The sequence below is a fragment of the Clostridium sp. C8 genome (genome assembly GCF_001010885.1).
GTDB lineage: Bacteria > Bacillota > Clostridia > Clostridiales > Clostridiaceae > Clostridium > Clostridium sartagoforme.
Map to the genome: position 1 here is coordinate 1 of NZ_LBMX01000089.1, position 57,671 is coordinate 57,671.

52 protein-coding genes (1 of these 52 running past the window's edge) are annotated in these 57,671 nt (G+C 27.9%); 1 reads left to right on the plus strand and 51 read right to left on the minus strand.

Annotated elements, in window-relative coordinates:
- Positions 1 to 231: 231 nt before the first annotated feature.
- The 19 genes from fliY to AAT22_RS13940 all read right to left on the minus strand — a co-directional run bounded on the left by fliY (position 232) and on the right by AAT22_RS13940 (position 19,586).
- A complete protein-coding gene (gene fliY, locus AAT22_RS13850) occupies positions 232 to 1,314 on the minus strand; it encodes a flagellar motor switch phosphatase FliY (RefSeq protein ID WP_047001665.1) in 1,083 nt (360 codons plus the stop codon).
- Entirely contained in the window at positions 1,307 to 2,302 is a 996-nt protein-coding gene (gene fliM, locus AAT22_RS13855) for a flagellar motor switch protein FliM (protein ID WP_016208903.1), read from the minus strand. The genes fliY and fliM overlap by 8 nt, the downstream gene beginning before the upstream one ends.
- Before the next feature lie 16 nt (positions 2,303 to 2,318).
- Positions 2,319 to 2,717 (minus strand): chemotaxis protein CheW, encoded by a 399-nt coding sequence (locus tag AAT22_RS13860; RefSeq protein WP_047001666.1) that lies wholly within the window; start codon positions 2,715 to 2,717, stop codon positions 2,319 to 2,321.
- A gap of 23 nt (positions 2,718 to 2,740) precedes the next feature.
- Entirely contained in the window at positions 2,741 to 3,100 is a 360-nt protein-coding gene (locus AAT22_RS13865; protein ID WP_047001667.1) for a response regulator, read from the minus strand.
- Between the two features lie 15 nt (positions 3,101 to 3,115).
- Positions 3,116 to 3,715 (minus strand): chemotaxis protein CheC, encoded by a 600-nt coding sequence (locus tag AAT22_RS13870; protein WP_047001668.1) that lies wholly within the window; start codon positions 3,713 to 3,715, stop codon positions 3,116 to 3,118.
- 14 nt (positions 3,716 to 3,729) lie between these two features.
- Positions 3,730 to 5,751, minus strand: a complete 2,022-nt coding sequence (locus AAT22_RS13875) for a chemotaxis protein CheA (RefSeq protein ID WP_047001669.1) — start codon at positions 5,749 to 5,751, stop codon at positions 3,730 to 3,732.
- A gap of 14 nt (positions 5,752 to 5,765) precedes the next feature.
- The gene (locus AAT22_RS13880) at positions 5,766 to 6,530 is read right to left on the minus strand and encodes a protein-glutamate O-methyltransferase CheR (protein WP_016208898.1); all 765 of its coding nucleotides are present in this window, start codon (positions 6,528 to 6,530) and stop codon (positions 5,766 to 5,768) included.
- Between the two features lie 8 nt (positions 6,531 to 6,538).
- Positions 6,539 to 7,129 (minus strand): CheB methylesterase domain-containing protein, encoded by a 591-nt coding sequence (locus tag AAT22_RS13885; RefSeq protein WP_016208897.1) that lies wholly within the window; start codon positions 7,127 to 7,129, stop codon positions 6,539 to 6,541.
- A gap of 17 nt (positions 7,130 to 7,146) precedes the next feature.
- Positions 7,147 to 7,647, minus strand: coding sequence for a chemotaxis protein CheD (locus AAT22_RS13890; RefSeq protein WP_084820777.1), 501 nt, complete (start codon positions 7,645 to 7,647; stop codon positions 7,147 to 7,149).
- Positions 7,644 to 8,090: a chemotaxis protein CheW gene (locus AAT22_RS13895; protein WP_047001671.1), complete on the minus strand. Its 447-nt coding sequence runs from the start codon at positions 8,088 to 8,090 to the stop codon at positions 7,644 to 7,646. Before AAT22_RS13895 ends, AAT22_RS13890 begins: the two co-directional genes overlap by 4 nt.
- An 11-nt stretch (positions 8,091 to 8,101) precedes the next feature.
- Positions 8,102 to 9,871, minus strand: a complete 1,770-nt coding sequence (locus AAT22_RS13900) for a flagellar assembly protein A (RefSeq protein WP_047001672.1) — start codon at positions 9,869 to 9,871, stop codon at positions 8,102 to 8,104.
- 119 nt (positions 9,872 to 9,990) lie between these two features.
- Complete coding sequence (locus tag AAT22_RS13905) at positions 9,991 to 10,803, minus strand: aminotransferase class IV (RefSeq protein ID WP_047001673.1); 813 nt, start codon at positions 10,801 to 10,803, stop codon at positions 9,991 to 9,993.
- Positions 10,804 to 10,819: 16 nt separating this feature from the next.
- On the minus strand, positions 10,820 to 11,458 hold the full coding sequence (locus AAT22_RS13910) for an HAD-IB family hydrolase (protein ID WP_016208892.1): 639 nt from the start codon (positions 11,456 to 11,458) through the stop codon (positions 10,820 to 10,822).
- 151 nt (positions 11,459 to 11,609) lie between these two features.
- Positions 11,610 to 12,803: a pyridoxal phosphate-dependent aminotransferase gene (locus AAT22_RS13915; protein WP_016208891.1), complete on the minus strand. Its 1,194-nt coding sequence runs from the start codon at positions 12,801 to 12,803 to the stop codon at positions 11,610 to 11,612.
- Positions 12,804 to 12,817: 14 nt separating this feature from the next.
- On the minus strand, positions 12,818 to 13,639 hold the full coding sequence (locus AAT22_RS13920; protein ID WP_047001674.1) for a PHP domain-containing protein: 822 nt from the start codon (positions 13,637 to 13,639) through the stop codon (positions 12,818 to 12,820).
- A gap of 94 nt (positions 13,640 to 13,733) precedes the next feature.
- Positions 13,734 to 14,066, minus strand: a complete 333-nt coding sequence (locus AAT22_RS13925) for a DUF1292 domain-containing protein (RefSeq protein ID WP_016208889.1) — start codon at positions 14,064 to 14,066, stop codon at positions 13,734 to 13,736.
- 155 nt (positions 14,067 to 14,221) lie between these two features.
- Positions 14,222 to 17,734 carry a pyruvate:ferredoxin (flavodoxin) oxidoreductase gene (gene nifJ, locus AAT22_RS13930; RefSeq protein WP_047001675.1) on the minus strand — a complete coding sequence of 1,171 codons (3,513 nt, stop codon included), beginning with the start codon at positions 17,732 to 17,734 and terminating at the stop codon, positions 14,222 to 14,224.
- 177 nt (positions 17,735 to 17,911) lie between these two features.
- Entirely contained in the window at positions 17,912 to 18,337 is a 426-nt protein-coding gene (locus AAT22_RS13935; RefSeq protein WP_016208887.1) for a flavodoxin, read from the minus strand.
- A 163-nt stretch (positions 18,338 to 18,500) separates the two neighbouring features.
- Complete coding sequence (locus tag AAT22_RS13940; RefSeq protein WP_047001676.1) at positions 18,501 to 19,586, minus strand: undecaprenyldiphospho-muramoylpentapeptide beta-N-acetylglucosaminyltransferase; 1,086 nt, start codon at positions 19,584 to 19,586, stop codon at positions 18,501 to 18,503.
- A 259-nt stretch (positions 19,587 to 19,845) separates the two neighbouring features.
- Here AAT22_RS13940 and AAT22_RS13945 point away from each other — a divergent pair, with 259 nt between their 5' ends.
- Positions 19,846 to 20,043: an alpha/beta-type small acid-soluble spore protein gene (locus AAT22_RS13945; protein WP_016208883.1), complete on the plus strand. Its 198-nt coding sequence runs from the start codon at positions 19,846 to 19,848 to the stop codon at positions 20,041 to 20,043.
- A gap of 117 nt (positions 20,044 to 20,160) precedes the next feature.
- On the opposite strand, the gene AAT22_RS13950 is transcribed toward AAT22_RS13945, so the two are convergent.
- The 32 genes from AAT22_RS13950 to AAT22_RS14100 form a co-directional block, all read right to left on the minus strand.
- Positions 20,161 to 21,015 carry a DHHA1 domain-containing protein gene (locus AAT22_RS13950; protein ID WP_242849832.1) on the minus strand — a complete coding sequence of 285 codons (855 nt, stop codon included), beginning with the start codon at positions 21,013 to 21,015 and terminating at the stop codon, positions 20,161 to 20,163.
- 119 nt (positions 21,016 to 21,134) lie between these two features.
- Positions 21,135 to 21,281: a hypothetical protein gene (locus AAT22_RS19310; protein ID WP_172655022.1), complete on the minus strand. Its 147-nt coding sequence runs from the start codon at positions 21,279 to 21,281 to the stop codon at positions 21,135 to 21,137.
- A gap of 34 nt (positions 21,282 to 21,315) precedes the next feature.
- A complete protein-coding gene (locus AAT22_RS13960) occupies positions 21,316 to 21,639 on the minus strand; it encodes an AAA family ATPase (protein WP_047001678.1) in 324 nt (107 codons plus the stop codon).
- Between the two features lie 73 nt (positions 21,640 to 21,712).
- Positions 21,713 to 21,967, minus strand: a complete 255-nt coding sequence (locus AAT22_RS13965; protein WP_047001679.1) for a hypothetical protein — start codon at positions 21,965 to 21,967, stop codon at positions 21,713 to 21,715.
- 41 nt (positions 21,968 to 22,008) lie between these two features.
- Complete coding sequence (locus AAT22_RS13970; protein ID WP_047001680.1) at positions 22,009 to 22,959, minus strand: SAVED domain-containing protein; 951 nt, start codon at positions 22,957 to 22,959, stop codon at positions 22,009 to 22,011.
- A complete protein-coding gene (locus AAT22_RS13975) occupies positions 22,949 to 23,419 on the minus strand; it encodes a Mov34/MPN/PAD-1 family protein (protein ID WP_047001681.1) in 471 nt (156 codons plus the stop codon). The genes AAT22_RS13970 and AAT22_RS13975 overlap by 11 nt, the downstream gene beginning before the upstream one ends.
- A complete protein-coding gene (locus AAT22_RS13980) occupies positions 23,412 to 25,046 on the minus strand; it encodes a ThiF family adenylyltransferase (protein ID WP_347457057.1) in 1,635 nt (544 codons plus the stop codon). Before AAT22_RS13980 ends, AAT22_RS13975 begins: the two co-directional genes overlap by 8 nt.
- Positions 25,047 to 25,058: 12 nt before the next feature.
- The gene (locus AAT22_RS13985) at positions 25,059 to 26,126 is read right to left on the minus strand and encodes a nucleotidyltransferase (protein ID WP_047001683.1); all 1,068 of its coding nucleotides are present in this window, start codon (positions 26,124 to 26,126) and stop codon (positions 25,059 to 25,061) included.
- 137 nt (positions 26,127 to 26,263) lie between these two features.
- Positions 26,264 to 27,979: a restriction endonuclease subunit S gene (locus AAT22_RS13990; protein ID WP_047001684.1), complete on the minus strand. Its 1,716-nt coding sequence runs from the start codon at positions 27,977 to 27,979 to the stop codon at positions 26,264 to 26,266.
- 1 nt (position 27,980) lies between these two features.
- The gene (locus AAT22_RS13995) at positions 27,981 to 29,420 is read right to left on the minus strand and encodes a class I SAM-dependent DNA methyltransferase (RefSeq protein WP_047001685.1); all 1,440 of its coding nucleotides are present in this window, start codon (positions 29,418 to 29,420) and stop codon (positions 27,981 to 27,983) included.
- A gap of 18 nt (positions 29,421 to 29,438) precedes the next feature.
- A complete protein-coding gene (locus AAT22_RS14000; protein WP_016208872.1) occupies positions 29,439 to 30,095 on the minus strand; it encodes a hypothetical protein in 657 nt (218 codons plus the stop codon).
- Between the two features lie 18 nt (positions 30,096 to 30,113).
- Positions 30,114 to 32,498 carry a DEAD/DEAH box helicase family protein gene (locus AAT22_RS14005; protein WP_016208871.1) on the minus strand — a complete coding sequence of 795 codons (2,385 nt, stop codon included), beginning with the start codon at positions 32,496 to 32,498 and terminating at the stop codon, positions 30,114 to 30,116.
- Positions 32,499 to 32,649: 151 nt separating this feature from the next.
- Positions 32,650 to 33,339, minus strand: coding sequence for a hypothetical protein (locus tag AAT22_RS14010; protein ID WP_172655024.1), 690 nt, complete (start codon positions 33,337 to 33,339; stop codon positions 32,650 to 32,652).
- Positions 33,308 to 34,150 (minus strand): hypothetical protein, encoded by an 843-nt coding sequence (locus AAT22_RS14015; protein WP_047001687.1) that lies wholly within the window; start codon positions 34,148 to 34,150, stop codon positions 33,308 to 33,310. Before AAT22_RS14015 ends, AAT22_RS14010 begins: the two co-directional genes overlap by 32 nt.
- 124 nt (positions 34,151 to 34,274) lie before the next feature.
- Positions 34,275 to 34,733: a hypothetical protein gene (locus tag AAT22_RS14020; protein WP_047001688.1), complete on the minus strand. Its 459-nt coding sequence runs from the start codon at positions 34,731 to 34,733 to the stop codon at positions 34,275 to 34,277.
- 174 nt (positions 34,734 to 34,907) lie between these two features.
- The gene (locus AAT22_RS19170) at positions 34,908 to 35,060 is read right to left on the minus strand and encodes a hypothetical protein (protein WP_156174338.1); all 153 of its coding nucleotides are present in this window, start codon (positions 35,058 to 35,060) and stop codon (positions 34,908 to 34,910) included.
- A gap of 53 nt (positions 35,061 to 35,113) precedes the next feature.
- Complete coding sequence (locus tag AAT22_RS14025) at positions 35,114 to 35,572, minus strand: hypothetical protein (protein ID WP_047001689.1); 459 nt, start codon at positions 35,570 to 35,572, stop codon at positions 35,114 to 35,116.
- A 33-nt stretch (positions 35,573 to 35,605) separates the two neighbouring features.
- Complete coding sequence (gene recJ / locus AAT22_RS14030; RefSeq protein ID WP_016208238.1) at positions 35,606 to 37,375, minus strand: single-stranded-DNA-specific exonuclease RecJ; 1,770 nt, start codon at positions 37,373 to 37,375, stop codon at positions 35,606 to 35,608.
- A gap of 16 nt (positions 37,376 to 37,391) precedes the next feature.
- A complete protein-coding gene (locus AAT22_RS14035; RefSeq protein ID WP_016208239.1) occupies positions 37,392 to 37,757 on the minus strand; it encodes a hypothetical protein in 366 nt (121 codons plus the stop codon).
- Between the two features lie 13 nt (positions 37,758 to 37,770).
- Positions 37,771 to 39,951, minus strand: coding sequence for a site-specific integrase (locus AAT22_RS14040; protein WP_047001690.1), 2,181 nt, complete (start codon positions 39,949 to 39,951; stop codon positions 37,771 to 37,773).
- Positions 39,935 to 41,962: a tyrosine-type recombinase/integrase gene (locus AAT22_RS14045; protein WP_047001691.1), complete on the minus strand. Its 2,028-nt coding sequence runs from the start codon at positions 41,960 to 41,962 to the stop codon at positions 39,935 to 39,937. Before AAT22_RS14045 ends, AAT22_RS14040 begins: the two co-directional genes overlap by 17 nt.
- 2 nt (positions 41,963 to 41,964) lie before the next feature.
- Positions 41,965 to 43,353 (minus strand): tyrosine-type recombinase/integrase, encoded by a 1,389-nt coding sequence (locus tag AAT22_RS14050; protein WP_172655025.1) that lies wholly within the window; start codon positions 43,351 to 43,353, stop codon positions 41,965 to 41,967.
- 135 nt (positions 43,354 to 43,488) lie between these two features.
- Entirely contained in the window at positions 43,489 to 44,382 is an 894-nt protein-coding gene (locus AAT22_RS14055) for a DHH family phosphoesterase (RefSeq protein ID WP_242849833.1), read from the minus strand.
- Positions 44,383 to 44,400: 18 nt separating this feature from the next.
- Positions 44,401 to 44,940 carry a DJ-1 family glyoxalase III gene (locus AAT22_RS14060; protein ID WP_016208244.1) on the minus strand — a complete coding sequence of 180 codons (540 nt, stop codon included), beginning with the start codon at positions 44,938 to 44,940 and terminating at the stop codon, positions 44,401 to 44,403.
- A 13-nt stretch (positions 44,941 to 44,953) separates the two neighbouring features.
- A complete protein-coding gene (locus AAT22_RS14065) occupies positions 44,954 to 47,863 on the minus strand; it encodes a DNA topoisomerase IV subunit A (RefSeq protein ID WP_047001693.1) in 2,910 nt (969 codons plus the stop codon).
- A 21-nt stretch (positions 47,864 to 47,884) separates the two neighbouring features.
- The gene (locus tag AAT22_RS14070) at positions 47,885 to 49,831 is read right to left on the minus strand and encodes a DNA topoisomerase IV subunit B (RefSeq protein ID WP_016208245.1); all 1,947 of its coding nucleotides are present in this window, start codon (positions 49,829 to 49,831) and stop codon (positions 47,885 to 47,887) included.
- 293 nt (positions 49,832 to 50,124) lie between these two features.
- Entirely contained in the window at positions 50,125 to 51,519 is a 1,395-nt protein-coding gene (locus AAT22_RS14075) for a glycosyltransferase family 2 protein (protein WP_016208246.1), read from the minus strand.
- Positions 51,520 to 52,173: 654 nt separating this feature from the next.
- A complete protein-coding gene (gdhA, locus tag AAT22_RS14080) occupies positions 52,174 to 53,520 on the minus strand; it encodes an NADP-specific glutamate dehydrogenase (protein WP_016208247.1) in 1,347 nt (448 codons plus the stop codon).
- A 184-nt stretch (positions 53,521 to 53,704) separates the two neighbouring features.
- Complete coding sequence (locus AAT22_RS14085) at positions 53,705 to 54,328, minus strand: hypothetical protein (RefSeq protein WP_016208248.1); 624 nt, start codon at positions 54,326 to 54,328, stop codon at positions 53,705 to 53,707.
- A gap of 30 nt (positions 54,329 to 54,358) precedes the next feature.
- Positions 54,359 to 55,336 (minus strand): rhomboid family intramembrane serine protease, encoded by a 978-nt coding sequence (locus AAT22_RS14090; protein ID WP_047001694.1) that lies wholly within the window; start codon positions 55,334 to 55,336, stop codon positions 54,359 to 54,361.
- Positions 55,337 to 55,481: 145 nt separating this feature from the next.
- Positions 55,482 to 57,290, minus strand: coding sequence for an oligoendopeptidase F (pepF, locus tag AAT22_RS14095; protein ID WP_016208249.1), 1,809 nt, complete (start codon positions 57,288 to 57,290; stop codon positions 55,482 to 55,484).
- 31 nt (positions 57,291 to 57,321) lie between these two features.
- Positions 57,322 to 57,671: the 3' portion of a DUF6762 family protein gene (locus AAT22_RS14100; RefSeq protein ID WP_016208250.1), read on the minus strand. The gene runs 49 nt beyond the window's last position; 350 of the gene's 399 nt are visible here — the last part of the coding sequence; its start codon lies beyond the right edge, outside the window; it ends in the stop codon at positions 57,322 to 57,324.

The window sequence follows — 57,671 nt, forward strand, 5'->3', positions numbered from 1 at the left end:
GCTATTTTCTGAACCGCTTACAAATTAATAAATGAAATCAATGAATATATTTGGTTTTATAATAATGAGCGAATACTACTAAAATACGGCATGAGTCCTATTCAATATAAGTCTCATGCCGCATAAAGAGTCTTTTTTCTATTGTCTACTTGACAGGGTCAAGTTTACGTAGGAGTTTTTTCTATATTTCTATTATCAATTATTAATTAATAATTTAACAGTCCCTATGTATTATTTAAGTGATCTTATTCTATCTGCTCCACTTACAATACTTGTTATTCTAACTCCAAAGTTTTCGTCAACAACTACAACTTCTCCATAGGCTATTTTTTTACCATTTATCAGAATTTCTACTGGTTCTTCTGCAAGCTTATCTAATTCTATTAGAGATCCTGTGCTTAAATTTAATATATCTTTAATACTTTTTTTAGTTCTTCCTAAAATTACAGAAACCTCCAATGGAACATCAAGTATTAAATCTATATTTTTATGTGATTCTCCAATAATACCTTGTGATAAAGGTTCAAAGCTAGCTCCATGTACTTCTATAGGTTTTTCTTCTACTTTTTTTGTTTCTACAGTACTTATAGGTTTTTCTTCTATTTTATACTCTCTATCATATGCCGCTTCTTGAATTATCTCTTTATCAACTTCTTTTTCTTCACCCATCATTATAGTTACAATCTTCTTTGCTGTATCTATAGGTAGTATTTGCATCATATTGGATTGAAGTAATCCTTCTATAGTCAAATCAAAACGAACTTCAACTATTGCTTCATCCTCCGGAATATTTTCTGATACTTTTTCATTAATATCTCTCCATATTGTTGACTTCGGAGGTGATATATTTACTTCTCTTGCAAACATGGTTGCCATAGATGTTGCTGCTGATCCTATCATTTGATTCATAGCTTCTTGAACTGCACTTACTTCTATCTCTGAAAGCTCTGTAGTATTGACTTGACCATCTCCACCCATCATAAGATTAGCAATTACTGCTGCATCTGTTGTTTGCATTATTAATATATTTCTTCCGGTTATTCCAGATACATATTCAACATCTAAAATTATATTAGGATACTCAAAATTATTTTTTATTTCTCTTAAGGTTGTTACCTTAACCTTAGGAGTTGTTATATTAACTTGCTTATTTATAAGTTGATAAAGAGCTGTTGATGCTGATCCCATAGAAATATTTCCTATTTCTCCAAGCAGATCTTTCTCTATATCTGATATTAGCTCTGGCTCTTGAGTTTCCATACTGCCATTTAACAATGAGTCTATTTCTTCTTGAGATAAAAACCCATTACTCATTCTCAATCACATCCTTATCTATAATATCTAAAAGCTCTATCCCTATATTTTTTCCTATAGTCCCAGGCTTTGCTATAAAACATTCTTCATCTTCTACAAAAACTCTTACAGGATCACTGTATTGAGAATTTAATACTAAAACATCTCCCTTAACTAACTTTAAAAAATCGTCTATGGTTATATTGGTTTTACCTAGTTGAACATGCATATTTACCTCTACAGGCTCCATGCCTTTCTTAAGCTTTTCTCTTGACTCATCTTGAAGTTCTGATTCATCTGTTTTGAACCAATATTGAACAACAAGTTTATCTAATACTTTTTCCACACTTAAATATGGAATACATAAATTCATATATGTCGTACTTTTCCCTAGTTCAACTGAAAAACTAAGTAGGGCAACAGGTTCATTAGGTGCCAACGTTTGATTGGCTGATGCATTAGTTTCAAGCCCTTCAAATTCTGGTTTCACCTCTAAAATACCATCCCAAGCTAAAATTAAGGACTTTATCATTTCGGAAGTAATATTTGATAAAATATTTTTATCTATTTCAGAAAATTCTTTTGCCCTTTCTTCTCTATCACCTGTTCCTCCTAAAAGTATATCTAATATTTGAAATGAAAATTGTGGATTCATTTCTAGTAATATATTTCCTTGAAGTGGCGGCATTTTAAAAATAGTCAGTATAGTGGGATTAGGAATAGAGTGAACAAACTCTTCATAGGTTATCTGCTCTACACTTTGAATATCTACTCTAACATGTTTTCTAAGCTGTCCTGAAAGGTAATTGCTTATTATTCTTGCAAAAGCATCGTGAACCATTTCTAAAGTCCTTATATGGTCTTTTGAGAACTTTTGAGGACTTCTAAAATCATATTTCTTTATTTTGTGTTTTTCTTCTTTTTCTTTTAGCTGTTCTGGTTCAACATCTCCTGTAGATAAGGCAGAAAGAAGAGCATCTATTTCGCTTTGACTTAAAACCTCTGCCATTTTTCTCCCTCATTTCTTAGTGGTTTAATATTTTTTCTATATCTATTACTGTTAGTAATCTACCTTCTAAGTCAATTACTCCCTTTATATATCCTTCAGTATTATGAGTTTCTAGCTTTTGCAATTTATATTCATCTATATCTATGACTTCTTCAACTTCATCTACTGATATGCCTATTTCCTCTTCATCAACCTTTAATATTATTATATTATTTTGTTCTTTCTCAGATTTTATATTTAGTAATAAATTAACATCAACTAAGGATTTTATACTTCCTCTGAGATTTATCAACCCTTTTATATACTCTGGAGATTTAGGCACCTTTGTTATAGTCATCATATCATTTATGCTTAGTATTTTGTCTGTTTCTACTGCAAAATGCTCTTCCCCTAATTTAAATATTACAAATTGCATTTAACTTGCCTCCTAAATAGTTTTTAACCAACTACCTTTCTTATTGCTTCTAACACCCTATCCGCTTGGAATGGTTTTACAATAAAATCTTTTGCACCTGATTTAATTGCATCCATAACCATTGATTGTTGTCCCATAGCAGAACACATTATAATCTTTGCAGCTGAATCAAATTTTCTAATTTCCTTTACTGCTTCTATTCCATCCATATCTGGCATAGTTATATCCATTGTTACAACGTCTGGATTTTCTTTTTTATATAAATTTACCGCTTCTATTCCATTGCAAGCTTCTCCTACAACTTCGAAACCATTTTTTTGTAATATATCCTTTATCATCATTCTCATAAAAGCTGCATCATCTACTATTAAAACTTTTGTCATTTTAATCCCTCCAAATTATCTTATTCCTAGTGATTCTAAAATTTTTTCTAATGATCCTGGAGCAGGTACAAAATAGAAATGTCCTTCTATTTTGTGGCTTCCTTCTCCTATAAATAATGTTTCTATATCTAAAACATACTCTTGGTGCTGACCTGTTTCAACAAAAGTTGAAACAAGTATTGCACTTAGCATGTCATTAGCTACCGCAGGTACTGAAGCTGTTGCCTTTAATCCTGTAAAATTTGCGATTGCATTCATAAAAGATGAGGATATTATATTACCTATCTCACCTATAACTGATATCCCCATTTCTGTTAATGTTTCTTCATCATTAGAAATCATTTTTGATATCATGTTTAAAGCTACATCTTTTTCAAACACATAAAGAATACTTCCTGGAATATCATCAAGCACTTTTACTAATACAGCTACAACTTCATTTTCTTTATAACTATTAAATAATTCGTCAAACTCTATCAAGTTTGTACTTGGAACTGACATATCTATTTTGGTTCCAAGCAACATTGATAAAGCTGTTGCTGAATTTCCAGCTCCTATGTTAGAAACTTCCCTTAAAGCATCTAATTGAAAGGTTGTTAAATTTTTGTATTCCATAAAAATCCTCCTCTCTAAATCAATGCTGCCACATCAAGAATCAATGTTACTAAACCATTTCCAAGTATTGTAGCTCCTATATATTCCTTTAGTGATCTTAAAGTTTTTCCTAAAGGCTTTATTACTATTTCTTGCTGACCAAATAATGAGTCAACTAGTAATCCAACGGTTTTTTCTCCTATCTTAACTATAATTATGAATTTCTTCTTACTCTCTGTAGTTTCAATTCCAAGTCTTTCATTTAATCTTATTAGAGGTATAATGTTATCACGATAAACTATTACTTCTTCTCCATTAGTCTTTTTGATATTTTCTTCTTTATAATCTATAACTCTATCTATAAATCCTAAAGATATTGCTAAAGTTTCATTTCCTACTTTAACTAAAAGAGCTTGAATTATTTGAAGAGTTAAAGGTAATTTTATAATAAAACTTGATCCTTTTCCTTCTTCACTTATAACATCTACAGTTCCTCCTAAGGAAGAAATTTTAGTTTTAACAACATCCATTCCTACCCCACGTCCTGATATGTCTGTAACCACTGTATTAGTACTAAAGCCTTGTGCAAATATTAAGTTTCTAATATCATTATCACTAAGTCCATCAGTATTTATACCAACTTTTTCAGCTTTAGCTTTCACCTTTTCAAGATTTATTCCAGCTCCATCATCACTTACCTTTATTAACGCCTTAGTTCCTTCTTGATAAGCTACTAATTTTATTGTTCCAACGGGGTCCTTTCCTTTTGCAATTCTTTCTTCTTTACTTTCTATTCCATGATCTGCTGCATTTCTTAAAAGATGTATTAATGGCTCTCCTATTTCGTCTATAACAGTTCTATCTAATTCTGTTTCAGCACCTTCTATAACAAAATTTATCTCTTTTTTAAGTTCTACTGATAAATCTCTTATCATTCTAGGGAACCTATTAAATACAACTTCTAAAGGAAGCATTCTTATCTTCATTACCAAGTCTTGTAAGTCAGATGTAGTTCTTTCAACTTGCTCTAAAGTTTCTATAAGTTCTTGTGATTTATCATTAATTACAATTTGTTCTAATCTTGTTCTGTATATAACAAGTTCTGAAACCATGTTCATAAGCTTATCAATTCTTTGCAAATCAACCCTAACTGATTGGTGAGCTTTTTTATTATTTTCTCTCTTCTTTTCTTGTTTTTCAACTTTATTTTTTACTAAATCTTCTTTTATATGAATTTTTTCTAATTCACTTACTATTTCATTATTAGCGATATTTTTTTCTGTTATAAAAGCATCATCTAAAACCACATATGAAGTTTCCACACTTCTGATCTCTGAAATATTCATAACTAAGTCTTCTATTTCTTCCTTAGACTTAGATGTTATCAAAACAAAAAATAATTCTGTATCAAATTGTTCATTTTCTATATCTTCTGTTGATGGAAAAGATTTTAATATCTCTCCTTGAGTTTCAAGTTCCTGAACTATTAAAAATGCTCTTGCTGATTTTAATAAAGTATCTTCTCTTAATATTATTTCTATATTAACTCCATTAAAGCCATTTTCACTTGCTTGCTTCATTACTGATAAATCATATTGATTTAATTCAATTTTTGTAGAATTATTAATATTTTCTTTGTTTATTTCTTCTTCTTCTTCTTCTTCTTTTTCTTCTATCTTATTATTAACTACATTTTCTAGATCTTCTATAATATTTTTTATTTCTACATCTTCATCGTTACCATCTTCTATATTGCTAACCATTTTTTCTAAAGTATCTAAACAATCAAATAGTACTGTAACTACATTTCTAGTAACGCTTAATTTTCCTTCTCTAAACCTTGATAAAATATCTTCCATCTTATGAGTTAATTCAGCTATATTACTATAACCCATTGTAGCCGCCATTCCTTTTATAGTATGAGCTACTCTAAATATTTCATTCACCTTATCTATATTATTTGGATTTTGTTCTAAATCTAATAGCGCTTCATTTAAATTTTGTAAATTATCCATTGATTCTTCTAAAAACATTCCCATGTATTGAGATACGTCCATTTTATTTCACCCCTTTATACTTTCTTATAAATAAAAGTAGATACTTTTTCCAAGCCATACTCTTTATAATTATAAATACTTTCTGTAGCTCCTACAAATAATAATCCACCTTTTTTTAAGGAATCTGCAAATCTTTTGAAAATATCTTTTTTTACTTCATTTTTAAAATATATTATTACATTTCTACATACTATCAAATCAAAATCTTTATCATAATAATCTAAAATCAAATCGTGCTTTTTGTAGGTAACCATTGATTTTATTTTATTTTCTATTATGTACTTATCTTTTACTACTTTAAAATATTTTCTTTTATATTCTTCATTTATGTTTTTCATTTCAGCTTGTGTATACTCTCCAAGCCTTGCTCTCTTTAGTATAGTATCGTCTATATCTGTTGCAATTATGTTATTTCTACCATTTGAATTTATTTCACTTAACATCATGGCAATACTATAAGGTTCACAACCTATTGAACACGCTGCACTCCAAACTTTCAATCTATTATTAGCTAAAATATAATTTTTCAAAGTATTTTCTAATTCACTAAATAGTTCTGGATTCCTAAAAAATTCTGTAACATTAATGGTTATAAAATCTAGGAATCTTTGCCTTTCATCTTTATCTGATAATAAAAGTTTTTTATAATTTTCTAAGGAATCTACTCCTATTCTCGACATTAAGCTTCCAATTCTTCTATTCAATTGTTCTGGCTTATATGCATTTAAATTAATATTGAACTCTTTATATATCCAATTGTGAAACTCTGTAAAGTCCATATATCCTCCTAAGTCGCATTAACTAAGCTTTTTATTTTTGCTGTAATATTATTCAATGAAAGTACATAATCTACACATCCAGTTTCATATGTAACCTTTGGCATTCCATAAATTATAGAGCTACTTTCATCCTGTGATATAGTTATTCCTTTGTTCATTTTTACAACTACAGTTCCTTCTGCACCATCTTTTCCCATGCCAGTAAGCACAACAGATATAATTCTATTTCCATATATACTAGATGCTGATATAAACAATTTATCTACAGCAGGTCTTACCCCCCAAATTGGTGGCTCTTGATTAAGCCTTATAATGCCACCTCTTTCTACTATCATGTGATAACCGCCTGGCGCAATATATATTTTGTTTTTTTCTATTTTTATACCATTACTAGCTTCTAAAACATTCAACTGACATTTTTTATTTAATCTTTCTGCAAAGGCTCTTGTAAAACCACTTGGCATATGTTGAACTACTAAAACTGATATATTCAAGTCTGTAGTTAATCCTGAAATAACTTTTTCAATTGCATTTGGTCCACCTGTTGATGCTCCTATTAAAATTATATCTCGTCTATTCTTCAAGTCATTATGTACCAAAATAGTGCATCCACCTCCTATAGCCTTTTTAGTCCACTTCCTATACTTTTAATTGTTACTGCACCATCTTCGCTTTCTAAAATCATAGTCCTTCCTTTGTTCCCACCTGTATCTTCAGCTATTATCGGGATAGATAGTTTATTTAGCATTTCTACAACTGCAAGACTATTTCTTTTACCTACATCACTTATTATTTTCTTATCTGGAAAATTAAACATAGATGCTCCACCTGCTATTTTGCATATAATATTATTTTTTCTACATCCAAGAGATATCATTTCTGATAATAATTTTTCAATTCCTAAATCTGCATATTTAAATGGATTTACTATATTTTTAAACTGTGTGCTATCTGGTAACATTATATGAACTAGTCCTGCTATTTTTTTTTCTTTATCATATAATGCTATACCAACACAAGATCCAAGTCCCAAAGTTATTAGCCTGTCTGGGGTAGATACAACTGCAGCATCAGCTATTCCAACTCTAACCTCTTTTTTATCTTCCAAATTTGTCACCCCTGAAAAATAATCTCTTCTTCTTCTATCGTTAATATTTTTTCTAAGTCTAACATAATAATTATATTATTATGTTTTTTTACTAACCCCTTTATATATCTTTTTGATATTAAGGTTGAAAGACTCTCTGGATTATTTATTTCTTCTTCTAATATACTTTGAACTTCACTAACACTATCCACGCATATTCCAAATTTTCCTACATTTCTTTTTACCACTATAATCTTCTTGTCTATACTATTTTCTATTTTTAATTTAAATTTGTTAACAAGATTTATAATAGGTAAAACTCCATTTTCATAGTTGATTACACCATCTAAAAAGCTTGGTGAATCTGGCAATGCAGTAGGCTCTTCATAGCCTAAAATTCTTTCTACTTCCATTATGTCTGTAGCATAAAATTCATTACCTAATTTAAAGACTAATATTTTTATCTCCTTCATTCTCTTTCCTCCTATAGAAGTAATTTTTCTACGTTTAAACTTCCATCTTTTTCTATGTAAGCATGTACATTTTTTGATGGTTTTTCTAGAATATATTTTTTATTTCCTATAATAAAAATAGTGTTATGATACGCAATATCTACATTTATCTCTCCATCCTTCTCAACTTCCAAGCTTGTAACTACCCCTGATTCACTTCCTATAATAGAAGCTTTAATTAGCTTGCCTGCTTTTAAGTGACCACCCCTACACACTGAATTTCCTTTTAAAAAATTAATATTACAAGATGCATATAGTTTACTAGTAAATAGCCCTTTTCCTGTTATATTTATATTTCCCATAACATTTATTTGAGATTCTTGAGCATATTCTATTATTAAGTCTGAAGCTATTACAACCTCTTTCTCAAGATCCTCTATTTCCTTATCTAATTCAAACATTATTTCATCTAATTCGTTTATATTTTTTATATTACTAGGAGCTGCTCCTATGAGCTTTTCTTTTACTAACTTAACAACTCGTGAATTATGACAATCATCTTGCATTGTATGTGAAATAATCTTAATGCAAACTTTTGGGATATTCTTATATTTTGTTTCTATTAATGACTTAATTATCATTCCATATGTTACATTATTTTGAACAAAATTATGATCTTTAAGATATACTATATTGTTTATTAATGATTTTAAATAATCTTTTAATTCCCTTAATTCCTTAATTCGTTTTTCTTTAATTAAGTCTTTACCTCCTATATCAATAATAGAACTAACTATATTCCCTTTAATTTCAGATGTGTCTTTTGCTTCAATAAATCCGCTAAATACTCCATTTTTTATAAGAACACTTCCTTCAGAATATACACTCATTCCTTCTGTTACTTTACCATTTATTTGAACATTAGCAGGAAATTTAATATTACCTGTAGAAATTGTAACATCTTTATTTAATACATACATTGGTTCAACCCATACTTTTCCTTTATCAAAGCATGGTTTTCCATCTATAGTTGAAATTATTAAATTATCTTTTAACTTAGAGCCTTGTCCTGCTGAAAAAACAATTTTTTTCTTTTCTTTTCCTGGTATCTTTTCTGAAAAAACATTTCTTCCATCAACACCATTTTCTCCTTTTATAATTTCGGCTAAAACTTCACCAGCTTTAACACTTACTATAAAATTAAAATCTCTATAATCAACTTTTTCTACATCGTCATCTATTTTTATTTTATTACTAGAGTTAAAAAATATTTTTATACTATCTTCAATTGGTTCTTTAGCCTTTATCCCTCTAGCTATTATCTTTCGGTAAACATTTCCACTACTTGCTATATACTTTATAGCATCATTATCAATTCCATAAGATATTCTAACCTTTTTTAACTCATTATTTAGCTCACTTTCGTTTATTATTGGAGGTTCAGCTTCTTCTTTAGCTTCTATATCTAAAATTAAGTTACTACTTGCCTCTATATCTTTTAAATAATATACGATTTCTTTTTTATATGTTATCGAAATATAAGCTTCTGTTTTATCTTCATTCAAACTTATATCTATAATTCTTTGTCCTTGCTCTCTAAACTCCTTAAATTCTATGTAGTCATCTTCACTTATGCTATGGGGTTTATTTATTCTTTTTTCATTTATATATAATTCTCCTCGTGAAGGTGGAGAAATAATTGCAAGCTTACCATTATTTTCTGGATTTTTTACTATTATCTCCCTATTTTTAACATAAACACTTCCATCTATAGCACTAATACTATTATGATTTTCCCCCATATTATCATACACCTTCCAAATTTTATATTATTAATCCAATAATTTAATAATACCATAATTTAAAATATATTTGAATAGTATTTAATTTTATTTGAAAACAACAATATTTTATTGTTTCTTTATCTAAATTTATTTATATATATAATTATTTCTTCATTAAATCCCTTAATTAACTTCTGCATTATATCATTATTTACATCTAAAGTTATATTATCAACTTTAGCTATAGGCAATATTTTAGGAGATGTTCCCGATATGAACATAGCATCTAAATTATCTACTTCTTTAAAATTTATCTTTTTTTCTTCAAATCCTATTCCTAAGCTTTTAGCTAATGATATGATTCTCCCTCTTGTGACTCCTGGCAAAACATCTTCTAAAGGTGAAGTATATAATACTCCATTTTCTATCATAAATATATTTGATTTGCTTCCTTCTGTTATAAATCCATTAGAATTAACTAGTATTGCTTCAAAAGCATTAGCTTTTATTATTTCATTATTTACTTTTTCTCTAAAATTACTATCAACTACTTTAGCATTAGGATTTTTTCTTTCTCCGTGATAAAGTATAGTATTTACTCCGCTTTTATAAAGATCATCACTAGGATAACTATGCTTTATACTAAATACTTTCATAGTATCGGTTTTTATATCGAAAGTTAATTTAATATTTCCAAAATCTATATTATTACCTTCAATAAGACTAATTAAATAGTCTTTAATTTTATCGTATTTATAAGAAAAATTCTTATCCATTAGCCTAAAAGAAGATTCTAATCTTTTTATATGATCCTCATAAAACAATGGAACTCTATCTATTACTCTTATAACCTCATATATAATTCTATCTCTTTCTACTGAATCTGTAGTATAATTTTTTATACTTTCCAAATGTCCATCTTCTAAATAATAATCTAAAATAGCTTCCATCAAGTCTTCCTCCTCATTATTTCCATCTTAATACTTCAAAAGTATTTTTCTTTCTAAAATTTATTAAATATGCATTACCAACTAGATCTAATAATGGTTTATCAGATAAGGAATCAGAAAACATATAAGAATTTTTATAATCAACTTCTATATTTTCTTTTTCTAAAACTTCTTTTAATCTTTTAACTTTTTCTTCTCCTTTACAATTCTCACCTTGCATTTTTCTTATAAACTTTCCACTTTCTAAAGTAAATCTTGTTCCTATTATCATATCTACTTCCTTTATCGCATAAAACTCCCTTAAATAGAATTCAGGAGATGCAGATATTAAATACACCTTATAACCTTTACTTTTTAAATTTTTCATCATTTTTATAGCATCTTCATATAAATTTTTTTCTAAAACATCTTTATAAAAATTCTTCACTAGTAGAGCTAAATCTTTTTCTTCTATTCCTTCTATAAATTTAAGAAAACTTTCTTTCACTCTCTTTTCATCATATATGTTTATTGAATACATAAAACCACTATATAATGCTCTTGGAAGAAATCTAATATTTTTTATATCTTTCATAATAACGTATTTAAATAATTGCATTAAGGTTTCTTTTTTTGTTATAGTATAATCCACATCGAATATTGCCAATTTTTCCATTATAATTCCTCCTAAAATGCTTCATTATTAATTATATACTATAAATCCTTATATTTAAACAAATTCATAATTGATTTGACTTAAAAGCTATAAATAATATTATTTCAACTAAAAAATTAAGGCACCTATTTTTTTAAGTGCCTTAATCTTTCTATTTTAATTTTTTTAAATATCTTTCCAGCCTATTTAATCCTTCTTCAATTATTTCCATAGACGTAGCATAAGACAATCTTATATAATTATCTAGACCGAAAGCAACTCCTGGTATTACTGCTACCTTTTCTTCTTCTAAGATACTTTTTGAAAAATCCAAAGATGATTTTATCTTTTCATTATTAATTGATTTATTATAATATTTATCAATGCAAATCATTATATAAAAAGCCCCTTTAGGCTCTATTATTGATAAATCATTAATTTGCTTAAGCCTATTAATCATATAATTTCTTCTTTTTTCAAATTCCTTTATCATTATATTTATGCTTTCTTTTGGCCCACTTAATGCTTCGATTGCGGCATATTGAGATATTGAATTTATATTTGATGTAACATGACTTTGCACACTACTCATTAATTTTGCTATTTCTTTATTGCAAGCCGAATATCCAATTCTCCATCCAGTCATAGCATACGCTTTTGATAAACCATTAATTACTATTGTTCTATTATAGGCATCCTCTGATATTGATGCAATACTTATGTGTTTTTCATTATCATATATTAATTTTTCATATATCTCATCAGAAATTATTATTAAATTATTTTCTTTTGCAAATTCTGCTATTTCAAATAATTCTTCTTTGGTATAAATACTTCCAGTTGGATTATTTGGGCTATTTATTACTATGGCCTTAGTATTCCTTGTAATTGAAGATCTCAATTCGTTAATTGTATACTTATAATCATTTTCTTTAATGGTTTTAAGAATCACAGGTACTCCATCAGATAATTTGATTAGTTCTGGATAACTTACCCAATAAGGAGTTGCTATTATAACTTCATCACCTTTATTTAATATTGCCGTAAATGCATTTGCTAAAGATTGTTTAGCTCCAGTTGATACTACTATTTGATTTGGTTCATAATTTAAATCATTGTCTTTATTTAACTTTTTACATATAGCTTTTCTTAAATCTAAAATTCCACTTGTTGGAGTATATTTAGTTTTTCCATCCTTCATTGCTTTTATAGCTGCTTCTATAATATTTTCTGGAGTGTTAAAATCTGGTTCTCCTGCTCCAAAACTTACTACATCAACCCCTAATTCTTTCAACTCTTTTGCCTTTGCTGTAATTTCCAATGTTATAGATGGATTTATTTCTTTAGCCTTGTTAGATAAATTCATTACTCTTCCCCCAATTATCTTCTATAATTTATTAATTTATTTAGCAAATCTTTATCTATTCCATAGCTTCCTATGAAATTTTCGTTGTGGCAGTCTTTTCCATGATAATCACTACCTCCTGTTATTAATAATTTATATTTCTTACATAAATTATAAAAATCATTTGATTGTTCTCTCGAATGACTTGGATGATATACTTCAATACCTTTTAATCCATAGAATTTCAAATCTTTAATTATACTTTCTACAGCTATTTTTTTATAAATTTGTCCTGGATGAGCCAATACTGATATCCCACCTGAGTTATTTATTATTTTTATAGCCTCTTTATAACTTAACTTACATCCTTTTACATAAGCAGGTTTTCCCTTTACCAAAAAACTAGAAAATGCACTTTTATAATTATCAAAGTATCCTTTCTTAACCATAGCATTGGCAACATGCCCTCTTCCTATGGTAGATTTTATATCAACTGCTAAATCCTCTAAAGTAATATGGATGTTATTTTTTTTCAATTTAAAAAGTATTTCCTCAACTCTTTCTATTCTAGATTTATTTAGCTGTTCTACGGTTTTTATTAAGTCTATATCATTTATATTAATAAAATATCCTAATACATGAATTTCTAGATCCTCATATTCAGTACTTAGCTCTATTCCAGGTATTATATTTATATCTTCATATTCATTATTAATAACATATTGGGAAGATATTGAATCATGATCTGTTATAGATATAATTTTCACTCCCGCTTTTTGAGCTAAATTTATAATTTGTTCCGGTGCCAAGTTACCGTCTGAATAATTTGAATGAATATGTAAATCTGCATAGTTCATTTTAACACCTTATTTCTTAAGTAATATATTAAAAATATATCATTATTAATATAAAATGACAAATAAAAAAAGTGCCTAAAAGGCACTTTTATGATTATTCAGCTAAATCTTCACTGTAGAATTTTGATACTCTATCAAATTCTTCTTCTTCTGGAATTATTAATTCTCCATCTTCATTTGATCTAAATAAGTATACTGAATCTTCATTAGGATCTTGAGCTAAAATATATTCATTTTCTTCAAATTCAAAAGCGTCTATAATTTGACATGATACAACATTTCCATTCTCGTCTTCTAAATCTACAACAAAATGTTCATGATGATCTTCTCCACATCCGCATTCTTCGTCATGATGGTGTTCATGATCATGGCCACATCCACATTCTTTTTCTTCATCATGGCATCCACATTTATTTTCATTATCCATTCTAATAATCCTCCTTCATAGATATGATTCTATTTAATTCTACCCTTAATTAGCAAAAATTAAAAGTAAAATATTAAAATATTTTATGTTTCGCTAATTATTAATAAAAAAGTAAAAATAAGGACCTGCCAAAAGGCAGTTCCTTATTATAAATATTATTGTTGTTGTGCTAATCTCTTATAGTTTGCTAATCTTTCCATAGCATCTTTTTCTGTCTTTTCAAATAAAGCATCAGCAGCTTCTGGGAATGCTTTTGCAAGTGATGCATATCTTACTTCACCCATTAAGAATTCTCTAAAATCAGATTTTGGTTCCTTAGAATCTAATGAGAATGGATTCTTAGTTCCAACTAAAGTTGGGTTATATCTGTATAATCCCCAATATCCACATTCAACAGCTTTTTTAGCTTCATCTTGGCTATTAGACATACCATTCTTAATACCATGGCTTATACATGGAGCATAAGCAATTATTAATGATGGACCATCATAAGCTTCTGCTTCTGCAATTGCTTTAAGAGTTTGGTTCTTGTCAGCACCCATAGAAATTTGAGCTACATATACATATCCATATGTCATAGCCATCATTCCTAAATCTTTCTTCTTAGTTCTCTTTCCTGCTGCAGCAAACTTAGCTATTGCAGCTGTTGGAGTTGATTTAGATGATTGACCACCAGTATTTGAGTAAATTTCTGTATCAAATACAAGAACATTTACGTCTTCTCCTGAAGCAAGAACATGGTCTAATCCACCGTATCCGATGTCATATGCCCATCCGTCTCCTCCAAATATCCATTGAGATCTCTTAACTAGGAATTCTTGATCCTTTAAGATTTCTCTTGCATAATCAGCATCAACTTGTGTTAATGTAGCAATAACTCTATCAGCTCTTAATCTAGTACCTTCTCCACTGTTCATATGATCTAACCAGTCTTGAAGTACTGCTTTAACATCTTCTGAAGTTTCAACTTCTAAAGCTTTAGTCATATTGTCAGCTATTCTTTCTCTTATAGCCTTAACTCCTAAGAACATACCTAATCCAAATTCAGCATTATCTTCAAATAATGAGTTAGCCCAAGCTGGACCATGTCCTTGATTATTTACAGTATATGGAGTTGCTGGAACTGATCCACCCCAAATTGATGAACATCCTGTAGCATTAGCTATCATCATTCTATCTCCAAATAATTGAGTTACAAGTTTAGCATATGGAGTTTCTCCACATCCTGCACAAGCTCCTGAGAACTCAAATAATGGTTGCTCAAATTGGCTTCCTTTAACTGTATTTTTATTCATTGGATTCTTCTTAAGTGAAACTTCTTTAACTGCATATTCCCAAGCTTCAATTTGTTCTTCTTGAGTATCCATTGGTTTCATTATTAATGCTTTACCAGGTGCTGGACAAACTTGAGCACAGTTTCCACATCCTGTACAATCTAATGGAGTTACTCCAATTGTGTAGAATGTTGGTTCTTCTGTCTTCAATGCCTTTGCAGGAACAATTTTCATTGATTCTGGTGCATTTTCTTTTTCATTTTCATTTAATAAGAATGGTCTTATAACAGCATGTGGACATACATATGCACATTGATTACATTGAATACATTTGTCTTGTTGCCATTCTGGAACATTTATAGCTATACCTCTTTTTTCATATGCAGCAGTACCTGGCATAAATGTACCATCAGCTAATTCTGATAATTGTGAAACTGTTAGGTCAAATCCCTTTTGTGCATTTATTGGTTCAACTATATTTTTGATGAAATCTGGTACATCTTTTCTTTCTTCCTTAACTTCATCAGCAACATCTTTCCAATCAGCAGGAACTTCTATCTTAACTATAGACTCAACACCTTTATCTATAGCAGCATAGTTCATATTAACAACTTTCTCACCTTTTTTACCGTATGACTTAACAACAGCATCTTTTAAGTATTTAACAGCATCTTCAACTGGAATGATATTAGCAATTTTAAAGAATGCAGCTTGCATTATCATATTGATTCTTCCACCAAGCCCAATTTCTTGTGCTATCTTAACAGCATTTAAAGTATAGAAATCAATATTGTTTTCTGCTATAAATCTCTTCATTGAAGCTGGTAACTTTTCATTAACTTCTTCTGGAGTCCAAATTGTATTTAATAAGAACTTACCATTCTTCTTTAATCCTTCTAATACATCATATTTATAAACATAAGCTTGATTATGACATGCTACGAAATCAGCTTTATCAATTAAATATGGTGACTTAATTTGCTTCTTACCAAATCTTAAATGTGATACTGTTATACCACCAGATTTCTTAGAATCATATGAGAAGTATCCTTGAGCATACATGTCTGTATGGTCACCGATGATTTTTATAGCACTCTTATTAGCACCAACTGTACCATCTGATCCTAATCCCCAGAACTTACATGCTTTAGTTCCTTCTGGAGTAGCGTCGATATCTTCTTCTATATTTAATGATGTATTAGTTACATCATCAACTATTCCTATTGTAAATCCATTCTTTGGATTTTCATTAGTTAAGTTTGCGTATACTGCAGCTATATGTGATGGGTTTGGATCCTTAGAACCTAATCCATATCTACCTCCAACTATAACTGGGGCATTTTCTCTACCATAGAATGCACTCTTAACATCTAGGTATAAAGGTTCTCCAATTGATCCTGGTTCCTTTGTTCTATCTAAAACAGCTATAGATTTTACTGTAGCTGGTATTGCTTTTAATAATTTTTCTCCAGAGAATGGTCTATAAAGTCTTACTTTAACTACCCCAACTTTTTCTCCCTTTGCACTTAAATAATCAATAGTTTCTTCAACAACATCAGTTGATGATCCCATTGTTATTATTACTCTATCAGCATCTGGAGCTCCATAGTAATCGAAACAATGATATTCTCTTCCTGTTAACTTAGTTATTTCAGCCATATAGCTTTCAACAACTTCTGGAATATCTTCGTAGAATCTGTTTACTGATTCTCTAGTTTGGAAATATATATCAGGGTTTTGTGCTGTACCTCTAGTTACTGGATGATTTGGATTTAACGCTCTCTTTCTGAAGGCATCTAAAGCATCGTAATCAACTAATTTAGCTAATTCATCATATTCCAAAACTTCTATTTTTTGGATTTCATGTGAAGTTCTGAATCCATCAAAGAAGTTCATAAATGGAATTCTTGTCTTAATTGCTGTTAAATGAGCTACTGGAGATAAATCCATAACTTCTTGAACTGATCCTTCTGCAAGCATTGCAAAACCAGTTTGTCTTGCAGCCATAACATCTTGATGATCTCCAAATATACTTAATGAAGATGTTGCTAAAGCTCTAGCTGATACGTGGAATACTGTTGGAAGCATTTCCCCAGCAATCTTGTACATATTTGGGATCATTAATAATAAACCTTGAGATGCAGTATATGTTGTTGTTAATGCACCTGCTTGTAAAGATCCATGAACAGCACCAGCTGCTCCTGCTTCTGATTGCATTTCCATAACCTTAACAGGTTGACCAAATATGTTTTTTCTTCCTTGTGCTACCCATTCATCAACATGTTCAGCCATTGGTGATGATGGAGTGATTGGGAATATAGCAGCTACTTCTGTGAAAGCATATGATATATGAGCCGCAGCCGTATTACCATCCATAGTTTTCATTTTTCTCATCGTATTTGACCTCTCTTCCTTATATATAAAATTTTATAACTACACTAAATACAGAATTATTTTCTGTATTTAAACTAAGAGTAAATTGTTTGGTAAGAAAAGATTAAATCTCTTTAATTAAGTTTAAATACCTAACCCCTATATAAGTATTTAATTGATTCTTTCTCTTCTAAAAATCTATTTAGTTAATTCCTCACCAAGATTTTTTGCCTTTAATAGCTCTTCATCACTTGGCGATTCTTTAACGGCGATGTGTCCTATAACATTAAAGTTATAATCCTTCATACGTTGAACCCAATCGACCATAAACTTTCCATCATCCCATCCATATGATCCAAATAAAACTATTTTCTTTTGATTATTTGGTAACAATTTGAATTGATTAATAAATGGTTCCATCTCATGTTGTTCAATTCTGTTATTATCCATTGATGGGCTTCCAAATGCAACTGCATCAGCTTCTGTTACATCTTCTATTGTTGCATCATAAACATATTTAACATTTATATCCGCACCGGCATTTTCTGCTCCCTCTGCAATTGAATTTGCAAGAACTTCAACATTTCCCCCATTACTCCAATAAATAATAGAGATTTTCTTCATAATTACATCACCTCATCTTTTGACTTAATTAAGTCAGCTCTTTGGACATATATTACCTATTTTTTTACTTACTATTTTATTATATAACACTATTTTTTTTTTGCAAGTTTTATACAGGTCATATTAGTTGAATATATCCTTTTCTAATAAAAGATAGCTTGTTTCATTTATTTAACTCCATACTTTTTCTTATTACTGCCAAAATCGCCTCAACACCATTAGTAATTCCACTATTTTTCATATTTTTTATTAACACATTTCTATTTTCTGTCAATTCTTTAATTTTAGCTAAAAGTATTTTTTCATTTTCCATCATTTCATCTTCATCTAATACTAGTGAAAAACCTTCTTTTTCGAAAGATTTAGCATTAAGAATTTGATCTCCTCTACTTATTTTTTTTGATAATGGTATTAAAAGAGTTGGCTTATTTAATGCTAACAATTCAAATATAACATTTGCTCCAGCCCTTGATATTACATAATCTGCAGCCTTTAACAGATGAGGAAGCTCATCTTTAACATATTCGTATTGAACATAACCCTTAAGTCCACTTAAATTCTGATCTAAATTTCCTTTTCCACATATATGAATAATATTAAAAGTTTCTAATATTTTTTTAATATTTTTTCTTACTTCATCATTAATGCTTTTAGCACCTAAACTTCCACCTATAACTAGTAAGATTTCTTTATTATCTTTAAATCCGCAGATTTCTTTTCCTTGTCTTGAACTTCCACTTAATATTTCTTTTCTTATAGGTGTACCTGTTAATGTGCCTTTATCGTCTTTAATATATTTTAAACTTTCTCTAAATGTAACACAAAGTTTTGAACAAAATGGTGAAGATAACTTATTTGCTAATCCCGGAGTCAAATCTGATTCATGGGAAACAACTGGAATCTTTCTCATTGAGGCTGCAATAACCACTGGTACAGCGACAAAACCGCCTTTTGAAAATACTATATTAGGCTTTTCTTTTTTCAAAATTTTATTTGCTTCCATTACCCCCCTCATTACTTTAAAAGGATCTGTAAAATTTTTTATATCAAAATATCTTCTTAATTTCCCTGATGAAATCTCATAATAAGGTATTTTTGCATCTTTTATTATTTCTTTTTCAATTCCATCCTTACTTCCTATATATTTTATTTCAAAACCTTCTTCCTTCAGCCTTGGAACCAAAGCCAAATTAGGAGTAACATGTCCCGCTGTTCCTCCTCCAGTCATTATTATCTTATATTTGTTCATTAAAAACACCCCACTTGTTTGATTAACAATTGTTAATCATTAATTATTTTAACTTTTTTCTTCTTAAATAATATCATATTATTCAAGACAATTTAATTGTTATTCAAAATAATTTATCTATTATTTATTTTAAATATTGTTTTAAAATTATAAAGATTTGTTTTCCACTATTATGTCCAATTTCCTTTAGTTACATATAATATTCACAAAAAATTTGCACAAGCTATAGTTACAAAGATGAAAAGGAGGTGTAAACATTATGGCTAATAATAATAATAATAGAGTTTTAATACCTGAAGCTAAAAAAGGATTAGCTAAATTCAAAAATGAAGTAGCTAACGAAATGGGAGTACCTTTCTCTGATTATAATGGAGATTTATCTTCAAAACAATGCGGAAGTGTTGGTGGGGAAATGGTTAAAAGAATGGTAGCGCAATACGAAAACGGAATAAAATAGTTTTAATTGTAAAACCATTTTGATGTTACTTATACTTATATGAATGTAATTTTATATTACTTTAAGTAACAAGGAGTTGTCTTAATATGATGATAATCATTTTAAGACAACTCCTATTTAATTGATTCTTATATGTTTTATCATAAGTTGAATATTTCTATTGCCATTAAATTCATTTATATTTGGATAATAAATTATATCTGCTTTTAAGTTTATATAACTACTATCACAAGCTCTAATAAATTCTTCTTCCCCATATTTACTTATAACTTCTTCTTTAAAAGCTTCAAATTTATCAAAACTCACTCCATCTATATATAAGAATCTTTTATTAGTTTCAAATTTAAATCTAAGCTTCAAAAAATTCTTTTCTTTTCCTAGTAACCAGAGTCTTTCTATACTAACATTTTTAACAGCAAACAAAGGACTGGGGTTTCCTTTTCCAAAGGGTCTTAATCTCTCAATAATACTTATTAAGTTTTCATTTAAGTAAATTAATTCAAGAGGCGAATCTATTTTAACAGTAGGAATTATATCCTCATCTGATAGCTTACATATATTGTTTAACTTATTTCTTAATAGAATTATATTTTCTTCCTTAATAGATAATCCTGCAGCCATTGGATGTCCACCAAACTTTTCTATAAGTTTACTACATTTACTAAGCTCCTCAAATATATTATAGGCCTCTATTGATCTTGCAGATCCTTTTGGTATCTCCTTACCTTTAGTCAAAACTATACAAGGCATATTATATTTTTCTTTTACTCTTCCTGCTACTATTCCGGCAATGCTTTCGTGTATAGTATCATCATATACTACTATGACCTTTTCTTCTTTCTTTTTTTCATTTTCTATTTTTCTAATAATTTTTTCAGAGCTTTCTTTAGTTAATTCTTGTCTTATTGAATTCAGTTCACTTAGCTGATTCGCTAGGTCTTTAGCATTATTAATATCCTCTGTTATTAACAATTCTACTGATAAATCTGCCGTTTCTAACCTTCCTGTAGCATTTATACATGTATATATGATTTTTTCTTTCTCATAAATAAGAAAGTTAGTATTATAGCCATTCTTATAAATTCAATTTATTATTTTATATATTTCACTTCATCAAAGCCTTCTTCTTCAACTTTTCTAGGACTAAAATTAGCCATATTTATAATTACATCAATAGGTACTCTGCGTTCAATATCTCTTTTACTATTTCTATCAATACAAACTTCTATTGGAGTCATAAAAACTATTGCCTCTGATTTGCAATTATTATTTTTAGCAATCTTTAATATTCTTTTTTCTATACATACTATTAGTATTAGTGGCATCAAAAACCACATTACATCCCTCTATTAAAAATTGATTAATTCTATTTTTAGCAATATCAAACACCAAATTATTATTTTCTTTATCATACTCATAAGATCCTGTAATCTCTTTTCTTATTTCATCAGTTGATATAATAATTGTATTGGAATTATTATATGTATCTTTACAATAATAACTTTTGCCTGAACAAGGTATTCCTATCATCATATAAAACTTATTTTCAAACTTCTTCCCAGCCGAAAAAATATCAATTTTAATAACCTTTCCCATAAATACTTCACTCCACTTTTGTTTGTAACTTCTTTTTTTAAATTAATATACTACTTAATTTATATTGTTGATGTTATGAGTTATCTCTTGCTCTTTTTAAAATTTCTCCTAATTCTATAAGGTTTTTATAATCATTGCCTCCATGATTTACATCATTCCAAAAGCACTCATTGAAATCTTCTTCATTAAATTTTTCTTTAATTTCTATTAAAACTCTTCTTGCTACTCCTTCCGCTGTAGTAATACAACTATGTAATGAAAATGCTTTTATATTATCAACCTGCTGTAATAATTCTTCTCTTGTCATATCTTCTGGATTTTTATTCACAACTCCACACTCCTTCCTATAATAAATATATACATATTTATTTAACTAATCATTTTTACTCGTCTTTGCTTCACATCAACACACCAATCATATATATTATTGTTATAATTATATATTACTATCTCTGGTGAATAGTGTGATATTACTTGCCCTAATGTAAAAGTTAATGAAACTGGTGTTGTCATTACCAAATGAATTTTTTTAACATCATTATGTTTTGCCCAACTTAATATCTTTTCAAATTCTTTAGCAAATTTATCAACATCCGAATAACTTTTAATCCCCCATCTTTTTCTATCTTTGTTTGATAAGTTTATTACATCTAAATCCCCTACCACACTTTTAATTTCATCATCCTTTATATCAAATGATTGCTCTATCTTTAAAATTATTTCATCACCTTTTAACTCATAATTTTTATAATTAGATACTAATTGAAGATCACTATTATATAATTTTTTAAGTTCAAAAAACTCCTTATCAGGATTATTCCCTGTGGCTCCATCATATTCATATAAAATAACATTATCAGTATCAGAGAAGTTATACCCATCTATAAGCCCAATTGGAACATGTGGAAATCCTAAATATACAAGTGAATCCTTTTGCTTTCTACCTTTTTCTATTTTTTTCATAATCTTTTCTTGCTTATCAATGAATTTTTGGATATTATTCTCATTTAACCAACTTACGCTATCAAAATCAATTTTTTTATTAACAGTTATCTTTTTAAATCCTCCAATTGAATATTTATCTTCCACACCTTTTGAATTAGCAACTTTTTTTGTGAATACTTCAAGAATAATTCTATCTTTTTTAATCCAAGGGAAAAACCAATTTTCAAATATATTTATAAATTTTTGTATATTCTCACTTTGTCTATATACAATCCCTAATACTATCAATGCTACTAATATCAATAACAATATAATTCCATACCAACAATTTTCTTTAATCAAATTAATAATCTGTTGTAACATTTCAGAATCCATAACTCCCCAACCTTTCTAATTTACTATCATTTTTATCTCCTATCCAAATTTCTATAGTTTCAATTCCTATTATAAGAAATATAATTATTGGACTTTCCGTAATACTGTTTTTGATAAGTCTTTTCCAAGATTGCTTATCTACATATGAAGGAGTTGGTATAGGTTGTGGGTGTGTGTGCCACTCTCCAAGATACATCTTTATATAATTACTCTCAATCCACTTTCCCTCTAAAAGTTCATTATGCTTATTACATCTATAAAATCCACATCTACTTGATTTATCACCTTTTATTGGCTCAGTACAATCATTTATCTCTATCGTTTTACCATCTATAAGAATAGATCCTATCAGTATTCCTCCGCTCTCATCCTTACTTTTACATTGAATATATTTGCTCATTGTCGCTAAAATATTATCATTAATTTTTATACAATACTCCTTATAATCAATACTAATCATTACAATAAACACATCCCTCTAACTTTACATCATCTCTTTCCCCTAATGCGCTATTAAAGTTATAGAAACTGTCACTTACTAAATAGCCGTCATGCAAAAAATTGTCTATATTTCCTTTCCAAGAAAACACCCTATTTTCATAGTTATGGTTAATTAAAAAATTATGCGCTAACTTTGTTGCCATTATGGCAGTTTGCATTGAATCCATACTTCCATATGGAGTATATGTACCTAAACATCCACCAAAATTTTTAACGTATGGAACATCACTTTTACCAGCGAAATTAACTTTACACATTAACTCTTCTGTAAACAAACAATTGTAACATCCTTTTTTATTAATAAAAACTGCATGTCCTGCAATACCATAAGCCTCAACCCAAGTATAGATCACTGGTACTTTTGCTTTAATAATATACTTGTTTAGTAGTCTTTCTGAGTTCACATCACCAATAGCAGATATTACTAAAGAATATTCATCTAACCTTATTTCTTCTTTTTCTAACATATCAAAAATATTAGAATCATATGCCTGAATGTTTAATTCATCATATCTATTTTCTAATTCCTTTTTCATTAACTTTACTTTCGAAGTATTCTTTTCTCCTCTTGACTTTCCAAGAAAATGTCTATAAATATTATTTTGACTAAGAAAATCTTTATCCACAATAGTAATATTCTTAAAGCCAGATCTCGTTAATTGAAAAATAGTATCACTCCCTATAGAACCACAACCAATTACTAATATTTTAAATTCATCTCCATTAGTAATTGCACCGCCTCTAACTAGTGCTTTTTTATCATCTACTCTTTCAATATATATTGGCGTTATATTAGAATCATCATCTGCATCTAAAATAGGTACAATTTCTTTACTAGATTTATTATCATATTTTAATCCTATTAGTACATTTTGATTACCTTTCAACATAATATCTAAAAGATAGTAACTTTGATTATTTTCTTTGGTTAATCTCCTAATTAACTCAATATTATCTCGTAATACACATCTTTTAACCAATTCTGAAATTTCTTTTGCACTCCAAAATTTTTGTTTATTAGGTACATATATATCCAGTGTTTCTAAAAATGGTATATAAATAGCATTAATAAATTGCTTTTTATCTATCTTTTCATCTTTAATATCATTGCTATCAAAGAAAAATTTCCTTTTACTTTTATTGTCAATACATAACTTAACCCTTCTCGCCTCACTACTCTCTGATATATATGAGTAAGCGTATTCTTTATTAGGTATTTCTGAAATGTAATATTGAAACTCCCTATGAATTCCTTCAATAGATTCATTTTGAAAGAAAATAGATTCTATTCTTTCAAATATAAAATCTAAGACCTTTTCTGTATCATCACTCCAAACAATACCCTCTTTATCCAAATAGCAAATATAACCATCTGAACTGATATGTGGTATATTCGGTACATATTTTTGTTTACTTGTATCCAATATTATAATTGGCAATTCAAAAGGAAATCTTTTTTTATTTATATACATTATTAAAGGGATTCTATCTTCATTTCTTAGAATAAAGTCAAATGTATATATACTTTCCTTTTGTTTTTCAACATTCTCTAAATATTTCTTCGCTTTTAATTTTATCTCAATAATACTATCTACCCCCTATGCAAAGTTAGATGCAGGGGCACTACTTGCTCCTACTGTTTTATATCTATTTTCTGCTGATTCTGGTATCTTTAAGTCATCACCAAAATACTTTACTAACTCTTTACAAGCCTTTGTAGGATCTGATTCATCTATTGCATACTGTAAAGCAGTTTGTAATTTAACTACCTTATCATAAAAGGAATTCATTTTCTTATTAGTCATTTTTGAAAATACATCTCCTTCATTTCCTACTGGTAGTTTATATTCAATTGTATATAAAAACTCTTCTTCATCTATACAATATTTATATGAAAATAAAGATTTTATATCATCAACTAGCCATTTCATTGCTTTTAAATCATTATATTCTTCATTCCCAGTTGATGTATTAGTCTCCTTTAAAGGAATTAACTTGTCCGCTGCAATAAGTGTGATTCCTATACTTGGTGGAGTTCCATCACTCGTCTCACTTGCAAACACTTTATCTTTCCATTTTTTTAGATATCTAACAATTCTTTTAAATTGCTTTTTATCATCACCTGAAAAAGAATTTTTTATATGGTTATTCAATCCCTCCGGATCTGAAAATACCCAGTCTTTGTTAGTCTTTGAAGTCTCATTTCCCCAAGATAAATATAAGTTTTCATCCTCAGATGATTTTAAATATATTGGTAAATCCACATGGTATTTTGGCTCTTTATTTTCAGAATAAGTTATTGTTACGCAAGGCTTTTTTATTTTAGGTGGCGTACTAGTATGAGTTAGCATAATATCCCTTACTATTTCTTTAAACTTAGTTGGATTATCCTCATAATCTTCCTTATTTAGAGAAATAATTACCCCTTCATCAATATCATAATTACCATCCTTTGGTTTTATCCCCGTATCAATTGCATAACTTCCTTGATCTATAAACTCTATTGATGGTATGTCCATATCATTATCTTCAAAATATTTTTCTAATCCGTTCTTGACCTTTTTTGTTATTTTATCTCTCTTATCTCTTAATTCTGCATTTTCTTTTAGTCTACCCAGTTTAATTTCTTCATGAAAATCCTCTAATTGTTTCTGTATATTAGCCACATTCTCTCCTCCTAAAAATATATATTTTATAACTCTAATTATATCATAATCTGTATTATTTTTCGCTTAACTCCAATCATTCTTATCTATAATGAATAGATATAATATAAGAAAAAAGCATAGAGTAACACCCTATGCTAAAATGAACTTTTAAGAATAGATTCCATTAATCTATTACTATAATCCTTTTGCTTTTCAATTTTCTTTTCTAATTCATTACATAATTTAATTAATGAATCAACTTTTTTAACTATACGTTTTTGCTCTTCTAAAGGTGGCATAGGAATTACTAATTCATTAATTGCTTTCACTCCTATGTTCCCCTGATTAGCAGTACCCGTTTCTGATTCAAATATTCTATTCAAAATATAATTAGACTTTAATGATATATTTAAAAACTCACTTTGTTGTACTATATAATTACGTATCAATCCTACTCTTTGATTTAAAAATAATTTTTGTTCTGTTAAATCATTTTCACAAACTTTGTAGGTAAAAAAATAATCTCTCTTATTTCTTGTTCCTGTCATCGTAACAAGTATATCATTGTTAGTAATCATATAATTTTTACACTCATCCGCAATAGTATCTGGAATGTAAATATCCTTTTGATCTAATATTAATCCTTCATTTTTAACATTTCCAAGCCTAATTACCTGATTATCTGATTTTTCTATATAAGTATTACTTTTAAAAGCATATCCACTAATAAACTGAGTAACTTCTCCTAATCTAATCCACATCCATCCACTAGGTAAAATCCATGGCTTCTCTTCTTCACTTATCTCCCCTAAAGGCTTTTCTTTCTTTATTTTCTTTTCCTTAATTAATCTTTCTTTTTCTTCTCTTATCTTTTCTAAAAGAACTTGTGCTGGTTCATCATTTGGATTTTGTGGTACTAATTTCCCTTGAACTGCTAATTGAAGTATACAATTTTTTAATTCTTTTACCGAATTATCGCCTAAAGATAAATCCTTAAAGTTCAATAATATAAACTTTAGATTTTCTTCTAACTCCTCAGTATCAGAGATATTTCCTACAGCATTAAATACAGATTTAGCACTTAACCATCCATAATGAACTTTCTTCTCTAACGCTTTCTCTAATTTATCACAAAAAGCCATTAATGAATCAACTTTTTCTACTATACGTTCTTGTTCTTCTGTTGGTGGTAAAGGAAACACTCCACCAAACAACTTTTCATCATTTATCGCTGGATATGCCATGCCAACCATTTGCGATTCAACATATCTTATAAATGATATACTCCTTAAATAATATAAAATAAATTTATTACTTACGCCATTACAAGGATGTATAACTGCAAATGCTGTACTTACAATAGGTTCATATTTGAACTTTTTATTAACTATTGCTATATTTAATAAATATGGTCTTACAGTTGAATAAATAACAGTACCTTCACTAACTAATTTTCTTGCCCTTGAAGGAGCATCTTCTGGATTAAGGATTGTTAATTCTTCACCAAGTTCTCCCTTCTCCTTATTAATTGAAGCAACATCGATATAAGTAAACATTGTATCAGGCTTCTTTTGCCCTAAATTATAACCAATCGCCTTTAATCTAACCCATTCCCAACCATTAGGTAATTGAAAAGGCTTTTCTTCTTCACTTATCTCTGCTAACGACTTTTCTTTCTTTATCTTTTTTTCTTTAATTAATCTTTCTTTCTCTTCCTTAATCCTCTCCAGTAAAATACTCGCTGGTTCATCATTAGAATCTTGTGGTACTAACTTTCCTCTTACTGCCAGATCAAGTATTGTTTCTCTTAACTTTTTGACCTTTTCTGGTCTATCAAAGATGGTTTTAAATTGTTCTAACATCATATCCATATTAATTACCACCTAAAATCTTTGTTAGTTCTTCTATAAGTTGATTTTGTATTTCATCAACTTTAGCCTTTGCATTATTATATTTCTCTAGCAATACAACTGGATCTCCTAGGTCTTCTTCTTCCTTATTTGGATTTTTAAAATCTAAGTTATAATTTCTATTTTTAATCTCTTCTATAGATACCTTCCAAGTATATTCATTTTCTTCTCTGTTAGTCCACCATGATTTTTCTAATTCAAATTCTTCACTTCTTATTGGCTTTGTTTTTGTATAATTTTTATATCCTTCTGGTAATGGATGCTCAAAGTACCATACATCTTCTGTTGCTTTTCCTTTTTCAAAGAATAAAAGGTTTGTATTTATTCCTGTATATGGAGCAAATACACCATTAGGCATTCTGACTACTGTATGAAGGTTAAATTCATTTAATAACTTTTCTTTGATCTTTGTTTTAACACCTTCTCCAAATAAGAATCCATCAGGCAATACCACCCCTGCTCTTCCCTTATCACTTAATCTATACATTATAAGTGTCATAAATAAATCTGCTGTTTCTTTTGTTTGAAATTGTTGTGGGAAGTTGCTTAATACTGTATCTTCCTCAATTCCACCAAAAGGAGGATTCATTGCTATAACATCTATCATTTCTGTTGGTTTTAGATCACTTATATTTTTCATAAGTGAATTATCATGTTTTATTTGTGGTACATCTATATCATGAAGTATTAAATTGGTAGTTGCTAAAAGGTGAGGTAATGGTTTCTTCTCTATACCTATAATCGACTCGCCTAATAACTTAATATCTTCAACTGTAGTTTGCTGAGTTTTCATATATTCTATAGCACAAGTTAAAAAACCACCTGTTCCACACGCAAAATCAGCAACCTTTTCTCCTAACTTAGGATTCAACATATCTATAATAAACTTTGTAACGGGTCTAGGCGTATAGAACTCTCCTGAGTTACCTGCACTTTGTAAGTCCTTTAATATATTTTCATATATATCATTAAATAAATGTCTATCCTCACTCGCTGTAAAGTCTATTTCATTCAATTTATTTATTACTTGCCTTATTAACGCTCCTGACTTCATATAGTTATACGAATCCTCAAATATAGCCTTAACTAAAAATGATTTTGGATCTGAATATTGTGTTAATTCCATTTCTTTTAATTTTTTAAATAATTTATTATTTACAAAATCTAATAATTCATCTCCTGTCATGCCTTCATCATCAGCAGCCCAATTACTCCATCTTAATTCTTCTGGAACAATAGGTGTATAATCATCACTCTCTAATTCCCACTCTTCTTCCTTAGCATCAAATACCTTTAAAAATATCATCCAAACTAATTGTGATATTCTTTGAGCATCTCCATCTACTCCTGCATCCTGACGCATTATATCTTGTACTGATTTTATTACATTTGTTACTGACATCTCTATTGTCTCCTTCTTCTATTGGTTAAATATATCTGGTATTAAGTCTTTCAAAGATATTAACTTTACTTTAGAACAATTCTCGCTATAATACTCATAAATATAATTATATTTATCTTTATATTTTTCTTCAAATTCTTTTGCAATATTGGTATTTTTACTTAATATATTTGTAAATCGTCTTTTTCCACCTAAAAACTTTTTAAAGTTATTGCAATCAATCAAATATAAATATTTATCTTTATAAGTTTTATATTCTGCTAAATTATAATAATCAACAAAAGTAGTTTTTAACCTTGTACTATCATTACCTCTCCAAGTTATGAATTTAAATTCTGCAATTCTTTTATTTGTTATCAAATCAAATTCACTACTTGAATTATCTGCACCTAAACTTACACTTTCAATTATTTCATCTTCATCTAAAATATAAGGCAATGAATTTATTATACCTAGAGTATGAATTATCACATTGATTTGCCCCATTACAGATTTAACTTCTAATGCTGCATTTAGCATTTCCGATGATATATTCTCTTTGTTGTATATTGATTCTACATCAGTTAACTTTTTATCTTTTAACTCTTTCTGTAATTCTAACACAACATTACTTAGTTTATCATTTGAATAATATCTTATAAGAGATTCTAATGATTTAATCATCTCTGCATCCATTAAATTACCTCCTATAAACTATGCTATAGTATATAACTCTTGAACTAACTCTTTAATCGCTTGTTCATATTCTTTTTTGCCACCAAATATCTTTTTAACTATTTCTAATTTACTTCCTACTTCTTTGAACTCAGGCAAAGTTAATACATTTATATCTTGGATATTTTCTATACCTTCATTTGCATATTTATCAAGCAATTTATCTAAAACAACTCTAGCCTTCTCATTATATTTACCAAAATAATTTCTCTTTTTAACATTGTTGGCTCTTTCTTTCCTCGTTAAGACTGGCATATCATAGGCAATATGACACACTAAATCAAATACATCCATATCTTTTCCTACATCATCTATTAAATCCTCTAGGAATATACCTTCATCCTCAAAATGCCTTCTTATCTCATCTTTCTTATCAGTTTCACTCCAAGTTCTTATGAACTGATCTAGTGTACTAAACTCTTTTCTTATATTTTTCTTAGAATAATCTTCAAGAGATTCAACTATTAACTTACCATCTGCTCCATAATAATGCGCTCTACGATTTATTATCCTCACTTCTACATCATCTAAGATATATTTCCCTACTTTATCGTCTCCTCCAAATGGATCGTTTATGAACCCTGCGCCACCATCCCCATTATCATCACCTTGTTCTTGATAACCTGTATTATTCTCTTCTGATGTATCGTCAAATTCTTCATCATCTTCATTTGGTATAGTATTATTATCTGTTTCTTTTATCTTTACAGGATCACCATCAAAGTCTTTATCAGCAAACAACCTAGAAACATCTCTAAAATCTATTAAAGTAAAATACATTTTCCCATAATCTTCTCTTATTCTAGTACCTCGACCTAGTATTTGTTTAAACTCTATCATTGAGTTTGTCTCTGAATCTATAACTATAAACTCACAAGTTTTACAATCTACCCCTGTAGTTAATAATTTACTTGTAGTAACTAGCGTAGGGTATTTTTCTTTTGGACTAATAAAACTTTGAAGTTGTGATTTTCCTTCTTCATCATCTCCAGTAATTTTCATAACATACTTATTATTTTGTGAATATAAATCTGCATTTTCATTAATCAATGCAGTTCTCATTCTATCGGCATGATCTATATCTGTACAGAAAAATATTGTTTTTGCCATTCTTTTATTATTTTCTTTTAAATAATCTGATACAAATTTGGCTACAACTTCTGTTCTCTTGGTTAATACAAGATTTCTATCATAATCTTTTCTATTATAAATCCTATCTTCAACAATATTTCCATACTTATCTGTTTTTCCCTTTTCAGGTCTATACCCCTCTAAGTCTCTATCTATTGCAACCCTTATAACCTTATATGGGGCTAAAAAACCATCTTCTATACCTTCTTTTAAAGAGTATGTAAATACTGGTTCACCAAAATAATCCAAATTAGAAACATCCTTAGTTTCTTTAGGAGTTGCTGTTAAGCCCACTTTAGTTGCTGATTCAAAATAATCTAATATTTCTCTCCATGCAGAATCCTCTTTAGCACTTCCTCTATGACATTCATCTATAATTATTAGATCAAAGTAATCTCTGCTATATTGCTTATATAACTTCTTTTCTTCTGTATCTCCTGTTAAACTTTGATACAGTGCAAATTGGATTTCTTTAGATTTATCTGCAGTTCTATTCTTTATTTTATTTATATTTTTTAATAATGGTTTAAAATCTCCAACTATAGTTTGATCTACAAGTATATTTCTATCTGCTAAATATAATATCCTTCTCTTATTATTAGACTTAAATAACTTATAAACTATTTGAAATGCAGTATATGTTTTTCCAGTCCCAGTAGCCATAACAAGTAATACTCTATCTTGTCCCTTCGCAATTGCTTCAACAGTTCTATTTATAGCAATACGTTGATAATATCTAGGTGGAAAGGTATCTTGATCATAATAGTAATTATGAGTTACTATTTCTTCTTGTTCTTTACTAATACCCTTATACTCTTTATATCTATTCCATAACTCTTCTGGTGATGGAAATTCCTCCAATGTTAACTCTTTTTCAATAGTTCCTTCTGTTTTGGTTCTATCGTGTTCAATAAAGCCATCTCCATTTGATGAATAAATAAATGGTATATCTAAAATATTTCCATAATTTAAACCTTGTTGCATACCAGCATTTATAGAATGCTTATTATCCTTCGCTTCAATAATTGCTAACGGTAAATTATCTCTATAATAAAGTATTATATCTGCCCTTTTTCTACTTCCTCTGCTAACCATTTTCTTTCTTACAATTATTTTACCATCTGTAAAACTTACTTCTTGTGCTATCTGCTCTTGATCCCATCCTGAATTAGTTATAGCAGGAAGTATATACTTAGTTATAATACTTGTTTCACTTAAACTCTTCTTATTCACTCTCTTCCCCCCAATTAAGATTAAAAACACCATAATATTTAAATTATCTATCCTAATTAAATTATACCCTATAATTCACCAAAAAGTTATTCTAATCATTAATTATTAATAATTTAAAGGTTGCTAAACTAAATTTAGCAACCTTCAAGTTTTACTTTGTTATTTGTAAATTATATTTATACTTAAACTCTTGTAATGAATGATTTGCCTTTATTCCCTTTACATTCAATATTTCTAGAAATTTATCCTCATTCTTACTAGAAAACTCAATAGTTGCTCTCATAGCCTCTATTTCTTCTTCTCTTTTTTCCCACTTTGTAAAGAAGCGTTTTAACCAACTTTTACTTAATCTCTTTTCTTTATCCTGAATAGCATGTGTTAATTCATGAATCAACATATTTATAATCATATATTTAATCCATTGTTCCCTATAATATTTTAATATATCCTTAGTTACAAAATCCTTACACTCCTCATATCCTTTAGATTTCTCTATATTATCTAAGCGCACATCTATTTGTTTATATATGTTCCAGCATAATATATATACCTCTTTATTCCTAATGTTATAATATCCACTTGTAGAACTTTTAGAAACTTTATCTATTATAAAATCAATACACTCTGCAGTAAAAGAAAGTAATTTAAATTTCTTTAATAAATACTTTAAGTATTGTATATTGCTCTCAAAAATATTTATATAAATATCTAGTTCTTTGTATTGTTTCGGTAAGAGTTCTAAGCATTCTATTAATTCTTTATTAGTTATAATGTTTGTATAATTTTCTATCCTCAAGTTCAATCCTAATCTACTCTTCCTTATATTTTGGTAATTCTTCAATTATCGTATGAGTTATTTTAATAAAGTGTTGATAATTTCCAAATATCATCTTTAATTCATTCTCTGATATACACTTTCCACTTGGATGTCCTGATTGATTTCTTACTTTCCTAATAATATCTAAAAAATTAAAATTCAATTTTGGATTTTCCATTCCGAAAAACTTAAATATTTTAACATTTGAATCAACTCTTTTTTCAAATTCATTGAGTCTATCATATGCACTCCTAGCATTAATTACCTTCTTCTCAAAATTAATTTCATCTTGTTCTAAGCCATTATTTTTTAAATACTCTTTATATGCTATACATAATTTTATTAATAAATATTCAGCAGCACATCCAAGCATAGTACTTGCTGCTAATTTATTGTTTCTCATTGCACATTCACAGGCTTCTACTAAATAACTTTTTTCAACTTGCTCTAAGTTTAACTTTAATATTTCTACTAAAAAGGTTTGGTATATTGAATCTTTTACAATTTCCTTTTCAATCTCCTCTATTTCCATAGTTGTTACACAACTTGCTAATATGCTTATTTTTAACTCATCTGCTCTATATTCATCATCATCTTCATAAATTTCATAACACATATCACGCAAAACAACTTTGTTACTCTCTAATATTTCCATAAAATCTATTGGAGTTTTTATATTAATTGTTAAATGCCTTTGATTCGATACTACTCCGGTAAATCCCCATTGTTTCTCATAAACTATTTTAGATTGTTTTATTATACTACTTAATTCTTTTTTCCCTTTTATGTCTAAATACTTTATTAATGTATAATGTAAGTCCTTTTCAGGTGTCATAATATCACTCCTAACCATAAATATCTACTTATATTATACTTTAACATTTGGGGTTTTGTATTATTTTTAACATAATTTGTCTACATAATTGTTATTAAAAATATTCTTATTCTGTCCCTAACCTTTATATAAATAATAAATCAAACATTCTCTCTTCAATTGAAATATCTATTTTTACAGCATACTTATTGTTTAATTCCTCATTAACCTTAATTCCTTGCAACACCAATTCATATCCATATTCTATTTTACTTAAAGTTAATACCTTTAAATTCATAAGTCTTTTAAAATATGTTAATAAATATTCACTAGACTTCTCTTCTAAAATATTTTCTAGATCATCTAACATTTCACTTATATCTTTGACTATATGTGCTACACCTATTACTGTATATTCTATATTACTTTTTAAATATTTAAGAATATCTTTGTCCAATTTTCTTAATGTAGTTATTATGATTCCTTCTCCTGTTTCTATTACTTCTAAATCACCTTCACTAAGCATTTCTTTAATAATATCTTCAATAAATTCTCTTTCAACCTCCTCAAAATCCTTAATGAGTTCTTTAGTTTTATTATTCATATTGTTCTCCTCCTAATCATAATCTATAATTTCTACTTAAGTGTAACGCGGTCTCTCCCTTAAGTCAGCGCCCTTTTTATACTCTTATATAAAAAAGTAAAATCCAGCAAAATTCAAAATGATTTTACTGGATTTCTCTATTCTTAATCAAACTATAAATTTAATATATCTTAACTATACATTATTTTCTTTATTCAACATTCCTCTAACTTCTTCAATAGCCATCACCTTACCATTAAGTCTTTCTTTTTCCGATGTAAGTATTCTCTCTTTTAATTTAAGAATATCTTCCCTTTCTTTAAAATCATTTTCTAAATAACTGCCCACATTTACCCTCCATCTTCATAAATCAAAATACTTGTTCCCTTCAACAGAGCATATTATAAAATCCATTCAACTACAACATCATTAATACCTTTATCCTCACCTTGATTTAAAATCACTTTTTCATCATTAGGTAACTTTCTTATAACATTAAATTCTTTTATATCTCCATCGTAAAAAACTATTATTGAGCCAGTAAACATATTAAAGTATCCTGCTCCACCTAATATATATTCTTCAACTTCTATAAAAGATTTAAACTCTTTTATAAACCACTCTCCTGAATGATTACAGTAACTAAATACAAGTGGTCCATTATAATTTAACTTAATATTTTCAAATTCTATTTCTTTAGATTCTTTTCTTAAAATGCTATATACACCTGTTATTAACAATGGATCTCCATAATCCATATTGTAATTTTCTATCATAGACTTTAAAACATACGGTCTTAAAGATTCTTCATTATTAATCGTAACAATACTTTTAAATAATTCTAAAATTGTAATTTGCATTATATAATCCTCTCAAAACTATATCTAAATACTTTACTTAGAAACTCTATAATTACTTATAACTAACTGAACCTTCTTATTTCCCATATATTCATTAATCTCTGGGAAACAGATAACATCTAAATACACATTATTAGGCTCTCCATTAAGAACTCTACCATATTCATAGTCTCCAAATTCCCATTTCATAGTTTCTTCAAACTTTTCTATATCACCAAAATATATCCCCTCAATAACTAATCCACCATCACTTAATTTAAGTTTAAGTACATTTCTATTTTTGCCTAATATTTTTGCCTCTAATAACTTCAACTTTTTCATACCAAAGGTTGGTTTTGGGTTTGCTTTTCCATATGGTTCTAATAATGTTATTTGGTCTATCAATTCATAGTTTACTTTATTTAAAGGTAATCCCATATCAATTTGCACTTTAAGCATAATATCTTCTTCTGTTAATGTAGTAACTTCATTTAGTCTATCTCTAAAAGCATCTATATTTTCAATAGGTATAGACATACCAGCAGCCATTGGATGTCCTCCAAACTTCCCTAGCAGGTCCTTACACTTTAACAACTCCTCAAACATATTATATTCCTCTATTGACCTTCCAGAGCCTTTAGCGCCATCGTGAGCCTTTGTAAGGATAACTGTAGGCAAATTATATTTCTCTCTTACTCTACCTGCTATTATTCCTGCTATACTTTCATGAATATCATCTAAATATACTACTATAACCTTATTGTCTTGCATTTTATTTTCTTCGATTATACGAATAGCCTTATCTACACCTTCTTTAGTTAAATCTTGTCTTTCTTTATTTAACTCATTAAGTTTTTGTGCTAATTCTTTTGCCTTTTTTGTATCATTGCTTAATAATAACTCCAATGCCCAGAACGCTTGTTCGAGGCGGCCTGAGGCATTTATGCTTGGCCCCAAGACGAATCCAAGCGTATATACAGTTATTTTTTTATCTTTAACTCCAGTTTCCTCGAACAAAGCATTTAAACCTATGTTATCTGTATTATTTAATAACTCTAATCCTTTTTTAACTATTATTCTATTTTCATCAACTAAATCAACCACATCACATACTGTGGCTATTGAAACATATTGAAGTAAATCTATGACTTCTGATTCATCAATATTATATTCATTATATAGTGCCTCCATTAACTTATACACAACACCAGCCCCACACAAACCTTTAAATGGATACATACAATCTAACTGTTTAGGATTTACAACACAGTCTGCACTAGGAATAATAAACTCTCTTTTTCCATCAACATCTTCTTTAAAGGGAACATCATGATGATCCGTTACAATAACTGCTATTCCTAGTTCTTTCGCTAATTCAATTTGATCTATCGCTGATATTCCATTATCACATGTTATTATTAAGTCAACTTCATCCTTTTTAGCATTCTTAATTATAACTTCATTTATTCCATATCCTTCTTTAATTCTATCTGGAATATGATAATAAACATTAGCATTTAATCTACTCAAACATTTATATAAGACATATGTGCTTATGACACCATCCACATCATAATCCCCTACAATTAATATCTTTTTGCCACTATCTATATGATCCTTTAATAACTTTACTGATTTATATAAATCTTTCATTGTATCCGAGTTATAAAAATACTCTGTTTTGGGATTTAAGAACTTTTTAGCATCCTCTACCTTATATATTCCTCTATTGACTAATAATTTTGCTACTGTATCATTAACACCTAATAATTTCATCAAACTGTTTAATTCACATTTCACATTTCTAACAGTCCATTTCTCCATATCCATTCCCCCTTTACTACTTAAAAAAATTCTTAGAATAAGTTATTTCATCTAATAACCTTCTATTTTCTTCTTTAAGTAACTTAATTTCTTTTTTTAATTCATCTCTCTCAAAAATTAATATTTCTATTTGTTCTGATGTACTTAATATATTATCTTTACTCTTATAAGAATCAATAATTTCTTTATATGGTGATCTATATAACGTTGCCATAGATAATTCTGTTTTTTCTGATATATCCTTTATTGTAAAGTTTAAATTGTTTGTTCTATAGAATTCTAACTCAATTTTTAATTTTTTTATATTTTTATTTACTTTTTCTTCTTTATCTTTCTTTAATGCAATTGCACCTACTCTTCCTCTATTATCCTTAATAGTCATTATAATACTCACCTTACCTATTAACTTTCTTTTTACGACCCCTTTTTACTACGGACATTTCATCTAATTTATTGAAATATTCTTCTATAAATTCTTCATCTATTTTAAGTTTTTCAACATAAAATCTTTTTAATCTTTCTATAGTATTATCGCTTTTTTCTTTCATTCCATCATTACCTTTTTTTATAGATAAGTTTCTACTTTTATATAGATTTATTGCATACTTATCAAATACATTTATATTTTCGTCAGCACCTTTTAATTCATCACATTCTAAACATGGTAATTTTAACATCTCACATTCAAAATCACCATCTTCTTCTACCATTGCACCACAAAATCCATCCATCAAGGGAAGAAATAACTCTGGATAATCTTTTCTTGCCATTTCAATGGTAGAACTAAAAACCTTTTTCTCTTCTATTACCAATAAATCTCTTTTTAATTCATTAATATAATTTTCTTCTTCTATCTCTTGATCTAATTGATATAAATCATTATCAATATTTCCTTTTTCGTCCATAAATTTTTCGTAAAATTCGCTAAATACTTTTTTAGCACTATCTATTCTATTTTCTTTGCTAATATAGTAATAACTCTGAGATTCAATATCTCTATGACCTACTAATCTAGCAACTTCCTCTATTGATAGTCCCGCTTCTAACCACAATGTTATCCTTATCTTTCTTAATGTATATAATGGATATTTAGCCTTACCATCTTCATCAACTATACTATCCTCTACTTCTAATTCCTTCAATCTTCTGTTTAAAGTTTCTTTAGTCACTAATTTATTTCTATACGAAAATAACCTTTTGACATTTAGTCCATCATAATCTGAATAAATAGGTAATGAATCTTTATTTATCTCAATATATTTTTTAATTATTTTATATACTTCATTTGTTAATGGAATATATCTATCTTCCTCATTTTTACTTTTATGTACATATAACGTTGGTGCTTCTTCTGTTCCTTTTAAACAATCATATTTTAAAGTTATCGCCTCAATTGGTCTCATACCATAAGAGTATAATAACTTTAAAATATCTGGTACGTATGGCATTAATTGATACTCGTTAAAATTAACTATTTTATTTTCAATTTTATCAATTTCTTCTTTAGTTATAGACTCCTTTTCATATATAACCTCCAAAATTCCTCCATTAAAAATATCAGTCTTATAGTAATCTAATGTAAAACTCTTATTTAATTTACCATTACTAATTAAATACTCTAAAAACATTTTAAATTGAGACCTCATAGTAAGATACGTTCCATCACTATACCTATTTCCATTTTTATTTTTCATTTTTCTTAAATAAACTATAAAGTCAATTGCCAATTGAAATTTCATATCATCAAAACTTATGACTCCATAAACATCGTCTATCCAATTTAAAAATAACTTTGCAATTCTCTTCCTATTTACTTTATTTGACTCACTACATCCTTCTCTTTCTACATATCTCTCATAGTTAAAATACTCCTCCAAATAATACCCATCTGTAACTGTTAAATTAATTTCATTAATATTCGTAAAACTTTTTCTATTATTAATCTTATAATGTTCATCTTCATCTATTATCCCCATATACTTAAGCACGTTAGTTGTTGCATTTGCAGCATCTTGCTTATCTCTATAGCAATCATAAATATCAGTCATCGTAATATCTCTCAATGGAATATCTTTAACAATCATTATCCTGCAAATATATAATATTACGGCTGGATACGTCCTGCTTAGTGAATACCCATACTGTTCACAACCTTCTTTAATCTCCTCTATTTCATTATCAGTTAGTAAATTTTCTTTATCATATAAACCACTAATATTTATTGAATTATCAACACTTATCCTACCACTTAATATATATATAAGTAATAACTTAGATATTTTAAACTCTATGAATCTTTTCTTTATCTCATTCCCATCAGCATTTAACTGTTCATTAAAATTTGGAAATTTTTCAATAAGTCTTCTGTGTCCTCTAAGTATGCTATCAATATATTTTTTCTGTGCAATTTCGCTAACTAATCCATCACGAGATATACGAATAAAACTCTTAAGTTGTTCATTACTTAAATACTTTTTTTCATTTGTTATTTTTAAATTCCTTATAATTTCTATATAAGTATTTTTAGTTTTATTTTTTCTAGATAAACTTAAACTCTCTTTACGCTCTTGTAACATTAAGTATATACTCCCCTGTTCTCAATTCTTTAATTTCTTCATAATCCATTCCTAATTGTTCTAATATCTTCTCTTGATTTTTTAATGAAATTAAATTATTTCTAACACCCTTTGCTTCTATACCATTATTTTTAATCAAAGTCATAGTAATCATAAAATTTATAGAATACCTTGTTTGTAATTCTGGTAAAAACTCTCCTTCAGTTATAAAATATCTACACCCTTCACATAAATGACTCCATTTACATTTGCATGTACAATATCCAAATCCTAAAAATTTAAAATTCTCAACTATATGTTCAATAGAATACCCTTCCGCAATATTTAACTTCTTAAGAATTTCTAAATACTGATCTGGTAGCATATCAACATTTAATAACTCTTGTAATATTTGAACCCCTTTTCCTACAATCTTTCCACTTTCTATATTCTTACTAATTCTTCTAATCATTTTTTTCTTTGATTGTCGTGTATATTTTTTAGTCATTTTAATAGATCTATGGTTAGAATCTTGTTTTACTCTCATTATATTTCCATTTGTAACTTCATAAATGTCATTAAACTTTTGATGCCTAAATGCATGAAACTTAATATTCTTATAATCTATGTTATTACCATTTTCATCCTTAAACTCAATACCATCTAAAATTACATTTTCATAAAAAACTTTGAGTTTTGGTAAAGATATAACTTTTCCTTTATACTCAAATAAACTATAGTTATATTCATCTAAACTTTCATTAAAAATTAATACATTTTCTCTACTATTAAACCTCTCTATTAACCCATCTAAAGCAGTTAATCCCCAAGGTAATATACCAGTTCTTTTGTTAACCATTTTTGTTTTATCCTTGGTTATAAGAACAATTTCTCCAACCTCATTATTACTTTCATCACTAACTTTCACCCTTTTTTTCAAGCACTTATTATCTAGCCAAATTCCTTCCCCTACTCTTAGACCTGTTCCCATAAGTACTAAAATATAATTTTTAAATAAAAACTCTTCCTCATCTATTGGCTCATATTTTTGAACCTTAGCCAATACCTGATTAAAATGCTGTCTATCTTGAAACATTTTAGGGTTATCTTCTATATCAACCCTTCTATTTTTTAATCCATGCCCTATTTTCCTAATATCTATTGATGCAAACTTCTTATCCTCACTCCATATAAAAAACTTTAATACATGTTGGCATTTAGTATATTTTGTTTCATTTGTATTATTTGATAATTTAACACTTTTATAATACTCCATAATATACTCTTCTTTTATATCATATAAATTTTTTATATCTTTATATTTATTATGTAACCATTTTAAAAATGGTCTTATATTCTTTAAGAATTTATCTGAATTATAATTTTTAAGTGTATATCTTTCTTCAATATATTTATTAATAACATCAATAATACATTTTCTATCTGTTCCATACTTTCTAATTTCTGCGTTATATTTAATTTCTAGCCTTATATTTATTTCATTTCCTTTTAGGTTATATAAAGCCATTACTTTATCTAAAAACAATATATATTGCCTTCTACGCTGTATATCATTGCTAAAAAAATCTGTATTAAGTTCATTTAACCTTTTCACATCAATTTCACTTATATTTTTTATATTAAAGTACGCAAATGTTTTTAATAAAAATTTGTAAAAATCTCGTTTCATATTTTTATTATTTTTAAATTCTTCATCACAAATTTTTTCTAATCTTTCATCGACAACTTCACAATAAATCACTTTTTCCTTTGCCTTAAATATACTTACTTGATCTATAAATTCAAATACAAATAATTTACACTTCAATGTTAGGAATATGCCAATACGTTTAGTATATTTATTCCACTCTACTTTATTAATCATAATTTCTATAAATTCTTCTACTGTACTAAACTTACTAATTATTCTATTGTAATTACTTATATATTGCTTTCTCTCTTTATCATTTTTTACGCTAAAAAATTTTTCTATATAATCTACATATTCTTTTATATTGGGAAATTCATGCACTATTATTTTTCCCCCTTAAAATAATTATTTTCTTTTTCTATTTTTCTAAGCAATTCTTTTTTAGATTCTTCAAATATATGATAATACGTTCTTTTAGTTACTTCTGGGCTTGAATGCCCCAATTGTTCTGCTAATAAATCTAAATCTTTATCTATACCAAGTTCAATACTATTTTTAATCCACTTAGTTGCAAATGTATGCCTAAAAGAATGTGGCGTTAAATCTCCAATTCTAACTCTCATTTCACTTCCCAAAAGTATATTGTTCATCTCTTTATATACTGAATCATACCTTAAGCGTTCGCCTCTATTATTAACAAATAAATAATCATGTTTTTTCCTTTTTTGCTTTAATAAATATTCTCTGTATATAATATAATCTTCTAATAGATTTCTAAAAAGCAGTGTATTATCAGTAAATACTGCTTTTCTCTTTTTCTCAAATTTAATTCTCAAATCTGGTGGGGAATCACTTCTAGGTATAACCAACACTTCCCATACGTTTTCATCATTATTCTTAAGTTTTATATCAGAATCTAGGCTTATTAAATCAATATTTCCTTTTGATTTTTTATATGATATTAACTTTAATCCCAATGCCTCACTAATCCTAAGTCCTGTATTATTTAACAAATTAAATAGAACCCTGTATTGTATCTTTTCTATATTGCTAAAAAAATTCTTTTCTTCATCTTGTTCAAATATCTTAGATACTTCTATTGGATCTATCTTATTTCTTTTACTGTTTATACCTATCTTTTTTAAATGATCTTTTATACCATAGTCATAATATAATTCCCTTGTTCTATTTCCTAGTTCATTCTCTCTATAAACACTTTTAACTTTCTTTTCAAATAATTCCTCTAAATTAACTTCTGCAATTTTATTATTACCCAAAAAAACTAGGTATTTCTTAATATTATTAAGTATCCTTTCTTTTGAGGAGATATCTAAGCCCATATTCATTTTATTGATTACTTTTATATTTTTTATTCTATAGACGTCTAAAATGGGAATAATTTTTAGCATACTTCTTTGAATAGATCTATCCACTTTAAACTTCTCATCTATTATAAGCAAATATATTTCTATAAACTCACTAATATCTTCATATTTAATTTTTTCTTCTGTTAAATTATTAAACATCATGAAATCTAAGAAATAACACAAATCATATGCAACTCTTACTCTGGAGTTTAATGCTCCATACCCTCCTGTTGTATCTAAATATCTCAAATATTCATATACTCTCTTAACAGGTCTATTATAATTATCAATAACAAGAACTCCTGAAAATACTTTATTACTATCATTTAATTTTCTAACATAGTGCATTCCATTTATTTTCATTTCAACATATTTCTTTATAACCATTCTCTTTTCTTTATCCATAATTAAATCCATCCTATATTTCTCATAAATAAAAATAGTTTTGTATATGATATAAATATTATATCATATACAAAACTATCTTATACCCTTTATTTAATTTAACTTATATACATTATGATAAAATTATATATTTTTTCATATATACATACATGGACCTATCACAAATCCTAAATGATATTCTTCAATCTTTTTAGAATTTAATCCTGTTGACTTTTTCAATTCTTGTATTCCAAAGTTCTTTGTCTCATTTAATAATTCTAAACCTTTTTTAACAATAATTCTATTTTCATCAACTAAATCTACAACATCACAAACTGTTGCTATAGAAGCAAATTGTATTAACTCTAAAAACTTTTCTTCATCTATTTTAAACTCATCATATAAGCACTTAGAGAATTTTAATGCTACTCCAGCTCCACAAAGCTTTTTAAATGGATATTTACAATCACTTCTTTTTGGATTTATTACAGCATCTGCATAAGGTATAGTTTCTTTTAAGTCACCTTCACTATTTTCTCTAATTGGAATGTCATGATGATCAGTAATAACTATTTCCATACCAAGTTCTTTAGCTAGGTCTACCTGTTCAAATGCAGCTATACCATTATCACAAGTTAAAATAACTTCATATCCCTCTTCTTTAAGCTTTTTTACTCTTCCACTATGCATTCCATAGCCTTCATCTTCTCTATTTGGAATATAATAACTATAATTTGCTCCTATATTTTTTAACGCTTTGTAGAATATAGTAGTACTAATTACTCCATCACAATCATAATCTCCATAAATTATTATTTTTTTATTATTTGTAATAGCATCTTTTATTATTTGTACGCCTTTTTTCATATCTGCCATAAGATAACCATCATAAAAATCTTCAATTGTTCCATTTAAAAATCTATTAGCTTCTTCGAAAGTATCTATACCTCTATTTGCAAGAAGTCTCAATACTAATGGGTTTTCATTTATAGAATTAGAGAGCCTTAAAAAGCTCTCTTTTTTATTTACTAATATCCAATTTTCTCTCATCTTTCCTCCATAGTAGGACTATTTAAATAACATTTTTCCTTTTATATCCTCAACCTTATCTTTAGATATTTTATCTAATATTTCAAAAGCAAAAGGAATTGCTGCTGCTGGACCTTTTCCTGTTATTATATTTCCGTCTACAACTACTAAATCTTCTTTATAATTGCAGTTTCCTATTTCATTCTCAAAACCAGGATAACATGTAATGTTTTTACTATTTGTTATTTCTGCTTTTGCCAAAGTTATTGGTCCTGCACAAATTGCACAAATCCATTTATTTTCATTATTGAACTTCTTTATAAGTTCAATAACTCTATTATCATCTCTTAAATTTTTAGCTCCTGGCATTCCACCTGGTAATACTAAAAAATCATAATCTTCGATTTCTTTATCTACAATGTTTTTATCGGCTTTCACTATAATATTATGGGATGTAGTTACCTCTTTATCTTTTAGTGAAAAAGTATGGCATTCTACTTCAGCTCTTCTTAATACGTCAACAACTGTTAAAGCTTCTAAGGTTTCAAAACCATTGGCTAATAAAATTGCTACCTTCATAAAAAATCTCCTCCTATAATATAATTTCTTTAATCTCGTCATCTAAAGCAATTGTTATAATATTACTTCCTTTTCCCGCTCTATTTTGAAGCTTTATATCTTCTATATCTACTTCTTTCTTTTCTTTGTTTTTGGAAACTAAAATTATTTTATCATTAGATGTTATCGCTAATTCATTTAAATCCTCGCCATATTGAATAGCTATTATTTTTCCATAAATAACCTCATCATTTTCCTTTAAGCTTATTCCCGTTACTCCTGAAGCTACTTTTCCCATGGTATTTATATTTTCTGAGGAAAACTTTATACCCATACCTTTTTTAGTTATAATTACTATTTCTGCTACATTATTATTATACATCTCTGCTGATATTAATTCATCATTATCATACTTAAATTTATATGACAATTGTGATGAGTAGTTTCCATCAAATTCTACTAATGAAGTCTTTTTAACCATACCTTTCTTAGTAAAGAAATATATAAATCTATTATCTTCAAAGTTTTTTATAGATATTACTTTTATAATTTTTTCATTCTTTTCTAAATCATCTATAATTTTTTCTAGAGGAATTTCACCTTTATTTACTCCTGATAATAAGAAGGCTGGTATTTTAAACACTTTTCCTAAGTTTGTGAAAATTAATATATTACTTAGAGAATCTATCTTTACTTTTAGATTATCATTTTTTTTAATACTATTAAATCCCTTTATTGTTCCCTTTGAAGTTATACCTATAGAAAAATCAATAAAATCAATACTATCACTATACTCAACTTTTGTTACTTCATCTTTATTCGATAAATTAAACATCATTATTGGTAATATATTTCTTGCAGAATCCTCTATGCTAGGAATTGGCAAATTGAATACCAATCCCTTCTTAGTTTCAAAATTTATAAATTCTTTAAATTCATCTTCCTCTAGCAGACTTATATCTATAACTTCTTCAAAATCCTTAAGCTTCGTAGCTTGTAGCTTTGTGTAACTTGTTTGGAATTTATCTAAGGAACTTCTTTTAATTCCACCTCTTGATGTTATAAATTGAACATATTTATTCGGCATAAACGAAGAAACTGAAGCAGTATAGACTATGGTTTCATCTTCTAAATTTAATGTTTTTATTAAATCATCAACTCTTTCACCTTTTTCTTTCCATTTACATTCTGGAATATTTATACCCTTTGTTTGATACATATTTCCCTTATTTGTAAACAAAAGAATGTTTTCTGTAGTATTCGATTTAAATAAGAATTTTAATTCATCACCTTCTCTATACTCAATATCTTCTGCATTTGCATTAACTCTATTGAAAGTTTTTAAAGGAATCCTTTTTATAAATCCATCTTTAGATAAAGTTATCATAACATCTTCTACTACTATAAGCTCTTCTACATCTATTTTAGCTTCATTGTCATCTTTAATAATAGCTGTTTTTCTAGGATTTCTGTATTTATCTGCAACTTCCTTTAATTCAGCTTTTACTACTTTAAGAAGTTCTTTTTCGTCTGATAATATCTTTTTTAATCTTTTGATAGTTTTTTCTAATTCAGCATATTCTTTTTGGAATACTTTTATTTCAAGTCCAGTTAATCTATATAGCATCAGTTCTAAAATTGCTTCTGATTGTATTTCTGTAAATCCAAATTTATTTATAAGATTTATGCCTGCATCTTTTTTAGACTTAGATTCTCTTATTGTTTTAATAATTTCATCTAAAACATCTATAGCTTTAATAAATCCTTCAACTATATGAAATCTTTTTTCTGCAATTGCTAATTCTTTTATAGTTCTTCTTGTTACTATTTCCTTTTGATGATTTACATAATGCTTTATTATAGTCTTAAGCCCCATAGTTTGAGGTTTTCCCTCTGCTAAAGCTACCATATTAAAGCTTAAATTACATTGAAGATCTGTTCTTTTAAATAAATATTTTAAAACCTTATCTGCTACTTCTTCATCAGCTGCTTTTCTTAATTCTATAACAGCTCTTACTCCACTTCTGTCTGATTCATCTCTTATATCAATTATTGATTCTAAAGCTTTAGAATGTCTTTTATCTCCAGTCATCTCAGATATAGTTTGAAGAAGCTTCGCCTTATTTCTTCTAAAAGGAAACTCTGTTATAACTATTCCAATTTTCCCGTTTTCAAGCCTTTCGATATTGGTTTTAGCTCTTAAGGTTACCTTTCCCTCTCCCGCTTCATAAGCAGAAAGTATAGAGTTTTGTCCTATTAAAATTCCTCCAGTAGGTAAATCAGGTCCCTTTACATACTCCATAAGTTCTTTAGTTGTTATTTCCGGATTATCTATATATGCTAATACTCCATCAGTAACTTCTCCTAAATTATGTGGAGGTATATTTGTCGCAAGCCCTACCGCAATTCCAAATGTACCATTAACTAGAAGATTAGGATATCTACTAGGAAGTACCTTAGGTTCCATCTCACTATCTGAATAGTTCGGAACCATATCTACAGTATCTTTATCTATGTCTCTAAGCATTTCTATGGCAATGGGAGCAAGTCTTGCTTCTGTATACCTCATTGCTGCGGCTCCATCTCCATCCATAGATCCCCAGTTACCATGACCATCTATAAGGGTTTCTCTAGTTGAAAAATCTTGTGCCATTATAACCATAGCATCATAAACTGATGTATCACCATGTGGGTGATATTTACCTAATATATCTCCAACTATTCTTGCTGACTTATAATATGGTTTATCTGGAAATGCTTTTAATTGATATGCACCATATAATATTCTTCTATGAACTGGTTTTAATCCATCCCTAACATCTGGCAGTGCTCTATCCTTTGCAACTTCTATAGCATAAGGCAAATAGTTATCAGGCATTGCCTCCTCTAAAGGAACTCTAATTATATTATTATCCCTTGGTATATCATTAACTTTCTTCGCCATATTTTTTCTCCATCCTATTTATTAAAATTCTCCATATTTATACATATATGTTTTTCTTGGCTCAACTATATCTCCCATAAGTAATGAAACCATCTTTTCAGCTTTAGCAGCATCTTCAATCGTTACTTGAAGTAAAGTTCTTGTTTCTGGGTTTAGTGTAGTTTGCCATAATTGATCTGGATTCATTTCTCCAAGACCTTTATATCTTTGTATAAGTGCTCCTTTTCCTATTTCCTTTTTTACACTTTCAAGCTCATCATCACTATATGCATATTTATGAACTTCTTTCCCTTTAACACTTTTATACACTTTATATAATGGTGGCTGAGCTAAATATAAATGCCCATTTGCAATTAGAGGTCTCATATATCTATATATATAAGTCATCCATAAAGTTCTTATATGATATCCATCTACATCTGCATCACTCATAATTATAATTTTATCGTACTTTAAATCTTCTTCTTTATAATTATCTAAGGTACCTGTGCCTAATGCTGTATTAAATATCTTAAGTTCCTCTGATGCTAATACATTTTCTAGCTTTTGTTTTTCTGTATTCATTATCTTACCTTTTGAAGGCATTATAGTTTGAAATCTTCTATCTCTTGCTTGTTTTGCCGAACCCCCTGCTGAATCTCCCTCAACAACAATAAATTCATTTACAGTATTATCTTTCAGTGTGCAAACAGCAACTTTTCCTGCAAGAGGTGCTGCACCTTTTCCTACTTTTCTTTTTTCAGCTTCATTTATTTTTTTTATTTTTTCTCTTCTTTGAGCTGCTTGAAGCGCATTGTTTATAAGCATAGAAGCAACTTCTTTGTTATCTTCTATCCACTCATTAAACTTTGTGTAAGCTAAGTCATTCATCATTGTATAAGCTTCAGTACTCCCTAGTTTAGTTTTGGTTTGTCCTTCAAATATGGGATTTGTAATCTTTATTCTTAAGATAGCTGTCATTCCTTCTCTTAAGTCGTCACCTTCAAAATCCTTATCTTTTTCTTTTACAAGTCCAAGTTTCTTAGCACCTTCTTTAAATGCTCTTGTCATTCCTGTTTTAAATCCAGTTTCATGGGTTCCTGCTTCTTTTGTTGGTATATTATTAACATAACTCGCTATATTTTCTGTAGTAGAATCTGTAAATTGTACACATAACTCTCCAAACATTTGTATATTATTAACGCTTCTTTCCCCTTCAAAGTAAATTGGATTATCATGAAGTGTAGTTTTACTTTCATTTAAATATTCTATAAAATCTAAAAGCCCTCTCTCTGAGTAATACTCTTTTCTAAACTCATCTTTTCTTAAATCTATTAATTCTAAATACATTCCTTTATTTTGAAATGCTAATTCTTGTAATCTTTCATCTATTATGTCAACTTTAAAATCTGTGCTAGAAAAAACATCCTTATCTGGCATAAAAGTAACTCTTGTTCCTGTTTCCTTGGTTTTGCCAACTATTTCTAGTTTTGTTACAGCTGTTCCTGGCATATCTCTTTTTAGCTCTTTATCATAAGCATATTCAAATCTTTGTTTATATATATTTCCACTTTGATGTACCTCTACTTCTAACCAAGAAGATAACGCATTAACTACAGCTGCACCAACACCATGCAACCCTCCTGATGTTTTGTAGTTTTTATTATTAAATTTTCCTCCAGTATGTAACTCCGTAAAAACCATCTCTACTCCAGATTTTTTCTTAACTGGATGTATCCCTGTTGGAATTCCTCTTCCATTGTCTATTATAGTAATACTTTTATCTTTATTTATTATTATTGTAGCTTTATTTCCATATCCATTAGATATTTCATCTATAGAATTATCTAAAATCTCCCAAACACAATGATGTAATCCTTTAGTTCCTGTAGATCCTATATACATTCCAGGTCTTACTCTAACTGGTTCAAGCTTTTCTAAGGAAGTTAAATCAGTAACATCATATCCTTTCATCAAATCTTCACTCATACAAACCTCCAAAATCACTATTATTGCGTTAAACTAAACTTATACCTTAGTTTAACCATACCTTCTCATTATAATCTTTTTAATTTTATCATAATTAATCTATAAATAAAAATATAAATCTTTCTAAAGAAAATGTCAAACAAATGTTCGAGATAGATTCAAGGTAAACTCTTTATATTTTTTTATTTTATCAATTAAAAAGCTGTATTAAATTAATTTTAAAATCAATTTAATACAGCTATATATTCTAGAAATTTCACTTTAAGAAAAATCTGATTTCAAAACAATGTTTTTTACTGAACATCACAAATTTCTATATTTCTAACATGCTTTGTCGGATTCCATTCTTTATTATTTTTTCTTAGCATACCTTCAATAGTTATTGGAATCCATGTTAATGTATATAAAGAATATAATAAAAATCTAAAGAATAAAATTAGTTTCTTTTTTCCTAAGAATAATGCCGTTGCTAATAAAAATGCTAAATTATAAACTATATCTATTAATAAAACCGTTGAATAATTATCTACCTTAGTTGCAAAAATTGGTAGTATAAATACACTTAATGAATAAAATATAAGCATAACAAACAATCCTGGTGATATTTTTTTATCTAATCTCATAATTAAAGGAGTAATTAAAAATTGCATAACACCAATAACTTTAAATGAAAAATCTCCAGTCAGATAGCTAATTAAGAAAATATTAAGTCCTTCTGGACTCATGCCTTGTACAAAGCTTAAAACCGTTGATATACCAATCATTAAAGTAAAGAAAGGTTGAATTACGTATAAAGCACAATCTAAAACAAACCATTTTCTTTCTTTAAATCCCTTTTTAAGTAGCTTAAAGAAATATCTAGATGCTACATCTGTAAATCCTTGCATCCATCTTCTTCTTTGAACCCATGATTGTTTTAGAGTAAGAGGTTTTTCATCATAAATAATAGCATCATGTGCCCATCCAACTTTTTCTCCATTCAAAATTAACTTACAACTAAACTCTAAATCTTCGGTTAAGCATGTAGCTCCCCATCCAAATTCTTGTAAAATCTCTGTATCTATAGCAAATCCTGTTCCACCAATTTGATTTGATAATCCAATATTCGCTCTTGCTAGTTGATACATTCTATTCTGAGTCCAGAAAGCTATTGAATATGAAGTAGCTATCCATGAATCATTAGGATTTTTACTATCTATGTAGCCTTGTACTACTTTATAACCTTCTAGCATTTTTGAATTAATTTCTTTACACCAATTTTTTGATACTAAATTGTCAGCATCAAATACTGCAACCGCATCATATTTCTTTTGCATTTTAAATATCTTATCAAATAACCACTCTAATGCATATCCTTTACCCTTTTGATCTTTATTGAATCTTTCATAAACATAAACACCATATTTTCTTGCTATTTTAGCAGTATTATCATCACAATTATCAGCAATCACAAATACATCATATAGCTCTCTCGGGTAATCTTGATTTAACATACTTTCCACTAGTTTTCCGATAACAACTTCTTCATTATGAGCTGCAACTATCATTGCAAACTTTTTTGTAGGTGTATAATTTTTCTTTTCTGTCTTTCTTATTAAGCCAAAAAAAGCTAAAACAAAATAATACATCATCATTGCAAAGACAATAACCTGAAATACACCTGTCACAGCTAAAATAATTTCTTTCATTACATCCACTCCTATAAATAAAGGATATTTTCCTTATATTACTATTTAGTACATTATCTTTGACATCTTTATTAAATATATTCTAATAGGGGTAAAAAATCAAGTACTGAAATCTTAAAAATTCATTAATATTACTACATATAAATTTTATAAATAGTTTATTGATTTATTATTGATTAGTATATTTATCTTAATATTAATTATATCTTTATATATATTATTTTATCCTATATAAATAAAGATATAATTAATATACTCATGTAATAATTTCCTTATAATTGCGAAGCATTTTATCTAGTGAAAAGTTAATAGTGAAAAGTGAAAGAATTAAGGTACATCTACTTCAGGCAAGCTTCAGTAGGTGGCTTTCATACTAAGTTCAGATGTACAGAAATTATATTCCGCAAGTATTCAATGCCTTCTATGAAAAAAAATTTTAAATACATAGATGCAAAGCACCTTTACTCCAAAATCCTGTAAGGATTTTTTCCTCAACTTTTCACTCTTACACTTTTCACTTGTAATATTTTGCTTCACAAAATATTACAAGTTTAATTAAAAGAAAAGCCATTTAGTTATAAATATATTTTACAACTAAATGGCTTTTTATTAATAAACTCAAAATAGGGGTTGCTATTTTTGAGATTTATAACATTAAACTATACCTTGAGACATCATGGCTTCTGCAACCTTTATAAAGCCTGCTATATTAGCTCCCATTAATATATTACCTGGCTCACCATATTCTTGTGCTGCATTTTTAGAATTTATATATATGTTGACCATTATGTCTTTAAGTTTTGAATCAACTTCTTCAAAATCCCAAGATAATCTTGAACTATTTTGTGACATTTCTAATGCCGAACAAGCAACTCCACCAGCATTTGCAGCCTTTGCTGGACCAAACATTACTCCAGACTTTTGAAGCAACTCTATTGCATCTAAGTCTGTTGGCATATTTGCACCTTCTGAAACAACTTTAATACCATTTTTAATTAAAATTTCTGCTGCTTCTTTATTTATTTCCCCTTGTGTTGCACAAGGAAGTGCAATATCACATTTAATTTCCCAAATTCCTCTAAATCCTTCTGTATATTTAGCATTTGGTACATAGTCTAAATATTCTTTAATTCTTCCTCTATTAACTTCCTTAATTTGTTTTATTATATCTAAATTTATTCCATTTTCATCATATATATATCCATTAGAATCACTTAATGCTACTACTTTTGCACCTAATTCATTTGCTTTTTCACAAGCATATATAGCAACATTACCTGATCCTGATATTACTACTGTTTTATCTTTAAAACTTAAATTATTATCACTTAACATTTTTTCTGTAAAGTACACTAGTCCATATCCAGTTGCTTCTTTTCTTACTAAACTCCCACCATAGGCAAGTCCTTTACCTGTTAATACCCCTTGATCATTTGCATTTTTTATTTTCTTGTAATACCCATACATATATCCTATTTCTCTTGCTCCAACTCCTATATCACCTGCTGGAACGTCCGTATCAAGTCCTATATGCTTGTATAATTCTGCCATAAAACTTTGACAAAATCTCATTACTTCTCTATCTGATTTTCCTTTTGGATCAAAATCTGAACCACCTTTTCCTCCACCTATTGGCAATCCAGTTAGTGAATTTTTAAAAGTTTGTTCAAATCCTAAAAATTTTATTATACTTTGATTTACTGATGGATGAAATCTCAAACCACCTTTATAAGGTCCTATCGCACTATTAAATTGAACTCTAAATCCTCTATTAACTTGTACTTTTCCATTATCATCTATCCATGGAACTCTAAAAAATATTTGTCTTTCAGGTTCTACTATTCGTTCTAATATTCCTTCTTCTATATATTCAGGATGTTTATTAAATACTGGTACAAGTGAATTAAGCACTTCCTTTATAGCATTTAAAAATTCTTCTTCCCCAAAATTTCTTTTTTCCACTTTACTAATAATTTCATCTACATATTTTCTTCCAATCATATTCAAAACTCCTTTGTCCCCAATAATTCCTTTATATTAGCATATTGATATATTTTTTGATATATTTTTTCTATTTACTCTCTATTATTGTTAAATTATTAATATTATACATCTTTTCATGAGTAAATGTAAATATAAAAATTACAAAAAAGATATGTTATTTTTATTAACATATCTTTTTTATCTATTTTTTGTTTCGTTCAATATCTTCTATTATATATTTAATAAATTTAATATTTTTACCTTTATTATATAAATATATAGGAATAGATGTTATTACCCCTACTAAAGTTCCACAAATTATATCCCACATAGTATCATTTAAACTTCCATTCTGAGCCTTTAATCCAAAAAGAGAATCAGTTGTAAATTCCCATATTTCCCATACTGCAGCTGCAGATGTAGCAAATAATATTACAAAGATAACAGAAATTAATGGATGTATTTCTTTTCTTACTTTTTCATTTGTTAAATATAAAAATAAAACATAGCCAATTATAGCAATTATCGCTCCTGATAATAGATGTAGAAATTTATCATAGTTAGTTATAGAATAAAAATCTAAAACACTAGCTAAATACATTGATAAAAAAATGAACAGCATATTAATATAATATATAACTTTTGCTCCCTTGAGAAAGGTTCTTATATATAACGAATATACTCCAAGAATAGTTATAAACGTAAGGCCTATTCTGAAAAGTTTTTCTATATCTATATTTATTAAGTAATATATTGAAGTTGCTAATAGTACTCCAATAAATGAAATAGCAAATATAAGTTCATTGTTATGATTTTTTTCTTTCACTATTATCACCTCTAGAATTTATAATTTTATTTAACTGATTGTCTTTTTACTTTTAAATAAAATTAATGCTGATATTGCCCCCATTATTAAACCACCCAAATGTGCGTAATTATCTATATTAGATATAGTTATTCCTATAATTACATTTATAGCTAGAGTCTCTAATATATTTTTTACATATTGTTTTCCAATTTTATTTTTTTCTTTTAATCCAAATACTAACATAGCACCCAAAAGTCCAAATATAGCACCTGATGCTCCAACCGATACACTATTTGGATTAAATAAATAACTAAATAATGATCCCGATAAAGCAGACAAAATATAAATTAATATATATTTTTTACTTCCATATATATATTCAACTTCTTTTCCTATTATATTAAGTGCACTCATATTAAATAAAATATGCATTATTCCACCATGTAAAAAAGTAGATGTTATTAATCTATATATTTCCCCTCTATTAATTAAAATATTAACTTTTGCACCCATTTGAATCAAAGTATATATGTTAATATCAATTAAATTTCTTGATTTAATAATTTCAATCAAATACACTAAAATATTTAAAATAATTATTGTATATGTAACTTTATATTTTTTGAAATTTATTTTCTTCTTATTATTTTCATTTATCATGTAATTTATAATAGGAATAAATGCTTTAGAACCTTCACTAGAATATAGTATTTTCTTATCTTTTACTGAAAATATTAGTTTATTGTAATAATTATTTTTATTATAATTTATATATTCTTCTGAAGCTAAAATTATTAAATTTACTACAAATCTTTTATTTAAAGATTTTAAAAGATACTCTTTTGCTTCATTAAAATCTACTTCTTCATTCATATCATTTGATACAACAACTGAAACTACTACTTCATTTAAATCAATTAACCCTATCCATCTTTCTTCTTTATGAAATTCGCTATAATAACTTCTCATAAAAAAGTTTAGTTCTTTAGTTAATAAACCAAAAAATATTTTTTCAAAATTCTTCAAAGTCCATCCCCCTTAATTAGCGCAATAAAAATATTAGTAAGCAATCAATAAAAATTATTAATTGCTTACTATTAATAAACTTCTCCAAAATTTACCGCAAAAAGTTGTGAACTATACCTTGTAAATCATAAAATGAAATAAATTGTTAATTGAAATTTATTTCTTTATCTAGCATATCTAAAAGTTCATTAAATCTTTCAACAGTTGCTTCTAGAGGTTGTGACGTAGTCATATCAACTCCTGCTTTTTTTAATATCTCTATTGGATAATCACTTCCACCACTTTTTAAGAATTCAATATATTTAGAAACAGAATCTTCCTTTCCTTCTAGTATTGATTTTGCAAAGGCTGAAGCTGCTGCATATCCTGTAGCATATTGATAAACATAAAAATCTGAATAAAAATGTGGTATTCTAGCCCATTCAATATCAATTTCTTCATCTACTACCATATCTTCACCAAAATATTTAACATTTAAATCATGCCAAGCTTTATTATAATCTTCAGCAGTTAAAGACATTCCTTTTTCCAAGCTTTCATGAGTAAATAATTCAAATTCTGCAAACATAAGTTGCCTAAATACAGTTGTTCTTATTTGCTCTAACTCTTGATTTATTAAATATAATTTTTTCTTTTTATCAGTTTCTTTATTAATTAAGTAATGAATAAGAAGAGCTTCATTTGTAGTTGAGGCTACTTCTGCACAAAACAAAGTATAACCTGCATAAATATATGGCTGCTCTTTTCTTGAATAATAAGAGTGGATAGAATGACCCATCTCATGTGCTAAAGTGGATACATCATGTAATTCATAATTGTAGTTTAATAAAACATATGGCATTGTTTTATATCCACCCCAAGAATATGCGCCTCCCCTTTTGCCTTTATTTTGATATATATCTATCCAACCATTTTCTACACCATTCTTAAAAATATTTAAATATTCTTCTCCTAATGGCTTTAACCCTTCTAAAACCATATTTACACCATCATTAAATTCTATATGCTCTTTTGGTATCTCTATTACTGGAACATATAAATCATACATATGCATTTCATCTAATCCCAATAATTTTTTCTTTAAAGAAACATATTTATGAAGTGATTTTAGATTCTCATTTATAGTTTTTATAGAATTTTTATATACTTCAACTGGTATATCATTTGGACTTAATGATGATTCTAGTGCAGAATTATACTTTCTAACCTTAGCTCCAAAATTAAAATTCTTTAGTGAGCTTGTTAAAGTAGTTGAAAATGTATTTTCTAAATTTTTATATTCTTTAAATAAAGTTTTAAAAGCTTCTTTTCTAACTTTTCTATCTTTACTTTTTATAAATGATGAGTAATTTCCTTCTGTTAACTCTACATTTTCACCATCTTCATCAATTATATTCCCAAATTTCATATCTGCATTTGTTAACATATTATGAATAGATGATGGAGCATCTAAGCAATCTGAAACTTGTGCTAGTAATTCTTCCTGTTCTTTGCTTAATATATGAGGTTTTTCCTTTAATATGTCCTTAAACATAAATGAATAAACCTTTAATTTATCATTACTATCTATAATATTCATTATAAATTCATCATCTAATGATAATATCTCTGGTACAAAATAAGCTGTATATGATGCAAATTCAGCCATATAAGAATCTATCTTGTTCATCATAGCTTGATACTTTGAATTTGATGTATCCTCATCACATTTTAAATGAGCATATACATAAACTATTTCTGCTTTTATTCCTAAATCTATATACTTTTCTAAGTAATTTAAAATATTTTCAGCATTATTTAGTTTGCCTTCAAAATCTTTAAGAGAAGGCGATTCTTTTTTTAGTTCCTGGAAAGCATTTTCCCACGCATCATCATTTGAAAATATTTCATTAACTTTCCATTTATACTTATCTTCAATTTCTTCTCTCTTTTTCAATATCTTTAATTCACTCATAACTTCTGCCTAATTTATTAGGCTCTCCTTTCTAATTATAGTCATCTTCTTTACCTTCAATATCCTTAAAGGCATTTTCCATAGCTTCTTCGATTAACTCAACACATCTTGTTATTCGTTCTTTCATGAATTCATAATCATCTACATATTTAAATTTTACTAAAAAAGTAGGATTATATTCATCTAAAGAATCCTCAATTTCAAATTCTTCCTTTATAAAAGCATCATAATTAAAAACATCATATATTGCTGAGTATTCCCATTCTTCTACATCTTTATTTGTATCAAAATATAAATTTACAACTTCATTGCTAACAAAAAGCTTTTTTACATATAATGCCCCTTCTGAAACTTGAAAACTTCCAAGCTCCTTAGTTATAA

Bases quoted from the DNA above. Each gene is read 5' to 3' on its own strand.
- fliY (WP_047001665.1), bottom strand. From the start codon at position 1,314: ATGAGTAATGGGTTTTTATCTCAAGAAGAAATAGACTCATTGTTAAAT.
- fliM (WP_016208903.1), bottom strand. From the start codon at position 2,302: ATGGCAGAGGTTTTAAGTCAAAGCGAAATAGATGCTCTTCTTTCTGCC.
- AAT22_RS13860 (WP_047001666.1), bottom strand. From the start codon at position 2,717: ATGCAATTTGTAATATTTAAATTAGGGGAAGAGCATTTTGCAGTAGAA.
- AAT22_RS13865 (WP_047001667.1), bottom strand. From the start codon at position 3,100: ATGACAAAAGTTTTAATAGTAGATGATGCAGCTTTTATGAGAATGATG.
- AAT22_RS13870 (WP_047001668.1), bottom strand. From the start codon at position 3,715: ATGGAATACAAAAATTTAACAACCTTTCAATTAGATGCTTTAAGGGAA.
- AAT22_RS13875 (WP_047001669.1), bottom strand. From the start codon at position 5,751: ATGGACGTATCTCAATACATGGGAATGTTTTTAGAAGAATCAATGGAT.
- AAT22_RS13880 (WP_016208898.1), bottom strand. From the start codon at position 6,530: ATGGACTTTACAGAGTTTCACAATTGGATATATAAAGAGTTCAATATT.
- AAT22_RS13895 (WP_047001671.1), bottom strand. From the start codon at position 8,090: ATGAAGGAGATAAAAATATTAGTCTTTAAATTAGGTAATGAATTTTAT.
- AAT22_RS13900 (WP_047001672.1), bottom strand. From the start codon at position 9,871: ATGGGGGAAAATCATAATAGTATTAGTGCTATAGATGGAAGTGTTTAT.
- AAT22_RS13905 (WP_047001673.1), bottom strand. From the start codon at position 10,803: ATGGAAGCTATTTTAGATTATTATTTAGAAGATGGACATTTGGAAAGT.
- AAT22_RS13910 (WP_016208892.1), bottom strand. From the start codon at position 11,458: ATGGAAAAATTGGCAATATTCGATGTGGATTATACTATAACAAAAAAA.
- AAT22_RS13915 (WP_016208891.1), bottom strand. From the start codon at position 12,803: ATGAATTTATCTAACAAGGCTAAAGAAATAAATCCATCTATAACATTG.
- AAT22_RS13920 (WP_047001674.1), bottom strand. From the start codon at position 13,639: ATGAACTATGCAGATTTACATATTCATTCAAATTATTCAGACGGTAAC.
- AAT22_RS13925 (WP_016208889.1), bottom strand. From the start codon at position 14,066: ATGGATAATGAAAATAAATGTGGATGCCATGATGAAGAAAAAGAATGT.
- nifJ (WP_047001675.1), bottom strand. From the start codon at position 17,734: ATGAGAAAAATGAAAACTATGGATGGTAATACGGCTGCGGCTCATATA.
- AAT22_RS13935 (WP_016208887.1), bottom strand. From the start codon at position 18,337: ATGAAGAAAATCTCTATTATTTATTGGAGTAATGGGGGAAATGTTGAA.
- AAT22_RS13940 (WP_047001676.1), bottom strand. From the start codon at position 19,586: ATGAACAAATATAAGATAATAATGACTGGAGGAGGAACAGCGGGACAT.
- AAT22_RS13945 (WP_016208883.1), top strand. From the start codon at position 19,846: ATGGCTAATAATAATAATAATAGAGTTTTAATACCTGAAGCTAAAAAA.
- AAT22_RS19310 (WP_172655022.1), bottom strand. From the start codon at position 21,281: ATGACTCCAATAGAAGTTTGTATTGATAGAAATAGTAAAAGAGATATT.
- AAT22_RS13960 (WP_047001678.1), bottom strand. From the start codon at position 21,639: ATGGGAAAGGTTATTAAAATTGATATTTTTTCGGCTGGGAAGAAGTTT.
- AAT22_RS13970 (WP_047001680.1), bottom strand. From the start codon at position 22,959: ATGGATTCTGAAATGTTACAACAGATTATTAATTTGATTAAAGAAAAT.
- AAT22_RS13975 (WP_047001681.1), bottom strand. From the start codon at position 23,419: ATGATTAGTATTGATTATAAGGAGTATTGTATAAAAATTAATGATAAT.
- AAT22_RS13990 (WP_047001684.1), bottom strand. From the start codon at position 27,979: ATGGATATGATGTTAGAACAATTTAAAACCATCTTTGATAGACCAGAA.
- AAT22_RS13995 (WP_047001685.1), bottom strand. From the start codon at position 29,420: ATGTCAGTAACAAATGTAATAAAATCAGTACAAGATATAATGCGTCAG.
- AAT22_RS14000 (WP_016208872.1), bottom strand. From the start codon at position 30,095: ATGGATGCAGAGATGATTAAATCATTAGAATCTCTTATAAGATATTAT.
- AAT22_RS14015 (WP_047001687.1), bottom strand. From the start codon at position 34,150: ATGACACCTGAAAAGGACTTACATTATACATTAATAAAGTATTTAGAC.
- AAT22_RS14020 (WP_047001688.1), bottom strand. From the start codon at position 34,733: ATGAATAATAAAACTAAAGAACTCATTAAGGATTTTGAGGAGGTTGAA.
- AAT22_RS14025 (WP_047001689.1), bottom strand. From the start codon at position 35,572: ATGCAAATTACAATTTTAGAATTATTTAAAAGTATTGTTACGATTAAT.
- recJ (WP_016208238.1), bottom strand. From the start codon at position 37,375: ATGGAGAAATGGACTGTTAGAAATGTGAAATGTGAATTAAACAGTTTG.
- AAT22_RS14035 (WP_016208239.1), bottom strand. From the start codon at position 37,757: ATGACTATTAAGGATAATAGAGGAAGAGTAGGTGCAATTGCATTAAAG.
- AAT22_RS14040 (WP_047001690.1), bottom strand. From the start codon at position 39,951: ATGTTACAAGAGCGTAAAGAGAGTTTAAGTTTATCTAGAAAAAATAAA.
- AAT22_RS14050 (WP_172655025.1), bottom strand. From the start codon at position 43,353: ATGGATAAAGAAAAGAGAATGGTTATAAAGAAATATGTTGAAATGAAA.
- AAT22_RS14055 (WP_242849833.1), bottom strand. From the start codon at position 44,382: ATGAGAGAAAATTGGATATTAGTAAATAAAAAAGAGAGCTTTTTAAGG.
- AAT22_RS14060 (WP_016208244.1), bottom strand. From the start codon at position 44,940: ATGAAGGTAGCAATTTTATTAGCCAATGGTTTTGAAACCTTAGAAGCT.
- AAT22_RS14065 (WP_047001693.1), bottom strand. From the start codon at position 47,863: ATGGCGAAGAAAGTTAATGATATACCAAGGGATAATAATATAATTAGA.
- AAT22_RS14070 (WP_016208245.1), bottom strand. From the start codon at position 49,831: ATGAGTGAAGATTTGATGAAAGGATATGATGTTACTGATTTAACTTCC.
- AAT22_RS14075 (WP_016208246.1), bottom strand. From the start codon at position 51,519: ATGAAAGAAATTATTTTAGCTGTGACAGGTGTATTTCAGGTTATTGTC.
- gdhA (WP_016208247.1), bottom strand. From the start codon at position 53,520: ATGATTGGAAGAAAATATGTAGATGAAATTATTAGTAAAGTGGAAAAA.
- pepF (WP_016208249.1), bottom strand. From the start codon at position 57,290: ATGAGTGAATTAAAGATATTGAAAAAGAGAGAAGAAATTGAAGATAAG.